This is a genomic window from Verrucomicrobiia bacterium (genome assembly GCA_036268055.1).
Classification (GTDB): Bacteria; Verrucomicrobiota; Verrucomicrobiia; order Limisphaerales; family Pedosphaeraceae; genus DATAUW01.
Map to the genome: position 1 here is coordinate 230,686 of DATAUW010000018.1, position 57,671 is coordinate 288,356.

A 57,671-nucleotide genomic window follows, 5' to 3' on the forward strand; every position below is an offset into this window, starting at 1 on the left:
AATGGTTTTCATGAAATGCTCCGCGTTCAATCTGGCGACAAAAGAATACACGTGTAATCTGATAATTTGTGTAAAATTTTTTTAAAAAATGCGCCGTCACGGTTCCGGTTGCTCTTTCCTGAATCGCCGATAAATTATCTGTAAATATGCAATCAAACTTTTTGGACATCACTACTGAAGATGACATCAAGACGCTGGTTGATTCGTTCTACGCCAAGGTGAATGCCGACGATCTGTTGTCGCCCATTTTCAACGACGTCGCCAGAGTGAATTGGGAGGAGCATCTGCCGTTGTTGTACAAGTTCTGGAGCACGATGTTGTTTCGCACCAACACTTATCAAGACCGTCCCTGGCCCAAGCACGCGGTTTTGCCGGTCAATCCCGAACACTTTTCGCGGTGGGTTGTTTTGTTTAAGGCCACGATTAACGAACATTTTGCCGGGCCTAAAGCGACTGAAGCCAAGAATATCGCCGCGAGCATTGCTGATACATTTCAAAATCGTTTTCAGATGATGAAGTAAGAAAATTTTTCAGCGCTCATTTAGCCGTTTTCAGCAGCCGCAGATTGAACTGCGGCTTTTCCATTTTTCCAGATGTGCAGCACCGCATAGCTGCGCCAGGGCCGCCACGCCTGCGACATTTCTTCGGCTCGTTTTGCCGTGACGCGGCCAAGATTATTGCGCACGGCGATGTCCTCTTTGGGAAACGCATCCGGCCAGCGCAAAGCGCGCATAGCGATATAATTTGCCGTCCATTGGCCGATGCCCGGCAGTTCTGCCAGAAGTTTGATCGTGGCCTCGGGGTCGTGATGATTGCCGCTATCGAGCGAAAGCTTGCCCGAAATTTGCGTCTGCGCGAGTGCGATGAGGCATTTGCAGCGCGCGCTGACGATGCCAAGCTTGGCAAGTTTATCCACGCTTGTCCGAGCGACTTTTATTGGCGTGGGGCTTAACCGGTTTAACTCAGGGAATGGCGTCACGATCGGCTCGCCCAATGCGGTCACGAGCCGCCCGGCAATCGTGGTCGCGGATTTCACTGTGACCTGTTGCCCGAGAATCGCGCGCAAACCCAACTCGAATCCATTAAACGCGCCCGGCACGCGCATGCCCGGGTTGGCTTTAATCCAGGGGGCGAGCACGGTGTCCTTGCCCAAGTGATTGGAAATCATTTCCGGCCGCGCGCTCAAATCGAACAAGTCGCGCACCCGATTCAAGAGTGTGGGCAAGACCGGCGCGAGAGTATGAGTGAATTCCAACAGCAACGTATTTTTCTTTTCGGCCCGGGTGATTTTGATCCAGCCTTTGCGCTCTCCCAGATGCACGGTGCGCGCGTAAAAATTGTCCGTCACCCACTCGACGCCTTTCAGTTCGCGCGCCTTGAGAAAAGCTAAAATCCCATCCCAATCGTACGGTGGACGAAACGCAAGCTGGAGCGTTGACGTGCCGGAATCGTTTATCGAACTTGAACCTTCGATCGCCTTTTTGCGAAGCCGGGTCGGTGGCATGCCGTAACGGGTGCTGAAGGCGTCGTTGAAGCGGCGCAGGCTCGCGAAGCCGCTGGTGAATGCGATTTCCGTGACCGGCAATTTGGTTTCGGTGAGAAGTTGTTTGGCCAGCAGCAACCGCCGCGTGAGCAGTAATTGTATTGGCGGCACGCCCAATTCTTTTTGGATGATGCGACGGATCTGGCGTGAGCTTAATTTGAATTCTGCGGCCATGGCTTCGAGCGCGCTTTCCTCATGCGCCACGCCTTCTTCAATCCGCTGGACGATGAGGTGTGCGATACGCTGGTTGCTGTCCACAGGCGCATTGCCGGGTGCCAACTCGGGGCGGCAGCGCAGGCACGGGCGGAAGCCGGCTTGTTCCGCTTCCTGCGCGGAATTATAAAAGCGGCAATTAACTTCCTTGGGCGGCTTCACCGGGCATATCGGGCGGCAATAAATTCCAGTCGAAGTCACGCCGACGAAAAAGAGCCCGTCGAAACGCGCGTCGCGGGCGAGCAGCGCCTTGTAATGTGATTTGATTTCCGGTTTCACCAGGGCAACATAAGTTTTTTCAGCGTGAATGCTAGCCGTTTGCGGACATTAGAATAAATTTATTATCATGTCCGAAAATGGCGAGCAATTCGTCCGATTCCGGCTAACTTGTGAATAATAAAACTGAAAGTGATTTGTATGAAACCAACCAGGAAAAACGAAAAGAACATCGTGAATTATTATTCCATCATCGAAAGCCCCGTCGGCAAACTCATGCTGGTGGCGGATGTCTCGGCCCTGACGGGTGTTTATTTTGTGGGCCATGATCATATTCCTGCCGCGAGCCGTACTTGGACGCTGGATGCCCAAAATCCGGTTCTCCAAAAAACGGCGAAACAACTTGGAGAATATTTTGCGGGAAAACGGTCAAGCTTCTCGATCCCCCTGCGGTTGTCGGGAACCGATTTCCAGGAAAAAATCTGGAAAGAAATCGCCCGCATCCCTTTTGGTGAAACGATCAGTTACAGCGATCTGGCTCGACGCGCGGGAGCGCCGGCAGCCATTCGCGCCGCCGGAACCAGCACCGGTCGCAATCCTGTGGCCATCATCGTTCCCTGCCATCGCATCGTGGAAAAAAGCGGCGGGCTCGGCGGCTTTGCTGGCGGCCTCGATCGGAAGCGGCATCTCCACAAGCTCGAAAAAATCGAGACCAAGTCGGGAACTGCGCGAAAATAAAATTTGAGTTGTGCATCGTCGCGGTTCGATTCAGGACCGCGGACGAATCGTTTTTTAGAAATATTTCTTCGCCCTCGCGCCGTCAGTCCCGCTGTGGATTGGCGGCGTTTGCATGTTCAATCTTCTTCGCCGAAGGGAATCGCAAGACCCGCGCGTGCCCCTGCGCTATCTTTGCTGCAAGTTCACCAAATAATGACACGACCTATGCATCGCCGCCGCCAGCCTCAGATCCTTCGCCGGCCAAACCGCGCTTCTTGTGTCATCGGCGCGATTGCATTTTCAGGATTGTCGCCCCGTTCGTAATAGATAGGTGAGCCATATATATATGTGCACAGTTGTTTCACGTAAGTTTCGCCAGCGCAATGGCCTGGCAGATTCACAGCGCGGTTTTACGCTGATTGAATTGCTCGTGGTCATTGCCATTATTGCAATTTTGGCGGGATTGCTCCTGCCCGCGCTGGCCAAGGCCAAATTGAAGGCGCAAACCGCAACCTGCCTGAACAATCAAAAGCAACTTGCGCTCGCGTGGACCATGTATGCGGACGACAGTAATGGGCGCATCGTCAATTTCGATACCGCGCTAAATTCCTCTGGCGACAAACCCTGGCGTTTCGCGAATCCTCCATTTCCGCCGATCATTCCGCTCGGCAGTTCGCAGGACATCCGCGACATGCTCAATCTTCAGGCGGGTTACCAGCAGGGTCCGCTTTGGCAATATGCGCCCAATGCAAATGTCCTTCATTGCCCGGCTGACGCGCGTAGTCGCGTGCCGGCGGTCGTTGGCACGCCCAGCGGTCCTCCGGGAAATTACGCTTTTGGGAGTTATTCCGGGGCAGGCGGATTCAACGGCGTGATTTACTCGCCGAACACGCCCATCATCAAGCAGGCGGAAGTCATGCACGCAAGCCAGCGTTATTTGTGGATCGAGGAGAATGATCCGCGTGGAGAAAATCAAAGTTCATGGGTGATGAGCAATCCCGGACCGCCAGTCACGGCAGCCACGGCTTTTGAAGATTCCGTTGCCTCATGGCACGGCGGGACCAGCACGTTTAGCTGGGCGGACGGCCATGCGGAAAGTCACAAGTGGCTGGATGGCGCGACGATCACCTACGCATTGAGTCAAGACCCGAATAAATATAACGGTTCGCAACCGAATTTGGCCATTTGCCCGCACGACCTCGCATTTCTCGCCGATGGCTACGCCAGCCAACAAAACCCTTAATCCTTTTCAAACTCAACCGACAACCGCCGCCAGATCATTATGAAAAAAACCAACTCAACCCTTCTCACCTGCAAAAAGTTATTTGCCCTGCTCGCGCTGGCATTGATCTTCGTATTCGCTGCGCGCGCCGATTATCAAAGCACCGTTCTCGCGGATAATCCGCTGGCTTTTTATGCGGTGAATCCCGGTGTCAATTCCGCCAACAGCGAGCCTGATCTCACCACCAATGGCAATGTCGGATACTCCATCAATGTTTATCCCGCGAATGGTCCTTCAATCTATATCACTAACGCCGGAATTTTCGATGGCCAGGATTCAGAGATAGATCTTTCCCTGATTGCCACCAATCCGGCGCTGCTGAATTTCAGCGGGCCGATCACGCTTGAAGCCTGGGCGCAACCGGCAAACTCCAGCGAAGGTCCCGCCGACATCCTGGCAAAGGGCTTCGATCAGTCACAGAGCGCTGATGAAATTACGATTCGCGCGAATGGCGGAAATTATTTTGCCGGAACCTATGGTTCCAATGGAACTCGCGGAGCGAGCGGCGGCCATCAGGACACGAACTGGGTATATATCGTCGGTGTGAACGATGGCACGAATTGGTTTTTCTACGTCAACGGATTTCCGACTCAAACCAATGCCGACAACGTCGGCTCAATCAATTTCACCGACGCCTGGCGCATCGGCAACGGCAGCGCCGATGGCAACGGCCGTTATTTTTCCGGCAACCTCACGGAAGTCGCGCTTTATAATTATGCCCTCACTCCCGCGCAAGTGTTGAATCACTTTTTCATCGGCGAAGTGAACACCGCCCCGGTGAGTTCAGTGCCGGTCATCGTTGGCCAGCCGCAGTCGCAATCCACCTTTACCGGTGGTTCGGTCACCTTCAATGTGAATGCGGTCAGTGCGTTGCCGGCGACTTATCAATGGTATCGCGAGACGACGCTGCTGTCGGGCAAAACGAACGCGAGTGTCACGATCTCGGGTGTTTCCTCCGCGGACGCCGTCAACTATCACGTCGTCGTCTCGAACTCCAACGGCAGCACGAACAGCGCATCCGCTTCGCTCACTTTGTTGGCAGCGGGAAATTCCTTGCGCTGGACGGGCAGCAGTTCGAGCACGTGGGATACCGGTTCTTCGCCCAACTGGATCAACACCGCCAACGGCCAAACGGTCACGTTCAATACGAATGATCAGGTCTTGTTCGACGATACGCCCGGCGTGCCGCAAACGGTTTCGGTCGGCAGTGCGGTGGCTCCCAGTGTTTTTACCGTGGATACCACCACAAACAGTTTTCTCTTTAACGGCTCCGGCCCGATCACCGGCTCCGGCAGCTTGATCAAAAAGGGTACGAGCCTTCTCACGCTCAATGTCTCGGCGAATTTCACCGGCACGGTGAACATCAGCGGCGGCACGGTGTATGCCGGTAATTTTGCCTTCCAATCAGTAGCCGCGATGACTGTGACCAATGGCGGCACGCTGGATTTTGCCGGTGGCCCGTTGAGCACGGGACAGCCGTTGACGGTCGGTGGCGTGGGCGTCGGCAAGGGTGGCGCATTGATCAACACAAGTTATGAATTGTACGACCAGGTATTCAACATGACGCTTGTGGGCGATACCACTTTCGGCGGAACCTCGCGTTGGGACCTCGGCGACGGCAGCAGTATTAGCGGCCCGTACAAAATCACCATCAATCGCGCCAGCGGAGTTTACGGCGAATGGGATACGGTCAATTTGTCCACCAATGTCGGCAATATCGAAATCACCTCCGGCAAACTTGGCGTCAAAGGCATGGGCAATACTTTCGGCAATCCCAACAACACGCTTACAGTTGATGGCGGCTGCGAACTGGATTTTTACGATAGCAATTTCGGCGCGAACAGCGGCTATAATAAAAACATTCACGTTCTGTCCAGCGGCCTGATACAGATGCTGAGTAGTCCGAGCATTCTCTTCAACGCGAATGTCACATTGGAAAGCGGCGCCAACTGGAACTTTTTCTCCGGCAGCGGCGGCGTCACCAACGGCGGCGTGTGGACGCTTAACGGCCCGACACATCTGCAAGTGGGCGACACCACGATCACCTTCACGAATGTCATCGGTGGCGCGGGTGGTTTTGTTTGGGATAATTATAACAACGAACTCGTCTTCACCGCGGCCAACACGTACGCAGGACCGACGGTGCTCGGCGGCGGGCGTATGCTGGGGCTCATCGGCAATGGTTCCATCAGCCACAGCACGCCGATTTTCTTTGGTGGGTCGACCGTCGCGAATGTGGAGATTGATGCTTCCGGCCGTTCTGACGGAACGCTCACTCTGACGAGTGGGCAAGTGCTGGGCGGCATCGGCACGGTCAACGGCAATCTGGTCGTCGGCAGCGGCGCGACCATTGAGCCCGCCGGCACGAACAGCACCCTTGGCATTAGTGTTGGCGCGAATCCTATCGGTACCATTGCGGCGAGTGGTTCAGTGCAGTTGAACGGCACCACGACCCTCAAGCTCAATGGCACGGGGGTGAATGATTCGATTCAGGCTGGCTCCAGCATCGCCTTCAACGGCATTTTGAATCTCATCAACATCAGCGGCGCGCCGTATGCCGTGAATCAAACTTTTCAAATCGCCACCGCTTCGAGTTACTCCGGTGATTTTTCACAAATCGTTCCCAACACACCGGGCTCCGGCCTGGTCTGGGACAAGTCGCAACTGAATAACGGAATCCTTGGTATCATTGCTGGCTCTGCGCCGATCGCCTTAGCCAATCCGCAAGTCGTGGGCACAAACCTGGTCTTCGGCGGCAGCGGCGGTCCGGCCAGTGGCAGTTACGTCGTGCTGACTTCGACCAATGCCGCAGTGCCGGTCTCGACGTGGACACCGATCGCCACCAATTCATTCACAGCCGGCGGCACGTTTAGCGTGACGAACGGCATTGTGACGGGCGCGGCGGGACATTATTACGCCATCAAAATACTGCCGTAAGCATTTTGGGAAGTGGTTGTCAGGTGCGAACCGCCGGGCTGAATCCAGTCCGGCGGTTTGCTTATAATCACGAACGATGATTGACTGGTGCGCAATGAAAGCCCCGTGGTTCATCCGATTTTTGTTTGCGGCGATTTTTCTTTCGCTGGCGCAATCGCCTCACGCAAATCCTTCCTTCCAGCAAACCGGCCACAAGCTCGTCATGTCCAATGGCAATGTGCGGCTCGAATATGATCTGAGCGCGGGCACTACAGATTTCTATTGGAACAACGCCAAAAAAATTTCGGCCTTCTATAGCGCCATTACTTTCAACACCGGCCACGTCAAAGGCATCAGTTACACTTCCTGGAATTATTCCGTTGCGGCGAGCAATCAGGTGATCGTCACCGCGACCGGCACGAATCTGCCGGTTATGAAACAATATTTCACGCTCGACCAACCGGACAGTTTTCTCATTCGCGTGGAAGCCATCGGCAGCCATCTCAAGGCAAATTGGATGGGGCCGCTAGTGGTGGATGCGGCGGGCGGCGTCACTCTCGGCGTGACTAATGATAATCGCGCCCTCGTTGTACCATTTGATAACGATGGTTTTGTCCGCTACGACGCGATGCCCATAAACAATTCCGCCACCAGCTACGAAGTCGGCGCGTTCTACGACAACACCTCGCGCAACGGCCTGGTCGTTGGTTCAGTCACGCATGACACCTGGAAGACCGGCATTTTTTTCGCGGGCACGAACAATGGCCTGGAGGTGCTGAATGTTTTCGGCGGCGCGACCAATTCCGCGGATGTTTCGCCGCACGGTTTTGTCAGTGGCGATACGATTTCATCGCCCACGATTTTCGCCGGCTTCGGCAACGATTGGCGCGTGACCATGCAACATTTTGCCGTCGAGAACACAAACTTCGCGCCGCGCTTGCCGTGGACGAATGGTGTGCCGTTCGGCTGGAACAGTTGGGGTGTGCTGCAAAAGAAAATTAATTACACGAGCGCTATCGCGGTCTCGGATTATTTTTTTACTAACTTGATGCCCGCGAATTTTGAGAATGACGGCACGGTTTACATCAACCTTGATGCCTTCTGGGACAATAATTTCAGCAGCGCGCAGTTGCAGGATTTCGTCAATCACTGTCATGCGCATGGCCAGAAGGCGGGCGTTTATTGGGGGCCATTTGCATGGTTCGGTTCGGCTGCCAGAGCGGCGAATTCATTTGTCGAGGGCACGACCAATATGTGGCATTACAGCGATATATTGTTACGCGACGACAATGGGAATTTTCAAAAGCGCGACGGCGGTCTTGCGATTGATCCGACGCATCCGGGCGCACGCACGCGCAATCATTATTATATCAATCTCTTTACCAATTACGGTTTTGATTTTGTGAAGATTGATTTTCTTTCGCACGGCGCGCTCGAGGGCAAACATTATGATCCGGCGGTAACTACCGGCATCCAGGCCTACAATCAAGGCATGCAATTTCTGCTCGACGAAATCAATGGCCGCATGTTCATCAGCGAATCCATCGCGCCCCTGTTTCCTTATCAATACAGCCACAGCCGCCGGATCGCGTGCGACGCCCAGGGTTCGCGGATCACCGATACTGAGTACACGATGAACGCCGTTTCCTATGGTTGGTGGCTCGATGGCCTTTATGAGTTCAACGATCCCGATCTCATGGTCTTCGGCCATGGCATTGACACGAACGAAGCGCAAAGTCGTCTCATCTGTGGTGCGGTCACTGGTGTGCTGCTTAATGGCGATGATCTCACTTCTGTTTCTGGCCAAACCGGTGCGCACACTTTTCTCACGAACGCCGCGATAAACGCCGTCGCGCGCTCTGCAAAAACCTTCATGCCCGTCGAGGCCAACACCGGCAGTCGTGCCGCAAATCTCTTTGTCCGCAATGATAATGGAAGCTGGTGTATCGCGATTTTTAATTATGATTCGACTGTGACGAATCAGATGGTGGATTTTTCTCGCGCGGGCTTGCCTGACGGAAAATATATTGTGACGAACTTGTGGGGTGGAACTGTTTCAACCAACAACGGATCAATGGCGGTTCAGTTGGCGGCCAAGCAGGCGAGGATTTTTCGTCTGGTGAAAGTCCGCTGACTTTAGCTTCGCGCCAAACGGATTAAATGCGGTAAATTCTTTCCGCGTTCGCGTGAAATAATTTTGCCTGATCGGCGAGAGAAGCGGATGAAACCATTTCCCGCACGGTTTCAACCCATCGCTGATAAGTCGTCGCGAGCGTGGACACCGGCCAATCGCTGCCGAACAACACCCGCTCGTATCCAAAAAATTCCAGCGTCCGCGCGAAATAAAATTTCAAATCGTCTGACTGCCAGTGTTCCAAGTCGGCTTCGGTGGTCAGGCCGGATAACTTGCAAATGACATTCGGCAAGGCGGCCAGTTCTTTTAATTCGGTTGCCCACGGTTCAGTTTGTTTTCCGCGAACGTCCGGCTTGCCGAAATGATCGAGAACAAAATTGACTTCAGGAGTCGTGCGAACGAGTTGGGTGGCCGCGCGAAGCTGGTGCTGGCGAATGCAAAGGTCGAACGTGAAGCCAAATTTTGCGAGCAGTTTCACGCCCGCGACGAATTTTGGTTGCCGGAGAAAATTGGGATCGGTTTCACCCTGCAATAGTCGCCGCACACCTTTCACCAAAGGTCGCGTCGCGAGGGCGGCAAGTTCGCTTTCGACGGCCAGGCCATTTTCAAGCGAGGCGTGGGCAACGATGCCGCGCAAACGCGATTCGGTTTTTGCCAATCCAGAAACCCAGTCCACTTCGGCGAGGCCTTGATTCGGTTCGCAACTCGCCTCGACAAAAATAATTTTGATGACATTTGCGTTGGCGCTGGCAGCGGCGAAATCAGCAGGTAGAAACGGGCGATTCAGCGAAGCGACACCGTCAAGCCACGAGTAGCGGAGCCGCGTGGGATCCCAAAGATGAACGTGAGTGTCAACTATGGGCGGCGCGTTTGTCGTCATTCCGGTTTCAGCTCGCAACTCGAGCCGGCGTCCTGCGGTGTTTGATAAACGCCGCCGCTCACGTTGCAGGGATTCACAAAATGCTCGCGCAAATGCGGGATGTGTTCAAGAAAAACCACCTCGTTTCCGAGCGCGATGTGATTGAACAAAACCAGATGCTGATGCAGTTGCCCCATGTCCCCAACGTGCGGCACGACGGGCACACCGAATTTACGCGAGAGCAAACTGACCGCGATGAACTCGCTCACGCCCGCCACACGAACGGCGTCCACCTGAATGAAACCGGCGCACCGTGCTTGCAAATAATTTTTGAAGACGACTCGATTCGGCACGTGTTCGCCGAGCGCAAGTTTCGTCGGCGCGATGGCGTCGGCCAGCGTCTTGTGGCCGAGCACGTCGTCGGGATGCGTCGGTTCCTCAATCCAGAACGGGTTGATTGCGCGGAGGCGCTGGCAGATGTCGAGCGCCTGCGGCAGCGTCCATTGCTGGTTGGCATCCACCATCACGCGCGCGTTGTCACCAGCGACTTCGCGGACGATGTGCGCGCGGCGCAAGTCACGTTCGGGATCGCGTGAACCCACTTTTAATTTCATCGCGGTAAAACCGGCGGCGATGGCGCGTTTACAATTTTCGCGAACCTGCGCGTCATCATAGTTAAACCAGCCGACCGAAGTATCGTAACCGGGATAACCCGTTTTTAGAATTCCGGTGCGAGACGAACGAGTCGGCACATGAGCGCGAAGAATTTCCAGAGCCGAAGGCGCGGTCAGTTCATCTTCGAGATAGGAAAGATCGAGCGTCGCGAGAATTTGCTCGGGGGAAAGGTCGAGCAACAGTTTCCATAACGGCACGTCGCGAGTTTTTGCCCACAAGTCCCAGCACGCGTTGGTGACGGAAGCCAGCGCGAGTTGCACGACGCCTTTGTGCGGCCCGAGCCAGCGGAACTGTTGTTCATCGGCAAGCGCGCGTTGCAGCACGCCGAATTCCGCCATGATTTCTTCGATGGATTTGCCAATGAGTCGCTGCGCGTAAAATTGCGCGGCGGCGCACACAAGTTGATTGCCTTCGCCCAGCGTGAACGCAAGGCCGATGCCCGTGCGGCCGCGGTCGTCGTGCAGTTGCGTCACGGCGTAGGAATAAATCGGATCGCGATGAATGGCGTCGCTGCCGTGCCCGTGGCCGATGGGGAAGCGGGCGTCGCGCGTGGTGACTTTTTTGATCATGAAATTATTTCAGGCGGCGATACCCGAGTTCAGCGCCGCCACTCACGTGCATCAAATGGCCCGTGATGAAACGTGCCTTGTCCGAAAGCAAAAACACACACGCGTCGGCGATGGCGTCACCGTCGGGGCAATAACCGAGCGGATGGATTTCGTTCAGGTATTGTTCGGTGGAACGCGGGTCGGGTTGTTCGGTGCACCATTGACGAAGCATCGGCGTCCACGCGCCTGCGGGACAAACAGCGTTCACGCGGATGCCATACTTCGTGTAATCGAGCGCCATGGATTTGGTGAGCGCATTCATGCCGCCTTTCGTCGCGGTATAGGCTGCGTGAATTTCCTGGCCGATGACACCGACGAGACTCGACGTATTGAGAATGCAACCCTTCGTTTCAACCAACGCGGAAAAAGCATGGCGCGTCGTGTGCAGGATGCTTTTCAAGTTTATGGAAAAAAGTTCGTCCCACTCGGCGTCGGTGGTGGTGTGAATGGGTTTTGAAGGCGTGGCGATGCCGGCGTTGTTGTGGACGGCGTCGAGCTTGCCGTAACGCGTGAGTGTTTCCTTGATCGCGGCGGCGACGTCAGCATCGCACGAGACATCGCAGACGAGACCGAGATGACCTTCGCCGAGATTGGCAGCGGCTTTGGCGACGGCGTCGGCATTATGCGCGGCGATGGCGACCTTCGCGCCCTCAGCGGCATACGCGCGCGCGCAATCCCAGCCGATTCCACCGGAACCGCCGGTGAGGAAAATAATTTTGTCCTGAAGCAGCAAGGCGCTCATGGCAGAAAATAAACCTCCTTCGTGTCCGACCAGATTTTTCCTTTCGCGGCGGCGTCGGGCAATGGCGACTGGCACGGGTCCGTCTCCTTCCACCAACGCTGGGTTTCAGGATCATCGGTCATGCGTTTCATGTCGGCGTCAAAGTTCGTGCCGGTGTATTCGAGATACGCGAACAGATAAAGTTTGCCCTCAATCTCGCGCTCGTGGATCGAAAAATTCTGGATGTGACATTCCTTGATCATCTTGTTGACGCCGGGCCACGCGTGCGCGTGCAAATCTTCATAGTGCGCGGCCAGGTCCGGCTTGAGGCCAGTCACCCAAGCGTAGCGTTGCGGCGGCGATTTGACCTGGCAGGTGGTGGAACATCCAGCGAGCAACCCGGCCAGCAAAGAAATAAAAATGATTTTCATAACAGATATTTTTGTTCAGCGAAAAAGAATAAAGAGCGCGATAAATATCGCGACGATGACGCCGGCGAGGATGCGAAAATCGCCCAAACCGCGCGCGCCAAATTTATTTTGCAAAGGCTCACGCCAATTTTCCCAGACGAGCAATTCGGCTCCGGCCTTAAAGGGTTCGGGAAAAAGAAAGGTCGTGGCGACCATAATGATCATGCACGCCACGAGCAGCACGAAGGCGATGAGCATGAAATCGCCGCGATAAATATTTTGCCAATCGAGATAAAAAGTGATGAAGCCGAGAATGATTCCCGCGATCAGAGTGATGAACGCGGACTTGCCGGAAGCGCGGCGCCAAAATACGCCGAGCAAAAAGACCGCCGTGATTGGCGGAGCGACGTAGGAGATCAGTTTGTTGATGCCCTGAAAAATCGTTTGGTAATGGCCGAACAAGGGCGAGCAAACGATGGCAAGAATAGTTCCGACAACCGTTGTGATTTTGCCGACGCGCACGAGTTGTTCGTCGCTGATGGCTGGGCGATGGCGTTTGAATAAATCGTACGCGACGAGCGTGGCGGTGGAGTTGAGAGCGGCGGAGCAGGTTTGCATGGCGGCGGCGAGCATAGCGGCGGCGACGAGACCTTTCAGTCCGACGGGTAATAAATGCGTGATGAGAAAAGTATAAGTGTCGGTGGCGTTCTGAGGTGCGGCGTCACCGAAGGCGTGTTGTTGCACCAGCGCAACGCAGATCACGCCGGGCAGCACGAAAAGAAAAACCGGCAGAATTTTCAGGAATGCGCAGAAGAGTGGGCCGAGGCGCGCGTTGGTGTCGTCCTTCGCGGCCAACACACGTTGCACAATGGTCTGGTCGCAGCACCAATACCAGATGCCCAGCACCGGATAACCCAGAAGAACGGAATACCACGGCAGGCCGCTGGGATCTTTGGCGTCGCGCGCGAGATTGAGAAAATTTCCCGTGCCCCACGTCACGCCACTGTTTGGCACAGCGGCCAGCGGATGGGGATGCGAGGCGAGCGTGTGCGCGAGCTGGCTCCAGCCGCCGATTTTCAGATAGCCGGTGATGGTGATGACGACCGCGCCGACGAGCAGCAAAACCGTTTGCACACTTTCCGTCCACACGACGGCGAGCAGGCCACCGAGCATCGTGTAAACACCAGTGAGAATTCCCAGCACGCCGATGAAAAACAGCAGCGCGTCCACGCCGAGGATGGTTGCGCCGGGAGCGAGGCCGAGAATTCCGCGCAACACCCACGCAGCCGTGTAGAGCGCGACGCCCATGTGAATGACGATGGCGGAGAAGAGCGAGACGATGGACAGAACATCGCGGCAGCCGCGGTTGAAACGGCGCTCGAGAAAATCAGGCAGCGTGGCGACGCGCGAACGCAAATAAAGCGGCGCAAAAAATAGCGACAGCAGAATCAGCGTGAAGCCTGCCATCCATTCGAAGTTGCCGAAGACGAGGCCGTATTTGTAAGCGGCCTCGGCGAGACTTACGAGATGCACGGTGGAGATGTTCGCGGCGAACATAGCGAGGCCGATCACCGGCCACGCGAGTGTATTGCCGGCGAGAAAATAATGTCCGCCTTCGCCGCCGCGTTCGCCGGTGCGGCGCATGAAACCCGCAGCAATGCCGAGCCCGACCACGGCCAGCAGATAGCCGGCCACGATCGCCCAGTCGAGATTGCTCATCGGGTTATTCATCGCATCAAGGCAATAATTCCACTTCGTTGATCGTCGGGCCTTCGCTCGCGTCGAGGATGTTCAGGCGAAACTCATGCGCGGTGACGGGGGCGAACGATTTTTCAAAACTGTCGCCGATGGTGGCGCCGCTGAAAACAGTTTTCCAATCGCCGTTTTCACGGACTTGAAAATCGAATTTCTGCACGCGATTCGGATACGCTTCCGAAATGTGAACACGACTGACAGTTTTTGGCTTCACGAAATTGACCGCGAGCCATGCCTGTTTGGTGCCGTTGTCGGTTGCCCAACGAGTGGATTCGTCGCTGTCGAAGGCGAGTTGTGGGCCATAGTCGGAATCGTTTTTCTCGAAGACATTTGAAGCGGTTGCGTGAAAGGTGGGAGGGATTTCCTGCGCAGGCAAGTCCATCGCGGAGCCGTCGAGGGTTAATTGAACGATGGTATCGCTCGCATCGCGGGAGGCGAGGGGAATGTTTAGAGTTAGTTTTCCATTTTGCTGCACGAATTCAACTTTTCCGCCGTTGAGGATTTGCGCCGATTTTATTTTGCGCGCGATGCCGGGAAGCTCGATGGCTTCTTCGTGTTGATGCAGGATGTGAAGATAAATTTTATTTCCATGACGCGTGCTGGCGATGGATTTGGTCGGTTTCCACGGACCGCCGCGAGTTCCATAAATGGCGACGCCGTTTTTCTCCAGCCAGTGGCCGACCTCTTGAAGAATGGCGACCTGGCGAGGTTCGATGCGGCCATCGGGCATCGGGCCGACGTCGAGGAGAAGATTGCCGTCGCCGCCGGAACATTCGGCGAGAATGCGGATGACTTCGGCAGCGGATTTCAATTTGTCGTCCGGTTTCCAAGACCATTGCGTGCCGAGCGTCATGCAGGTTTCCCAGGGATTGGTGTCATCGTAAGCGCCGATTTTTTGTTCGGGCGTGTAATAATCCTCGTTGGGGCCGAGACCGCCCTGATGCAGCCACTGATCATACGTGCTCATCTCAAGGCGATTGTTGATTATGATTTGCGGTTGCAGACGGCGCACGAGCGCATAGGTCTCGGCGGGATGCCACATCGTTGGACGCCCGTCGCTATCGAACCAAAGCACGGCGATCTTGCCGTAATTGGAAAGCAACTCGCGCAATTCAGCCTGAATTTTTGTGACGAAGCGATCATTGTTTGCCGAACGGCAATCCGGGTCGCGCCAATCCATCGGCGAAAAATACCAGCCGATTTTCATATCTTGATGATGCGCGGCATCGGCAAGTTCCTGGCAAACGTCGCGATGAAACGGCGTCGCGCCGATGTTGTAGCCGTCTACTTTTGAATTCCACAACAAAAAGCCGTCGCCGTGTTTGGCGGTGAGCACCATATATTTCATGCCGGTATTTTTGGCGATGCTTACCCATTCACTGGCGTTGAAATTGGTCGGATCGAATTGCTTGTAAAGATTGTCGTAAACCTCGACCGGGGTCGGGCCATTGTTGGGCGAATTGGTGTTGGAATTCGCGCGCGACCAACTGATTTCCTGACCGGTAAGACTGACCGGGCCCCAATGAATGAACATGCCGAATCGGGCGTCGCGCCACCATTCCAGGCGTTGGGCGTGCTGCGCGGCAGTTTCGCAAAGGGCGGTCGAAGTGACGGCGAGGATGGCAATCATTATCAACCCGGCCAGCAAATCTTTCAGACATTTCATAAGGCGGACGAACCGCGCGGCGCGGCGACTAACAATTTTGGTTTCGTGGTGTATGCTAATACGTTGACACAGTGAACAGCGGGAAATCTTGCAAAATTGTTCACCGAAGAATATTGAACATGCATGACAGCCAAGCCGACCTACCAGACGCGCCGGGTGCGCTACGAGATAGATCGTTGCGAGCCACAGAACCGGGCGATTGAAACCGGCAAAATTCATTTTCACGCGCTGACGAAAGGACACTATCCCGGCACGCCCGTTCCGCAGAATATTTTGTCCGGCTTGAGCAGCATCGGTTTTTGGAACGCCGGCGGGACACAGGACTGGGGGCTTGATACGCATCGCAACGAAGGCATCGAGATCATGTTTTTGGAAACGGGCACGATGGCGTTTTCGGCGGACCAGAAGCAATATGATCTGCGCGCGGGACAATTTACCATCACGCGCCCGTGGCAGTTGCACAAACTCGGCGCGCCGAACATCGGGCCGGGGCGGTTGCATTGGCTGATACTGGACGTCGGCGTGCGACGTCCGCATCAAAGCTGGAACTGGCCGCCGTGGATGGTGCTGACGAAAGATGACCTGGCGGAGTTGACGCGAAAATTGCGGCACAACGAAAATCCGGTTTGGAACGCCACGCCGGCCATTGGGCAATCTTTCCGCGAACTGGCGCGCACGGTGGAAGCGTGGGACCAACCTTATGCCATTTCGCGCATGGCGACGTATCTAAACCAGCTTTTTTTGGGCATCCTCGACGCGCTGTCCGAGCAGCAGAAACAAGAAACGCCCGACCTGACTTCGCGGCAGCGCACGGTGGAATTATTTTTGCGGGAGGTCGAAAATAATCCGGCGACGGCCAGCGAAACGTGGACCATCAACAGCATGGCGGAGCATTGCAGCATGGGCGTGACGGCGTTTTCCAAGTATTGCCGTGAACTGGTCAATTCGGGGCCGATGGAATTTTTGAATCGCTGCCGGCTTGACCGCGCGGCGAAACAGTTGCGCGAAAAGAACGGCCTTTCCATCACTGAGATCGCGCTCGCGTGCGGTTTCAACTCGAGCCAATATTTTGCGACGCGTTTTCGCCAGCGCTTTCACGTTTCGCCGAGCCGGTTCGGAGAAGAGCCGCGGGAAAAATAAAGCGGCGCGATTCTTTCGAACTCGCGCCGCGATGGATGAAGATGACTCTAGCTGGCTCGGAATTTCCGGCGCGCGCCTGCAAATAGCGCTCCCGCGCCAATCGTCAACAACGCCACAGTTGAAGGTTCAGGCGTGGGCGTGAGGTCACGGACTTGCAGGAGATTGAATTGGGCGGAGGGTATGGTTGCTCCGGGGGTCAGCGTCAGCGTCTCAGCGCCCGTGCCATCGGCCACGAAGGTTCCGATAATGTCCTGTCCCGAGCCAGTGTCGTCGGAACCATAGGCCAAAGATGGCGAGGTGTCGGTGCCGCCGGAAAGGGTTTCCGTGCGCGCGTTGACGGTGCTGTTGCGGCCGTCATTCACCCACAGTTGCACTTCATACGTATTTCCCGGGGTCATGCCGTTCCAACTGACGGTGTAACTTCCGGAGCTGTTCCCGAACGCGCCGGCGTTGAGGAGCAGGTTGTAATTATTGTCGGAAGTGGTAGGAGTTGCGAACGTGCCGTTGTTTCCGCCATTATCAAAATTGTCCGTCGCGCCGGACAGATCCGGAAAAGCCTGAAAGGTCACGCCGTTTACGGTTAAGCCACTGGACGCATCCCCATTAAAGGGCGCCCAGGATCCAAAAAATGTTCCCGTCGTGCTGACGTCGGTTGGCCCGCTGATAAATGTGGGCGCTTGCCAGGTTATGTCGGCGGCGAATGCGGCGCCGGCCAAGCTGGCGACGGACGCGCAGAGAATCAGTTTTTTCATAGATGGTTTGAGTGAGGTTCTGAGGTTGAGGGTTTATGAGGGTACAGTTGTGTTCGCGAAATTACGTGGTGTCATAGCGCAAATGTATTCAATCTCGGCGCTGTAAAGCTTCTAATTTTCTTCAGCGAAGGATATTGAACACTATATACGCCGGCCGCGGAGAAGATGAAAATTCAGTTGGATGCCGGGCTGGTGGCGCCAGAGACGCCCCGGGTGAAATCAACGCGTGGCACGAGGACGCCGGTGGATTGGGAACCACCGGAATTGCCATTGCCGCTATTGCCGGAGGTATTGCCAAATGGAACGCCACCAACGCCTTGCAAGCCTTGTTGAAAGGTGTTTGGGTCAACGCGAAAGACTCGCAGGTCGGTCAATTCGCCGACACGGAAGACGACGCCGTAATCGCGAATGGAATACGTGATGTGCTGGTCCGCGCCGCGAGCGAGGCTGTCAATGGCGTCGCGCAGTGAAAGATGCGAGAGCGGCGGGTTGATCGTGATTTTAACGGACTTCAAGGCTTCCGCGCTCGCGCCTTCGATGACGAAATTCATTCCGCGGTGATCAGGATCGCGCGCCTTGGCGGTCTCGCGAAGTTGATTCAAGGCATCCTCGAAGGGCAGGGAGTTGAACTGCAACGATTCGATATTAATATGGTCCAGTCGTGCGCGCGTCATTTGTGAGGCGGACATTGGGGCTGGATTAATTTTGGGTGGGGAGTCTGAAAGGGCTTTAGGTTGTGCGGCGGTGGACTGTGCGTTCGTGAGGGAATTGGTATCGCCGCCGAAAGTTGGGTGAAAGGGTAAAACGATTGCGACCGTTGAGAGGAGAAATAAAATCAGCAGGCGCTGGGAGTTCATGGCGCGGTAACGTGAGGCAAACTTACGGCATGATTTGTAATGGGCAAAGAAAATAAGCGGCGATGAAACGAACGAATGGGACTGATGGGACCGATATTGCGCGGAGGTGGTTTTATAGAGTAAGGATGAGGTTTGTGGGGCGTGGTTCCAGGAAGCGGGCTTGCCTCGCTGCGCTCGGGATAGTGGATTTAGATGGGGCGCGATTTCCTCCCCCGGCTGAAGCCGGGGGTTAATGAGAAGCGGTGGGGTTGGAGGGCTCTGGACAGGGCGCGGGGCATGGAAAGTTTTTCGTGAAGAGACGGGTGAAAGAGAGGGAAGAACGCCAGGCGGAATCGAAGTTGCAGAGAGTTCTATTTGTATTGAAGAGCTGAACTTCGTTGGAGACGAACACGCCGTTTGGATTTGAGGGACGCTGGGGAGGCTGTTACATTGGGCGTGATGACGGATGGTGAATTCATGAAAATGGCCTTGCGGCTGGCGCGGCGCGCGTACGGGCGGACGTCACCGAACCCGATGGTGGGCGCGGTGCTGGTTAAGCGCGGGCGCGTGATCGGGCGGGGGTGGCATCATCGCGCCGGACGGCCGCATGCGGAAATTGAAGCGTTGCGTGATGCTCAGTCGAATGGCGCGAGCGCGAACGGGGCCACGCTTTATGTCACGCTGGAGCCGTGTTGCACGCATGGGCGGACGCCGCCGTGCACGGAGGCGATCATCGCGGCGGGAATTAAAAAAATTGTGGTGGCGACGATTGATCCGAATCCGGCGCATGCGGGACGGGCATTTAATATTTTGGGGCGAGCAGGAATCGAAGTGGTGGAGGGTGTTCGCGCGGAGGAAGCTGAGAAGTTGAACGAGGCGTTCAATCATTGGATCGTGCAGCACACGCCGTTCGTCACGGTCAAGGCGGCGATGACATTGGATGGAAAAATCGCGACAGTGGGCGGGGAATCGAAATGGATCACGGGCGAAAAGGCGCGCGGGCAGGGGATGAAATTGCGGCGGGGCGCGGATGGAATTTTGGTGGGGATCAATACGGTGCTCGCGGACGATCCGAATTTGACCGTGCGAACGCCCGGCAGTGCGAAGGTGAAGCCGGACGATTCGCCGCGAAGGTTTGTTTTGGATTCACAAGCGCGAACGCCTTTGGTTGCACGCGTAGTGACGGACGAATTTGCGGATCTGACCACCATCGTCGTCGGACCGAGTGCTCCCAAGAAGCGCGTGACAGCGTTGGCGAAGCGAGTGAGCGTGATGATTGCGCCGGAAAAAAAAGGGCGAATAGATTTGGGCTGGCTGATGCAGCGGCTGGGCGAGGAGGAAGTCACGAGCGTGCTGGTTGAAGGCGGCGGAGAAGTGAACGCGGCGTTTCTGCTCGGCGGGCTGGCGCAACGCGTGGCATTTTTTTATGCGCCGAAGATTTTGGGTGGACGTAATGCGCGCAAAAGTGTGAGCGGGGCGGGCGTCAATGTATTGGAGAAAGCCGTGCAGTTGCGCGAGGTCCAATGGAAATGGCTGGGCCCGGATTTATGGTTGAACGCGCGGGTCGTGGGAAAATAAAATTATGTTTACCGGAATTGTCGAAGAAACGGGGACGGTGGAGAAGATCAAGGCGACTTCGAAGTCCATTGAGTTGACGGTGCGCGCGAAAATCTGCGGGCGGGGTTTGAAACTCGGCGACAGCCTGGCGGTGAATGGCTGCTGTCTCACGGTGGTGAAGCTGACGCCGCGCGCGGGCGCGAAATTAATCCAACTCGATTTGCTCAAGGAAACCTGGGAGCGGACGAACCTGCAATTCGCGCGCGCCGGTTCGCTGGTGAATTTGGAACGGTCGTTGGAAGTCGGGGCGCGTTTGGGCGGGCATTTCGTGACGGGTCATATTGATGGCACGGGAAAAATTACGCGCTGGGAGCGGGCAGGGCAGGATCATGTGCTGGAGATCAGCGCGCCGCCGGAGGTGATGCAGTATCTCGTTTTCAAGGGCTCGATCACGGTGGATGGCATCAGCCTGACGGTGGCGGTGGTGCGGCGAAAAAGTTTTCGCGTATGGATCATTCCGCATACCCACGCGGTAACGGCGTTGCGCGAGCGCGCGGTGGGCGACGCCGTGAACCTCGAGGCGGATATTTTGGGAAAGTATGTCCGGCAATTCGTGGCGGCGATGCCGCGCGGCGTCACTTCGTCCCGGAAGGGATGAACTTGCCAGTGCCGGAATCGGTGTCAATGGATTGCGGGGAAACTTCGGTGACGCGCCCGGCGGGCACGGCGTTCTGCTTGCCGCTGGCATCGGTAAAGATCCAGGCGCTGCGGTCCTTGTCGAGATGCGGCCGACCCTTGGCGGTGATGACCTCGCCGTTATTGAGACGAATATCGTAGCGGGTGCGGCATCCGGCGCAGACGATGGCGGCGAAGAGGAGGACGACAAAAAAGTTTTTCATAGGAACGGAGATGGTTGCCTTGGTTTGCTTGACGCGGTTGACTGAGGCGATGATAGAACGTCTGCGGGCGATTGCAAGCAGGGTTTGGTTGCTCGCGGTTTATTTTATGTTACGGCTCGCGGGTACGCGCGCCCCCCATTCAAATAAGTTAATGGGTGATGACGCGGAAATAGTATTGTGAGGTTCCGTTGATGGCGTTGGTGGCGCTGAGGAAATGGTTGGTGGCGTTGATCGCTGCGCCGAGGTTTGCCCAATTCACCGGCGCAATGGTCGCAGTGGATTGCAGTTGGTAGCTGTGACCGGGAATAGCGCTCCAAGTGAATTGGAATGTGCCATTGGTGACTATGGTCGAAACAAATTGTGGTGGCGCCAGCACGTTCAGCAACACCGCCAGACTGGTGGTTGCGCCGAGGGAATTTGCGACCTGCACTGAGTAGTAGCCGGTGTCATTGGTCGTCACGTTGGAAAGGGTCAGGACGCGGGTGAACGAGCCGGAAACATTTCCGCCATCGGCGAGGCTATTGGAATTGAGGAGCCAGTGGTAATTGAGCGTTGGAGCGCCAAAAGCGGCGGCGCTAAAACTCACGGTGGGTCCCGGGAAGAGGGTTTGTGCCACGGGTTGCGCGGTGATGACGGGCGCGCCGGTGGGGCTCAACCGGAATATCGTGCCGCCGCCGCCGGGACCACCGCTACTGGTGGTTCCATAAAGATTGCCATCGGAGCCGAAAGTAAGGGGCATTTCGGGATGAGAGCCTTCATCAATGCCATCGAAACTCACCAGCGACACCGGGACCGGAATGGGGACGGCGCTGGGCGAAATGCGGAAGATGGTGCCGTTGTTGCCGTTGGTGCCGCCCTGTTCGCAGGTGCCGTAGAAGTTGCCGTCGTTGCCGGCGGTGAGCCCAGCGGCGGGATAGTGGCCATCGAAGCTGTTCTGGGTATAGAGCAGTGTGAACACCCCATTGGTCGTCAGGTTGAAAACGATTCCATAAAATTGGAATCGTCCAAGCATTGTGCTGTGCCGGGTGGTGCCGTAGAAAGTGCCGTCGGCGCCCAGCAAAAGGTCATTTGGCGCGCTGCCGTCATTTCCTCCGGTGAAGGAATAGATGGTGGAGAAAACGCCGTTGGTCGTGAGCCGGAAGACGCTGCCCATGGAATTGGCCCCGCCGAATTGGGTCACGCCGTAGAGACGGCCATCGGGACCGAAGATCAAACTGTTGGTCGGGGCGGCGCTGTCAATTCCGTTGGTGAAGGAATAGATATTCGTAAGTTCTCCATCCGGTGTGACGCGGAATATATTTCCGAGCCCGGCATCACCGCCGTTTTGCGTCGAGCCGTAGAAATTTCCGCCGGCATCGCGGACGAGCGGCGCGATGGGGTTATAACCATCCACGCCGCCGGTGAAGGAATAGAGGTTCGTGAACGTGCCATCCGGGGTCACGCTAAAAACATTTCCGACGGCATTGGTTCCGCCGAATTCAGTGGTTCCGTAATAATTTCCATCCAAGCCTTGCACCACGCCGCCGGACGGGCCGAAGCCGCCGTCCAAACCAAAGGAAGCGATGTTCGTTACCGTGCCGTCCATGCCGACGCGATAGACGGCGCCCCGGCGAGAGGCACCGCCGAATTGAGTTGTGCCGTAAAGATTCCCGTCACTGCCCAGCGTCATGCGGCTGGGTTTGGAGCCATCGTTGCCGCCGGCATAGAAACGCAAGCCGGTAAAGAGTGTGCCGGGGGCCGAAACGGGAATGACGGTGAGCGAGCCGTTGGAACTGACCGCAGCGCCGAGCGCGTTGGATACGAGAATGGAATAATTTCCGTTATTGGCTTCGGTGACGTTGGTGATGGTGAGATTGGACGACAGCACGCCGGAGATGTTTCCGGCATTGGTGAGGTTGAGGCCGTTCCGCTGCCACTGGTAGGTGATGGGTTGATTGCCGGAAACGGCGATGGAGAAATTCGCGGTGGCGCCCGGGGTAAGGGTAAGGTTGGTGGGTTGCAACAGAAATTTAAGAGGCTGATCCAACACTGTGAGAAAAGCACCGTGGCTATTGGTTTTATTCAGGGCATTCTGAATGGTCACATAATAAGCCGCGGAACTGTCGGGGGTAATATCTTTCAACGTCAGGGTGGGCGTGGCCGAACCGGAAACCGTCGGGCCATCCGACAATCTCGCGCCATTCTCGTACCATTGATAAGTCAGCGGCGGACTGGCAAAGGTGGACACACTAAAGATCACGGTTGAACCGATGAAGGCGGATGTGCTTTGGGGCTGGGTGACGAATTGCGGCGGCGACTGGACGCTGAACACGAAGATCGCCCCGTGACCACTGGAACCGCCATTCGGTGTGGTGCCGTAAAGATTACCATCGGTTCCCTGGGTCAGCGCTGCCTGCGGGTTGGCGCCGTTGAAGCCGTCGAACTGCGCGATGGTGGTCAAAGTGAAATCCGGCGCGAGGCGGAATAATGTGCCGTCGCCATAAACACCGCCGTAAGGAGTGGAGCCGTAGAAATTTCCATCGGCTGCGAGGAGAAGCGGGGCGGCCGGTTGCGCGCCATCGCTGCCGCCGGTAAAGGAATAGAGATTCAGGATCGCGCCACCGGGGGACATTTCAAACAGGACGCCGTTGGTCTGGCTGCCGCCGTTGGCAGTGACGCCGTAGAAATTTCCGTTAACTCCCTGAACAACTCCCCCGTACGGATTCGCGCCGTTGGTTTCAGCGAAAGAAAGCAGGCTGGTGAAAATCCCATTGGTGCTGATTTTGAAAACCGTGCCGAGATTGAAAGTTCCGCCGGCGAAAGTCGTGCCATATAAACTGCCGTCACTGGCGACGGTCACGGCGGCGTGGAGCAGCGCGCCATTGGCATCATTGGTGAAAGAACGAATGGTGGTGATTGAGCCGCCGGGTGAGACGCGATAGACGCTGCCGAAGGAGGAGGGGCTGCCCTGGTAAGTCGTGCCATAAAAATTGCCATCAGAACCCGTCGCCAGTTTGCTGAAGGGAAGGTCGCCATCGGTCATGTTGAAGGACGTTATCGTTGTGAAATTGCCATTGGTATCCGTCTCGAAGAGTGTGCCATTGTCAAACAACCCGCCTTGAAAAGTGGTGCCGTAGAGGTTGCCATCTGCGCCCTGCGTGAGGGCGGCGAAAGGATTCGCGCCGTCGTTTGTGCCGGTAAAAGAATAAAGGCTGCTCAAAAATCCGCCGGGAGCGATGGCGAAAATCGTTCCAGCATTTTGTTCGCCGCCGAAGCGGGTGGTTCCATATAATCTTCCATCGGCGAGTTGAATTAATTCGTTGGGGCCGCCGCCATCATCGCCGCCCGTGAAAGAAAATAATGGAGCGAGGGTTGAATTTGAGATTGAGATGAAAGAAATGACTGCGAGCGTGACCTGACGGCTTTGCGCGAAATCATCGTTGAGATTAGTAAACCAGATGGTGGCTGAATAATTGCCCGGAGCGAGAGTGTTGGCGGCGGCATTTGGAGTGAGGTTGACGAGAACTGGTTTGCTTCGGCTAAGCCGGCCGCTGGATACGTCGGCGTCGAGCCACGGTGGAAGATTGGCGAGCGACCAATCCAGGGGCACCGAGCCGGAGTTGGTAAGAGTGTAAGTTTGGGGAGAAGGAGAAAAGGGACCACCGGTTGGGCCGGAAAAAATGATGGCGTCCGCAGGAATGATCTGCAAGGCATCGGTGGGTGGAAGCAAAGCGGTGATCATATTGCTGCCGGTCATCGAACCCCAGCCGGTGCAAAGATCGTAGCCGGTAGTGGCGGAGAAATGAGTGCCGCTGCCGCTGCTGAAATTATTTCCCGTAGTGATGTCATGAAACGCGGCGCTGGAATTGGTGCTTTTGCCAATCGTATAAAGGCTTGGGTTGAGAAAACCCACGCTTGGACTGCCGTTGAGAGCGGCTTGCTGGTTGGCGAGCGCGCAGAAAGCGGCCCATAACGGCGTGGAGGCGCTCGTGCCGCCAGTGACGGCGTTTTGGCCATTGTTTGCGACGATCCAAAAAACGGCGTCGCCGAGGCAGGCGACATCAGGAAGGTTGCGTTTGGTGCTCGAGCCTTGATTGGCGGTCATGTCGAGGCCTTCCTGCCAAATCGGAATCGGGAAAGTCGTGCTGATGCCGCCGCCGCTGCTCGGCCAGGCGGTTTCGGAAAGCCATGCGCCACCGGGAGTGGTGGTTGTCAACGATGTGCCGCCCACCACGGTTGCGAATGGTTCATCCGCGGGAACGGGAATGCTGCCGGTAAAAGCGCCATTGTCGCCGGACGATTCAAAAAAGGATTGTCCCTGAGCCGCAAATTGCTGGAAAATTTGTTCACGCAACGGGTCATTGGCCGAGCCAAAAAACCAGGACGAACTCAGTTGCTGCGCCTGATTGTCCGTGGCCATGCGGTTGAGGACGTCGTCATAATTAAATCCTTCATAAACGATCACGCGCGAAAGGCCGGGCGCCATGGCGATGGCAGTTTCAATATCCAGCGCCACTTCGACATTATTTCCTCCCGCCCCGCCGGTGGCGCCATCAAGCAGGACATTGGTCAGCGTGATATTCGGGAGTCCGGCGATGGCTTCATACAGCCGGATGTCGCCGGGGTAATAACCATCCAATTCAAAAAAACCGATTGATTGACCGGTCCCATCGAGCGTGACGCCCGGGGCGTAAGCCGCGCGAAAATCGCCGCCGATGAAATTGCCGCGCGGGCCCGAACCGGCGGGCAACGCCTGTGGAGTGCCAGAGTCGTCGGCGGCTTCAAAGAGGGCGTTCGTTTTCAAATTTGCCGGGTGGGGAATGACAAAATCATCCAGGCCGCTCACGCCCAAAACGGGAATGGCGAGATCCACGGAAGGCTCGGCATCGGGCGCAAAAAAATTGCGGGCTTCGGTGGGGTGTTTGAAGACACGCAGGTTCACGTGAAAGGCGCGTTCAATATTCGCAGTCGAACCGCGCAGGGCGACGAGCGTGCGGTTGGAATGCAGCGTGGTCACGGCGAGATGATTCGAATTCGCAAAGGCAATGAGCGTTTGATAATCCGATTCAGAAGGGCCGAAGCGGGCGGCGAATTCTTCCGGGCGCAGATAATGATGGAAGTTGGTGCTCGCGGGATCGTAAATCTGTTGCAGGAGATTGGTGAGTTCCTCGCGGTCGCGCAACGGCAGGCCGATGGTGATGTCAAGCTGGCGATCCGCGGCCATGCGATCAACTGGCGCGAGGCGGGAAATGCCCGGCGGCCGATGCCCGGAGATGGTTTGACGGCCGGCTGCGCCGGCGGAGTTGATGGAAAAGGCGGTGACGAGTGCGAGCCAAAAAACAACGAATGGTTTCACGTGAAATTCTCCCCGGTATTGCAATGATGTTGCGATGTTAAGATCGGCAAAAGTATTCGCGGATGAGGTTACTCCATGAGCAGCCAAAAGCAACCGGTTTGTTCGGCAAAACGGAATCGTAACAGTATGGCGGCAAGGCGTCTGGAAGGATGCCCGGGCACGTTTTAATAAAATGCCCTTGCGAAGCCGGGCAAAGGATGGTTCACTGATTGTCCGGTTGCGCTTATGGTGGAATTGGCAGACACGCTACTTTGAGGTGGTAGTGGGGTAACCCGTGCAGGTTCAAGTCCTGCTAAGCGCACCATTTTTTTATCCGGGCTTTACAACTTTCCTAACGTGATTGCGAACTGTTGTTAGCGTCTGTTCTTGCGCTTGCCAATCTGCACAGCTTCTAAATCCGCTCGGCGATGTGTTTTAATAAGGCTTCGCTGGGGGGCTTGAGGAAATACGCTTTGGCTCCCAATTCGGCGGCGCGTTTCTGGTCTTTTTCCTCGGGCGAGGAGGTCAGGACGAAGACGGTGAGTTGGTTGAGTTCGGGATGCGTGCGTATCCAGGCGAGGATTTCAAGGCCGTTGCGATAAGGCAGTTTCAGGTCGAGCAGGATGAATGCGGGCAGGGGAAATTCGGCGCGGTTGGCGTAGGCGCCATTTCCCGCGAGATAATTCAACGCCTGTTGACCGTCGGTCACGACGTGCAAAGTCCACGGCAACCCGGCGCGTTTGAGCGCGCGTTTCATGAAAAAAATATCGTCGTTGTTGTCTTCGACGAGCAGGACGGGAATGGGAGTTTCGCTCATGGTCACGCGCTCCGCAGGGAGATCCAAAATTCCGTGCCGGTTTTGCCGTCGGAGATGACGCCCACTTTTCCACCCATGCGCTCGACAGCTTTTCTCACGATGGCCAAACCGATGCCCGTGCCTTCATACGTGTTTTCAGGATGGATGCGCTCGAACATGGAGAACAGGCGGTGTTGAAATTCCGGAGGGATGCCGATGCCATTGTCTTTGATGCGAAGCGTCGTAAAGGCCTCGCGAGTTTCGGCGGTGATGCGGATGGAGGGTTTCACGCCCGGCGCGACAAATTTCACGGCGTTGTTCAAAAGGTTGGCGATGCACTGGCCCAGCGAAGGTTCGTGCCCGATGATGGCCGGCAGGTTGGGCTGCACAAAAATATCGGCGCGCGCGGGTTCAAATTCGGGATATTGGCGGAGGAGATCGTGGACGAGCTTTTCAAGTGAAACGGTTTGCAATGTGACGTCCATCCGGCTCACGCGGCTGTAAGTCAGGACATCGTGGATCAGTTGTTCCATGCGGGTGCTGCTGGAGAGAATGCGTTCGAGGTATTCGCGTCCCTCTTCGCCGAGTGTGGCGCTGAAATCCTCGGTCAAGGCTTGCGCGTAACCCTTGATGGTGCGCAGCGGCGAGCGGAGATCATGGGAGACGCTGTAGGAAAATTCCTCCATTTGCGCGATGGCTTCGCGCAGCGAGGCGGTGCGTTCGTTCACCAATTTTTCGAGGGCTTCGCCGCTGATTTTCCGTTGCACGGCGAAGGCGACCTGGGTGCAGATAGTCAAGGCCACGTGAAATTCCGCCTCGGTGAAGTGATGGACATGATCGTGATAAATCATGAACTTGCCGAGCAGCCTGCCTTCGTAGGTCAACGGGATAAAGGCGAGCGCGCGAATATTTTCGCGCTGGAAAATGGCGCGAAATTTTTTCGCCGCAGAATCATCGGCCACGTCGGCGATGCCGATCGGCTGCGGATCCACGGACTCCGGCGTCCACGGCGAATGGCCTTCGACGGCGCGCTGATATTCCTCGCTCAAGCCGCGCGACGCCTTGAAACGCATGACGCCGTCAGGATCGTATAACAAAATGGAAGCGCGCTTGGTGTCGAGTGAACGGCAAATGGCTTCGATGGCCAGTTCAAAAATCTCAGAGGATTCCGCGGCGCGATTCACCGCCGTGACCAAATCGTAAAGGACTTTTTGGCGGCGCTCGGCCTCTTTTCGCCCGGAAATGTCGCGGGCGATTTTCGACGCGCCGATGATTTTCCCGGTCTCGTCCTTGATGGGAGAAGTCGTGATCGAGACATCAATCAACGAGCCGTCCTTGCGCTGGCGAATGGTTTCAAAATGGTCCACGCGGTCGCCGCGGCGGATGCGGCTGAGGATTTGATGCTCTTCGTTCTGGCGATCCAGCGGGATCAAATCGAGCACCGGGCGGCCGATAATTTCATCGGCGGCGTAGCCGAAAATGCGGCCGGCGGCGGCGTTCCAACTGTGGATGATTCCGTGCAGGTCTTTGCCGACGATGGCATCATCCGAGGAATCCACGATGGCGGCGAGCCGACGCGAAGCTTCCTCGTTGCGCTTGCGCTCGGTGATGTCGGTGGAAATGCCGGCGATGGCATAGATGGTTCCATCCGCCTGCCGCAGGGGAAATTTGATGGAGATATAACTATGCGGACCGTCGGCCTGGGTAACGGTTTCTTCGACTTCAATCGGCTGGCCTTCGCGCTGAACGGTCAGGTCATTGGCGCGGAATTGTTCGGCGGTTTCTTTGGAGAATAAATCGAAGTCGGTCTTCCCAACGATTTTATCCTGAGTGACCTGGAAAATTTTTTCGAAATGGCGATTGATCTGAATATATTTTCCGTGAGTGTCCTTGATGAAAACCATGGTGGAGCAATGGTCAAGCACTGCCTTGAAGCGGGCCTCGCTTTCGGCCAGCGCTTCCCGCGTGCGCACCTGGGCCGCGAGTTCATTTTTCACCGAGCGATAGAGGTTCGCATTATCAATCGCCACCGCTGCCTGGCTGGCGATGGCGGCCATGACATCCTCGGCGTCTTTGGAAAAAATACCGGGCTCGGGATGGCCGAAGAAAAGGCCGCCAAGCACATCGCCGGAGCGGGAGATCACGGGCACGGCGAGATAACTGCGCACGGGCAAATGGCCTTTGGGCATGCCGTGGTAAGGCGCATTTTTTCCATAGCGCGGGTCCTGCAAAACATCATCTATGCGGATGATGCCGGTGCCTTTGAAGGTCGGATCAAAGATAGCCGTGTTGCGCGGCATGGGAAATTTTGAAAAGGCTTCGCGGGGCGCGCCGGAGAGAGTGTAAAGGGTGTAGGACTCGCCTTTTTCATTTTTTATGTTGTAGAAAAAGGCGCCGAACGCGGCGCCGGTGACTTCGCGGCCGGCATCGGTCACGGTTTGCACGAGGCGTTCCAGGTCAAGCTCGCTCGCCAAAGAGTTGCCGACGCGATTGAGGATTTCCAATCGCCGGGTTTTTTCCTCCAGCAAATTCTCGTGCTCGGGTTTCAATGACATCGCAAATTCCAGCAACACGGGAGGCAAGGAGAAGACGGCTTCGTACCCGGTTGCATCCCATCTATCGCAAGCATATCCGAATGGCTGGCTTTGATTCTACTACTAATAAATACCGGGCTGGCAAAATCCTCCGGCGAATTCACCGTAGGTTCCAGGCGCGACGAGCCTTTTTCTAAAAGCAATTCTCGCGCAAAGGCATTTTCATTGAATACACGCCACCGGATGGTAAGTTGACACGAATCTCTGAAAGTCAAAATAATTTATTGAAGGATTATCGAATGGCGTCATCGAGTATCGGTGATCTGGCGAAAATACAAGCGGAGCCGCGCGAAATCGCCCGCTGGCAAAAGGCACAACAACACTTGCTCGCCGGACGGCATGCGCCCGCGCTTCAGAGCTATCGCGAATTGGCCAATCGTTTTCCGGGCGTGGCGCAGCTATGGCTCGAACTTGCGATGTCCGCGATGGGCGACATCGAATTTCCGCTCGCGCACGAAGCATTGCAAAGATGTCTCGAACTTGCCGCCACTGATGCTCCCATGCTGGTTCTCGCGGGGGAACAATACCAGCGGTTGCAACGATTCGACGACGCGCGGAAAGCGTTTGAACTTGCCGTGGCCGCGGATCCGAATTTCACGCACGCGCAACTGACGCTGGCCGCGCATCTCGAACGCATGCGGCGCGTGGACGACGCCTGGGGTTGCGTGGAGGAGGCGCTTAAGCGCGCGCCGAACGCGGCGGCGGCGATTTATTTTCGCGCGTTTCTGTTGCATCGCCGCGGGCAAAATGTGGAAGCCGAAACGGCGTTGCGTGAATTAATTAAGTCGGCTCCGCAAGACCTTGGGGTGAAAAGTTCAAGCCGCCATTTGCTCGGCGTGGTGCTGGATGAATTGGGAAAACCGGCGGAGGCGATGCACTGGCTTGGCGAAGCGAAGGCGCTGGTTCGGCACACGGCGAATGCGGTGGCGCTGCAAAAAATTTACGATCAGACGGACCGGCGGCGGCGCGTGTTGATGGCGGAATTGAATCGCGCGACGATTGACCGCTGGCGGCAGGATGGCCGCGCGGATACGCATCCGTATCGCCTGGCATTTCTCGGCGGACATCCGCGCAGCGGCACGACGCTGGTCGAACAAATTTTGGGCGCGCATCCGGCGATCATGGCGTTTGACGAACCGGAGGCGTTCATGCGCGAGGTGGTGACGGCGTTGACGCCGTCGGATTCGGCGCGCGGGTTGACGCTGGATGGACTGAACGCATTGAGCGCGGCGCAACGGCAAAATTTGCGGCATCGTTATTGGAAAAGTTTGTTGCGCGATGGCAACGCCACGCCCGACGCGCAGGTGGTGGTGGACAAAAATCCTTCGCCGACGTCGTCATTGCCGGTGTGGCTGCGGATGTTCCCGGACGTGAAAGTGATCATTCCGCTTCGCGACCCGCGCGACGTGGTGTTGAGCTGTTATTTTCAAAATCTCACGCTGACGGCGGGGAACGTGAATTTTCTGAGTCTTCAAGGCGCGGCGCAGCATTTCGCCGATTTGATGGATGTGTGGTTGCGCATGAAAGCGATCGGCGGTTTTGATTGGATCGAGACGCGTTACGAAAGCGTCGTGGAGAATTTGGAAGCTGAAGGCAGGCGCGTGACGGAGTTCACCGGTTTGCCGTGGCATGCGCAGCAGGCGAAGTTTTATGAATCGGCAAAAACGAAATTCGTCTTCGCACCGACGTATCATGACGTGACCAAACCGGCGCACAAACGGGCCATTGGGCGGTGGGAGAAATATGCGGAGCAACTTGCGCCGGTCATGGAGAAGCTTCGGCCTTATTGTGAGGCGTTGGGGTATTCGTGAGAACAGATTTGACGCAGAGGCGCAGAGACGCAGAGACGCAGAGGGGGGAAAGGAATTATTTATGGATGGAACACGGAGAAGGAATTTTTCTAATCGGTGTTTGATCTGTATTCCATCCGTGGCTTCTGTATTTGTTTTTCTTTGCGCCTCTGCGTCAATTTGAAATGGGAAATGATTTCACGGTTGATTATTTTTTCGTGAAGTAGAGTTCTTCGAGGTTCCAGGCGAGGCGGTTGGGGTCGAGGGTGGTGGGGCGGAGGTTGCCGAGGTCGCTGCGGACGGCGGCGTAGGCGCGGGCGGAGACGGTGGGAATCATCGGCATTTGATCGGCGAGGATTTCCTGGATTTCGTCGTAGTATTTGCGGCGCTGGGATTGGTCGAGGGTTTCGAGCTGCAGGTTCATGAGGTCGTCCATGCGGGCTTCCCACGGCGTGGAAGGAGTTTTCTGAAGGCGATACCATTCGTGATCGAAGGAATCGGATTTCAAAATGTTCATCGAATTGACCGGGTCAGGTGAGCCGCCCGCCCAGCCGAGCAGGATGCATTCAAAATCCTGCGATACGTCAAAGCGGTCAATGAGCGTGTTGAAATCCAGCGGCTGAAACGTGACGTTGATGCCGATTTTCTTGAGGTCTTCCTGGAAGATGACGCCGGTCTTTTGACGGCGGTCGTTGGTCGCGTTGGTGTTCAAGGTGAATTCGATGGGATGGCCGTCGGCATCCACAAGCGTGCCGTCATCGCGGTACTTGAAGCCGATTTCGGCGAGCAGGGCGCGCGCCTTGGCGGGGTCGTGCGGATACTGATGGATTTTCGGATTGTACCAATTCGTGGCGGCGCTGGAAACGAGACTGTAATTCGGTTCGCCGTGGCCACCGAGCGCGGCTTTGACGATGGCATCGCGATCGAGGGCGTAGGAAACCGCCTGGCGGAATTTCGTATTGCGAAACCATTTGAGTTTCACCGGGTCAACATGCGGCTGGCCGGTCTTCGGGTTTACCTCAGGATTTTGATTGAAGTAGATCATGTCGTGCTCGGAGCCGACGCCGAGGTCCAGCACTTTAAAACGGCCCTTGGCGGATTCTTCCTGGAAATGTTCGTATTCCTCGGGGCGGACGATTTCCTGCAAATCGGCATCGCCGTGCAGAAAGCGGAGCGAGACGGTGTTTTGGTCGGGAACGATGATGTAGATGACGGTATCGAAATAAGGGAGGCGCTGGTTTTTGCTGTCCACTTCCCAGAAGTAGGGATTGCGTTCCAGCAGGACGTATTGGCCTTGCTTGTATTCCTTGTAGCGAAATGGGCCGCAGCCGACGAGTTGATCGGGGCTGGTGTTCACGCTGTAGGCGGAGCCGAAACTTTTATTCTTTACGCTGTCGGCGAGGATGTGTTTGGGCATGATGCGCACGTCGCCAAAAAATTCGAGGAACGGCGCGTACACTTGCGGGGTGACGACGCGCACGGTGAAGTCGTCCACTTTCGTCACGGTGAAATTCGTCTTGTTCATCTGGAATTGGTCGCGCGTGACGTTGACGATCTCGGGATTATAAATCACGTCGTTCCAGGTGAAGAGCACGTCGTCGGCGGTGAGCGGCTGGCCATCGCTCCAGCGCACGCCGTGGCGAAGATGAAAGGTCCACGTTTTGTTGTCAGCGTCAACCGACCACGATTCCGCGATGCCGGGGCGCACGGTTTCTGTCGGCATATCCACATTCAACAAACCGGCGGTTGTTCGGCGATAAATATCGGAGGAAGTCGTTTCGACAGTGGTGATGGGATTGAAAGTTTTGGGGTCGGAAAAATTCGCGATGACGAGGCGTCCGCCGAGAATGCCGGGCGCGCATGGCGGAACATAGGGCGGATCGGGCAGAGGATAATTTTGGGTGGCGGCGGGACTGGCGCTTGAGCCGGGGGAAGAGGCTTTTTGGCCGCAGGCGTTCAGGAAGATGGCGAGCAGGACGGCGAGGGCGAAGGATTGAAGGTTTTTCATATCAGACGGTATTTGGGACATTGGCCTGAATCGGGACGGCGGTGCGGCAGCGCCGCCCTACCACGCGGAGGTGATATATGGAGGCGCCGGTTTGACGATCGTTAATTGAAACTGTGCATGAAATTGCCGAGGCCGCGGAGGATGCCGCTGTTGCCGTTGGGATTGTAATATTGCGTTTTGGTGCTTTCGAGATTGATCTGCACGAGCAGTCCGACGCTTTGTGAGCCGCGTCCGCTGTCGCGAATGGCATTGAAGCCGTAGCCGTAATCCAACAGCACCTGCCACGCGCCGGAATGCGAAACATAGCTGAGGCCGCCGCCGACGCCGGAGTTCCAATTACCCGGCTGTTCGAGCCCGGGAAGATAATCCACGACCGCCGTGCTGGCGACGAGATGGGCGGAAAATCGTTTCGCGGGATCGAGCGGGACGGAGTAATTGGCGTTGAAAAGGGCGAAGCGGGTGGCGCTGATTTCCTGGTAAAAATAACCGGGCAGGGTGAGGGGAAATTCGGAAGCGAGGGGGAGAAACCCACCGAGGCGATAGGCGCTGAAACGGTCGGCATTGGCGCTGTCGCCGGCGGTGATGCTTATGAGGAAGCGCTGTTTGGATTCGGGGAGCGTGTAGGCGAAGAGAGAGCGGCCCCAAAAACGATGCGAATTGGATTCGACATGGCGATCGCCATTAAAACCGTAATCGCCAGAGTTGAGGCGGAGTTCGCCTTCGTACCAAATAGAAAGTTCGAGCGCGACATCGGGAATGAGCACGGGTTCCTCGCCGCCGAAGCGCAGGCCGGTGCGGATATTGAAACTGGTGAGGTCATTGGGCAGCACGAAATTTTGCGCGGTATCGTCCCGGACGTAATCGGCGTAATGCGCTTCGCCACGGAGGATGCCGCTGAGCGGGACTTTGAAATTGGGATCGAAGAGATGATAAATGCTGGCCGAACCGGTGACACCGTGGCCGTCGAAGGATTCGGCCTTCAGGTAGCGACCCTGGCGGATTTCGTAATAGCTATCGGCAAAACCGCCACCCGCGAGGCCAATGCCGACGTCGGTGTTGGGGCCGAGCAAACCTTTAATGCCGAGTTCGGAATCCATATACACCGGCGCGATGGCGAGGCGCAGGGTGAGGTTGGAATTATCGAGGAAAGAGGGTTTGTTGTAGTAATAAAAGGCGTAGGCGGAAATCGGCGATTGGCCCTCGAACGGCTGGTTGTAACCGATCTGGATGAGCGAACGGTTCGTCGGGTCAATTTGCGCGCGGAGCAGGACGGGGCTGAAGACGCCCGCGAACAAAAGAAGGATGGCAAGCTGCCTGAATTTAAACACGCATTTTTCGTAGCGCAAAAAGGGCGGGGGGGCAAGTGGTTAATGTGGCGGTGTGGCGGTGTGGCATATAAACTCGAGAAACGGTTGAAACCCAGATTTGGCGCGCGATCGATTTTCTTCCAACGGAAAGTTTGAGGATTTCTGTCGTCCCTGCGGGACTTCGGACGGCGGAGCGGCAGCGCACAGGGAATTTGTGAATGCGCCTGATTTAGAAGTGCGCGGTTGCTTTGCGGCGGGGGCGGGCTATGATGCGTTTATGAAGACTGCGAAAAAATTATTGCATACGCGTTATCGCGTGAATGATCTCGAACGCACGGTGAAATTTTATCGCGAAGTCCTCGGATTGGCCGAGGTGCGGCGGCACAAATCTTCGCGCGGCTCGGAATTGGTTTTCGTGAAGGCGCCGGAGAGCGAGGAAACGATTGAGCTTTGTTATTATCCGCAGAGCGGGCCGGTGCAGGTGCAGGCGGACTTGACGCATCTGGCGTTTGAGGTGGACAGCCTGGAGGAATTCGGCAAGCACATCGCGTCGCTGGGCTATAGTTATTCCGATGGGCCGCATTTGCGCGAAGACGGCGGGGGGATTGCGTTTGTGGATGCCCCGGAGGGGTATGAGATCGAACTCATCCAGCGGCCCAAGGCGATGGGGCTTTGAGCAGTGCGGAGTGCGGAATGCGGAGTGTGGAATTTTGGGAAGCGCGAGATGAATGCGGTTGGCGGATTTTGAATCACTATGGTTTTTCGCGCGGGCAAATTTGAATTTTTGTTTCCGCGTCCGCGGCTGGTGATGGGCGTGGTGAATGTGACGCCGGATTCGTTTTCGGATGGAGGAAAATTTTTTGATGCGAGTGCGGCAATTTCGCATGGCGAAGCTTTGGCGCGGGAGGGCGCGGATATTATTGACGTGGGGGGCGAGTCCACGCGGCCGCACGCGGTTCCGGTGAGCGAGGCGGAGGAGTTGCGGCGGGTGGTTCCGGTGATCATGGAATTGGCGCGGCGGGTGAAAGTGCCGATCTCGATTGATACGATGAAACCGGCGGTGGCGCGCGCGGCGCTGACGGCGGGAGCGAGCATTGTCAATGACGTGGGCGCGGCGCGGGCGGAGGCGGCGATGTGGAAACTGGTGGCGGAATCGGGCGCGGGGTATATCGTGATGCACGCGCAGGGGACGCCGGAAACGATGCAGGAAAATCCACATTACGACGACGTGGCGCGGGAGGTGAAGGAATTTTTTTCTGAAAGGCTGGCGCGTTTGCAGGCGGCGGGAGTGGCGGCGGAGCAAATCGTGTTGGATATTGGAATCGGGTTTGGAAAAACGGCAAAACATAATTTGCAGTTGCTCGCGAAGCTGGAGAGTTTTAAAAGTTTGAACCGGCCACTCATGATCGGGGTTTCGCGAAAATCATTTTTGAGCAAGGCGGGCGGCGGCGCGGAAGCGGAACGATTGGCGGGCGCGCTGGCCTGCACGGCGCTGGCGGCAGAAGCGGGCGCACAATTATTTCGCACGCATGACGTCGCGGCCACGATACAAGCTTTGCGCGTGACAGAGAGTATTTTGCAACAAACATGACGGACTGGAGCTTTTTGCAGCAGGGATTTTCCCTGGCATGGCGGCCGGCGCTGGAGATCATCCTCCTCGCGGTCGGCATTTATTATGTACTGATGTTTGTGCGGGGGACGCGCGGGTGGTCGGTGGCGATCGGTTTTTTGCTGCTGATGGCGGCGACACTTTTCACTTACTGGCTCAAGCTGGATGTGATGACGTGGCTGCTGGGGAAATTTTTTCCGTTTCTCGTGTTCGCGATCCTGGTGATTTTTCAACCGGAATTGCGGCGGATGTTGTCGGAGCTGGGAAATTTGCCGCTGTTTTATACGGCGCGTGAGCAGCGGGAAAATATCGAGGTCATCGTGCAGACGGCGGAGCGGTTGGCGGAAGTGCGCATCGGCGCGTTGATCGCGGTGGAGCAGGCGATTCAACTTCAGGAGGTCGTGGAATCGGGGATCGTGGTGGATTGCGAAGCGACGCCGGAAATGTTGGAGACGATTTTTTTTCCGAACAACGCGATCCATGACGGCGGCGTGATCCTGCGCGGCGATCGCATCGCTTATGCGGCGTGCATTTTTCCGCTGACGCAGCGGCAGGATTTGAACAAGACGCTGGGCACGCGGCATCGCGCGGCGATTGGATTGACGGAGGAGACGGACGCGGTGGTGGTGGTGGTATCGGAAGAGACGGGATTAATTTCGTATGCGCATCGCGGGCAGTTGACGCGCGGGGTGAGCTTGGAAGAGTTGCGGGCATTCCTGACGTCGGTGCTGGTGAAGGATGGGAAATCGCACAAGCTGATCGTGGCATCGGGCAAGTGGCTGGGAGCGCGGCGGGGTGAGCCGCGAGCGCCGGCGGCGGCATCGCCGGCCGTGCGAAAACGGGAGGCAAAATAATGGCTTACCGCGACCTGGTTTTGCATCATTTTTGGTGGAAGCTGCTTTCGGTGCTGCTGGCGGCGTTGATGTGGCTGACGATTGAAACCGCGTTTCAAAAGGACAAATTTCTCGGTGAAACGCCGGTGGTGACGACGAGCCGCCGGATATTTCCCGCGATACCGGTGGCGCTGCTGACTTCGCCGTCCAACACGAACGATTATACGGTGGACCCGCAAACGGTGATGGTGGAATTGAGCGGCACGGCGGAACAACTGGCGAAGGTGACGGAGCGGCAGTTGCATGTGTTCGTGGATGTGAGCGACGCGGGGGAGGAAAAGCGTTTTCGGCGTTACATCCAAACGCAGGCGCCGGGGAATTTGCGGGTGGAGCGGCCGACGCAGGCGATGGCGGTGGTGGAGAGGGAAGTGAAATAAATTCAGTGCGGAGTGCGGAATGGGGGATTCGTGAATTTTTGAGTCGTTGGTTTGCGTTAATTTTTTTGGAAGAGTGAGGGACTTGAGTTTTAATTGTGAATGTTTGGATTTCGTTTAGATTATTTTTATCATGAGTGAGCCCAAAAAAATATTCGGCACGGACGGGGTGCGCGGGACGGCAAATATTGAACCGGTGACGGCGGAGACGGTGCTTAAATTGGGGCGCGCGGCGGGGCATGTTTTCAAGAATCTCGAAACGCAGTCGCGCAGCCGCGGCAAGCACAAGATCGTCATCGGCAAGGACACGCGGCTTTCGGGTTACATGCTCGAAAACGCGATTTCCTCGGGCATCCTTTCAATGGGCGTGGACGTGTTGTTCATCGGGCCGCTGCCGACGCCGGGGGTGGCGTACGTGACGCGGAGTTTGCGCGCGGACGCGGGCATCGCGATCACGGCGTCGCACAATCCTTACGACGACAATGGAATTAAATTTTTTCGCGCGGACGGTTACAAGCTGGATGACCGGATTGAGGCGTTGATCGAAGGGTTGGTTTTCAGCGGGGAGATTGAAAGCATCCGACCGACGGCGGGCGCGATCGGCAAGGCGGTGCGTATTGATGACGCGCTGGGCCGTTATATAGAATATGCGAAGGCGTCGTTCCCGCGCGGGATGACGCTGGAGGGGATGCGGGTGGTGGTGGATTGCGCGCATGGGGCGGCGTATAAATCCACGCCGTGCGTGTTGCGCGAGCTGGGCGCGGAAGTGATCGTTTATGGCAATCAGCCGGACGGCACGAACATCAACAAGAATTGCGGCTCGATGCATCCGGAACAGATGTGCGAGAAAGTGCGCGAGCATCAGGCAGATATTGGCATCGCGCACGATGGGGATGCGGACCGGGTTTTGTTGTGCGACGAAACCGGGACGATGATTGATGGCGATGACATCATGGCGGTGGCGGCGCGCGACATGATGGCGCAAGGGCAGTTGGCGGAGAAAACGGTGGTGGCGACGGTGATGAGCAATAATGGATTGGACGTGTTCATTCGCGAATGCGGGGGCGAGGTGATCCGCACGGCGGTGGGGGACAAGAACGTGATAGATGAGATGTTGCGCAACGGATATAATTTCGGCGGGGAGCAGAGCGGGCATTTGATTTTCCGCGATTACAGCAGCACGGGCGACGGGTTGGTGTGCGCGTTGCAGATTTTGCGCATCATGAAATCGGGGGATGAAAAGTTATCGAAGCTGGCGCATTGCTGGACGCGGTTTCCGCAGTTGGTGACGAACGTGCGGGTGCGGGAGAAGAAGCCGTTTGATCAGTTGAATGGGATTTTGAAGTTGGTGGGCGACGCGGAAAAAGACATCGGCGCGCAGGGCGGGCGGGTGTTGCTGCGTTATTCGGGAACGGAACCGAAGGCGCGGTTGTTGATTGAGGGGCGCGATTTGGCGGTGTTGGAGAAGCATACGAAATTGATTTGCGATGCGTTGAAGCAGCAGGTGGGGGTGGTTTCGTAGGGTGGGGAAAATTGTTGGAGATTGATTTGGGTTAATATTCATCACTGACGCCTTTATGAACCCATTTTGGTTAAATCATATTGTCTCTGCCTGCCCTCTTAAAATCGAACATGTGCAGTGGCATGATCCTCAACTTACGATTGGGGGAAGCAGTTGGGGTTTCAATACTATTGTCCCTTGGCGCTTGATTGACGCAAAAAAAATGATCGTCGGTTCTGATGATGAGGGTTTTGAGAATGCTATCAAAACTTTAGTGGGAATTCAAATCATTGACTGCACCACGCATGAGAGATGTAAAAACGATCCTTGTTTTGTGCTCTCTAATGGACACCAGTTGGAGTTTTTTTCCACGACCACATTAGAACCGTGGACAATGAAATTACCCAAACCACCAATTCTTGTCGCATCACCTGGTGATCCAAAATGGGCAAATTGATTTTAGTGCCAATAAAAAATAAACGGTGGGAAGGCTTATCGGCTATGAGTGCGACCCAAGGAAACAAGTTCGCCTATCTCAACCTGAACAGCCAAATGCGTTGCCCGCCTTACCTTCGTTTTCCACTAATTCAGGGGAACATCAGTGATGAATTTACGTCAGTATGGTCTCTAAGCCCTTGGTGATCCTTTACTATCATGTTTTGATTTATGAAGTTAGACCTTTATAAAATCGTTCGATTTGTTTTAGTCGTACTTGTGTCGTTGGTAGTCGTTATTATATTTGGATTGTCGATCCATGAGCATAATTTTTATTCTCTCGACGATGCGTTAGACAGCTTGCGTAAAGGTGAAGTTAAGATGGGAAGTATGGATTGCCCGGTACAGCCACGATCCGTTACACGAATTTATTTAAATAACAGCGAGGTCGAATACCGCACTTTTTTGTGCCGAGATTCTTCGGGAACTTTGATTCTATATTTTGGCAACGATTTTCCGAATACAAAAAATGGCGACTTCAAACTGTTTGGGGCGTGTTTTTTTCCTGCCGAAGGCCGCAAATATGATTACAAAGAGCGTTGGTTTTTTTGTGACACGAATCGGATGGCGAACTATATCGCATGCTCCATGAAGGTGAATGGGACAATACAAACCAACCAAAGCGCGCGTGATGCCGAAGAATCGAACACTGGAACGCCTTCTCGGCAATAAACATGGCACAAGGAAGCGAGACTCGCCTACTTTAATCTGAACAGCCAAATGCCTTGCCCGCCGCGCGGATGTGCTGGTTAACTCGAGGATTAGGAGAAATTTAGCTGTTTTGCGATGAATAAATCTGAGTTGGAAATTAAGGATTTGATACTCGGCGCTTTTGCTGATGAATCCATCGAGGTCATAAATTTGAAGCATCAGGATTGTGTTATTGTCAGATCGCAACTGATAAGTTTACAAGATTCGGATGTTAAAAAGCTCCTTCCTATCGTTCTTATAGATTTATTGGAAACGCATACCAATAATTACGCAAACCCGGAAGATAGCGATGCGGTTATTAGGCTGCTAACTCCGGTCGGTTTGATGCTGAATGAAGAATCCAATGAAGAGATGGGATTAACTAAAGCCGAAGAAGAGTATTTGGCCGAAGGACAAGCGAAATTATATTCACTTTTTTCATCCAAACAGGCGGCTGCAATAGCCGTATGGCTTGAAACCGCTCAAGATTGGATGGATTTATTGTTTTGCCGCGATCAAATTAAGACGGCTTATGGTTACTGGTCGAAAAGGGCTGAGTCTTGAATTTCGGCGCGAGACCGCATGGATCACCTTCGCTGTCCACTAATTCGCGGGAAGATCAGTGATGAATTTACGTCAATATTTATCCCTGAGCCCTTTTATGAGATGCTCGCCTGGGCTCGCCTCGCGGTGCTCGATATAGTTTTTATTTTGGGGTTTTGACCCAGGGTTTCGCCGAGGACGGCGCAACCTTGGGCTTTGTTGCGGAACCTGCTTCGCGGTTCTCGGAGGGGAGTGCGGTAGGGTTTATGGGGCGTTAGATATGGGGAGAATTGGGGCTCGCGGGTACGCTCTCCCTCCCATTTTTTTTCTGATGGATGCTCGCCTGGGCTCGCCTGGGCTCGCCTCGCGGTGCTCGATATGGTTTTTATTTTTTTGGTTTTGACCCAGGGTAGCGCCGGGGTCGGCGCAACTCTGGGCTTTGTTGCTGAACCTGCTTCGCGGTTCTCGGAGGGAGCTTTAAAATGACTTTGTGCCGCTCCGATGGAGCTTGGTGGTTGGGCTTTGATATTATAAACATGACGCTCCTAGCGGAGCTTATGAATTGCAATCGGGTTGTTCGGAGCGTGTGAGTCCAAAAAAAGCTGTTCCGCACAAGATCAGGTTCCAAATGGTTGGCTCAGGAACTAAATTGGGTGAGAATGCTACATCATCTAATTCCAACACACTTGGAGGGACGCCCATAGGGGGCTGCTCCGTGAAACTCAGTTGCTGCTCTTGACCTGCAAAAGTTGATATATCACCTCCGTACTCAGTGTAATTAGCAAAAGTAGCCAGCGGAACTATTTGAATCGTTTGATCGCCAATAGAAATATTTAATAGGGAAACGCCAGAACCCGTCAAATCCACAGTTAAAGAATGGCTGCCCATTGGAATTATAGCGGTTTGACTTAAGGTTGCCACATCTCCTGCCCCTCCAAACAAAAACACGCTGTAGTCTCCTTGTATAGGAGCAAATCCGGAAACAGCAGAATCAACAATGGATATTACCGTTCCGCCGGTGCTAAAAAAATCATATCCAACCATAGAATTTGCGCTCCACTTTGGAAATGCATTTAAAGACGAAATGGCTGCATTTGGAGGAGTGCCTGACGGGATATTCGCCGACTCGAAATCAAGATTACCGAATGTTCCCTGAGCATCTGCGGATGTGATTGCAAGCGCCAAAAGAACAAGAATGATTATTGGAGTGTATAACCGCATCATAAAATATTAGTTGATCAAGGTCCACCGCCTTTTAGGCGTGTAAATCCAAAAAAAACTGTTCCGCACAAGATCAGGCTCCAAACGCTTGGTTCAGGAACGGAATTGGGTGAAAAAACAATGGAATCAACCTCCCAATTATTAGGTCCTTCAAGCGCTGAAAATTCGAGTTCTCCGGTTTGGCCGGCAAACGCTGAAATATCGCCGCCATATAAAGTATAATTGGGCCCTTGCGACAGCGCATAATAAGAAATATCGTGTCCCTCAAATGAGAGCAAAAACGAACCGGCGTCTGATATTGGGCTGCTCTCAAATTCAATTGACTCGGACCCGGCAGGGATAGTGCCGGTTTGCCGAATAGATGCGTCTGAAGCCGTAACGCCGCCCTGTATAAGCGCACTGAATCGACCGCTTATCGCGGTGAAAATTGTGGGGCCGGTAGTGCCTAATAAACCGACGTATGTTTCTCCCGTAGATATCTGTTCGTAGGTAGTCTGAGATTGCGGCACACTCTGTCCCTGTTCATTGCCATAATAGATCGTCCACCCCGGAAAGGCGACTGTTGTTGAATAAAACCCTGGCGGCGAGGATGGTTGAATTGCAGGAAACGCTCCTTCAAAATCTAAGTTCTGAAAAGCTTCTTGAGCATTTCCGCGCGCGATTATAGATATCGAAAGAACCGCGATGATTGCTGGAATGTATAACCTCATCCTTAAAATATTAGTTGATCAATCTCGGCCGCCTTTCTTGCGCGTAAATCCAAAAAACGCCGTTCCGCACAAGATCAGGCTCCAAACCCCTGGCTCAGGAACTAAGTTGGGTGAAAATTGAATGTCGTCTATGGTTGCTGCACCGATCCCGCTAGGAAATCCCGGCTCTGTAAAGGCCAATTGATCGAGTTCTCCCGCAAATGCGGAAATATCTCCCCCATAAACTGTATAGATAGAATTATCATATAGCGGAACCATATTTATCAGATTGCCGTTTATTGTCGTCTGAAGCCCGAAAGCATCATCTTGAATGTCAACCAATAAAGACTTGCTTTCAAATGGAACAACCCCGGTTTGCATGAGGGAAAAAGCAAAACCATTGCCACCTGAAATATAGGCGCTGAAGCTGCCTTGAAGTGGCGGCGGCAAGGAGCCAGAGCCTAATTCATTATCATTCACCGCGATGAGCGGGGAGCCCAAAGCTAGGGCATCGTAATAAACCTGCGTAAGAGATTGCGTTCCAAAAGAAGCCTCCGTTTCGGTCGCGCTCCACCCAGGAAATGCATTGACGATAGGAATTTGCGTGACACGCGAATCCCCAGCGACATTGGCTGACTCGAAGTTCAAGTTTCTAAATGTGCCTTGGGCATTTGCGGACATCGCCGCAGCCGTTAAGAGAACAAGAATGATTATTGAAAGGTATAACCTCATCCTTAAAATATTAGTTGATTAAGCTAAGCCTTTTTTTAGGCGCCTGACGCCAAAAAAAGCTGTTCCGCACAAGATCAGGCTCCAAATGTTTGGCTCAGGAACTAAATTAGGAGAGAATTGAATATCATCGAGAATGCCAGCATTGTTTGGAAGCGCTGTAAATGCCAACAATCCTGTATCTCCTGCAAATGTAGATACGTCACCCGCTACTACGTCGTAGTTTGCAGTCGAACCAAGCTTGAATAATGAAATCGGTTGACCAGCGAACGAAACCTGAAAACTCGAAAATGAATCAGCAAAAAATATAATAGATTTTACGTCGGATGGAATTTGTCCGGATTGGCCGATGGAGGCACTCTCTGGTGCACTAGCAGAGGAACCTTGAAGTCCTACTGAATAACTTCCTTGAAGAATCGGTTCAGACGATCCGGGCCCTTGCAAGCTGATGGCTGCGGCACCCAGGCTAACAGTATTATACACAACTTCATTTCCATTGAAAGTTCCGCTTTCACCTGTCCAGCCTGGTAACGCGTCAGCAATCGGAACTAAGCTATTTACCGGATTTAACGGTGTCACCGGATGCTCAAAATCAAGGTCTATAAATGTTCCTTGAGCATTTCCGCGCGCGATTACAGAAATCGAAAGAACCCCGATGATTGCTGGAAGACATAACTTCATGTTTAAAATATTAGTTGATCAATCTCGGACGCCTTTCTTGCGCGTGAGTCCAAAAAAAGCTGTTCCGCACAAGATCAGGCTCCAAACGCTTGGCTCAGGAACTAAATTGGGTGAAAATTGAATATTGTCCAATACCATCCCGCCAAGCTTATTTGCACTAAAGTCAGCGGTAAATCGCAATTCATCCGTTTGACCTGCAAAAGCAGAAATATCCCCGATGTATTCGACATAACTTCCCTGTTGAGATTCTGGAACGACCGGAATATTTTGACCGCCTAGCATTACGGACCATCCTGGCCCCGTTGGCGGTGCAGCGGTGAAGATAATTGAGCGGCTCCCGCTCGGTATAAGACCTGTTTGAGCGATAGAGGCGGTAGAAGCCCCATTAACTCCGTTCAAACCGGCTTGTAGCACCACCGTATACTGATTTCCCGGAATAACCCCTCCAACTGGACTATTTTGGTCAAGGAGTGCCACTTCGACACTTCCGGTGGAAAGATTATTGTAGAGTAACGAGTTTTGTTGTGAACTCCCAAAATATGCTGACCAGCCAGGAAGGGCTTCTACAACTGGAACAAACGAGCCGTTTGGAGTTCCTTGAGGAATTGCCGCTGAGGCAAAATTTAGATTTTGGAATGAGCCTTGAGCATTTCCGCGCGCGATTACCGATATCGAAAGAACCGCGATGATTGCTGGAATGTATAACCTCATCCTTAAAATATTAGTTGGTCAATCTCGACTCGTAAAGGGGTCAGGGATGAATAAGTGAATAGGTTCATTTCTGTGCCAAGCGGATGGCATTGGCAGCGGTGCGCCAATGTCCGATTTGTAATCGTTCAGTTATCCAACGCCAATTCATCGTTGTTTCTGCCCGCAATCGGACAGCCAGTTTTCAGTTTGAGCGTGTCGGTTTTTTGTCGCAAGTCAAATTACGACGATCCTTGTTGTCCCGCACGATGTCTCACGACGGTTCCCGCGATTTATTATCTCAATATTATCCCTGACCCCTTTTAAGAGATGCTCGCCTGGGCTCGCCTCGCGTTGCTCGATATAGTTTTTATTTTTTTTGGTTTTGACCCAGGGTAGCGCCGAGGACGGCGCAACCCTGGGCTTTGTTGCGGAACCTGCTTCGCGGTTCTCGGAGGGGAGTGCGGTAGGGTTTATGGGGCGTTAGATATGGGGAGAATTGGGGCTCGCGGGTACGCTCTCCCTCCCCATTTTTTTGTGGATGGATGCTCGCTTGGGCTCGCCTCGCGTTGCTCGATATGGTTTTTATTTTTTTTGGTTTTGACCCAGGGTAGCGCCGGGGACGGCGCAACCCTGGGCTTTGTTGCGGAACCTGCTTTGCGGTTCTTGAGGGGAAATGCGGTGGGGTTTATGGGGCGTTGGGTGTAGGGAGAATTGGGGCTCGCGGGTACGCTCTCCCTCCCATTTTTTTTGGCGATTGGTTGGTGGGTGTGGTGGTGGTGTGGTTACGGTTTTCTTTCGTCGCTGGTGGGCGGGTGGTTCTGTGACGGAGAAGCAACGCAGCCAGCGCCTGTCAGAACTTCAGTTTCACAAGGAAGCTGACGCGGACACGTGAACATAGCCACTGGTCACCCCGGTCACGGTATCGCCGCTAAACTCAATGGTCCAGTGTCCCCAGCCGTGGCTGCCATGCGGAATACCCCAAACGGCAGTGTGGCAATGGTCAATATCGCCCTCGGGTCGCTCAGACCTTGGCTGACCGAGCAAGGCATAGACTTGCTGCCGGCTCATGCCGGGTTTCACTTGTTCGTAGGCGGCCTGAGTCGCTTTGGTGCTTGGATTGGGCGTGCTGCATCCTGATGTTGATGCAATAATCAAAAACGCAAGAATGATGTATTTCATAAACCTCACAAACTTATCTGGGATTTTCCATTGGTTTCTGGCCCACGACGAGTGCGAACCTCTGGTGGTGATTTTGCTTTTGCTCCCGGGATTTGCAAGTCTTTTTGACGATGGGCGCATCTCTCTATTTTGATGAGCAAGCGCTGGAATTCACCGTTGTGACGTTACGGAGCGATGTCTGGAGTTTGGTCCAAACAAATAGGAGCACCCTGAAGGGGCGCGGGAAAATTATGGCGTCAAACGCATTAAATCATATTGGTGAGGTCCGCCGTCCCTGCCGGGACGGATTATTTTGTTTGGACGCCGTTTCGGGGATGGTATCCCCGGTTAATGTCCGGCAACCCTCCAGATTGCAAGAAACTGAGATGCGCCCTTTGACGATCTATTCTCGGTTTTTCTTTGGCGGAGGAAACTTTCTGTTGATATGTGTGACTTGCCGCACACTTTTCCGCTCCACGCGAAGAGGCCGTGGTTTTCGCCGGGGAGAGGAGTAATGCGTGTGATCGTGGCGGGGTTGCGCGCGATTGTGGCTGGCGTGGCGGGGAAAAAGGCGGGGAGGGACATTTTTTTGAGGGGGGGAATCCAGAGCGGGGATTGGATTGGCTGTTGATGTCCGGGCGGCTTTGCATTAGGCTTGGCGGACTATGACGTTGACGGAAAAAATAATGGCGCGTGCCAGCGGCAAGGCGAAGGTCGAGGCGGGTGATAATGTGTGGGTCAGCGCGGATGTGTTGATGACGCATGATGTCTGCGGGCCCGGGACGATCGGCGTCTTCAAACGCGAGTTCGGCAAGACGGCGAAGGTTTGGGACAAGCAGAAAATTGTCATCATCCCGGACCATTATATTTTCACGGCGGATTCCAAGTCGAATCGCAACGTGGATATCCTGCGCGATTTCGTGAAGGAACAGGGGTTGCCGTATTTTTACGACGTGATTGATGACGCGAATGGGCATTGGGTTTTTGATCCGGCGAAGGGAATGTTGAATCGTCAATACGGCTCGAATTACGCGGGCGTTTGTCACACGGCGCTGCCGCAAAAAGGCCATACGCGTCCGGGGGAAATTTTGTTCGGCACGGATTCGCACACTTGCATGGCGGGGGCGTTCAATGAATTCGCCACGGGTATCGGCAATACGGACGCGGGTTTCGTGATGGGCACGGGGAAGTTGTTGCTCAAGGTGCCGGAGACGATGCATTTTCGGCTCGAAGGAAAATTGCAGCCGGGCGTCATGGCGAAGGATGTGATTTTGCATTGCATCGGCGAGATCGGTTTTGACGGCGCGACGTATCGCGCGATGCAATTTGACGGCGCGGGCGTGAATAGTCTTTCGATGGACGACCGCATGACCATCGCGAACATGGCGATCGAAGCGGGCGGTAAGAATGCGATGTTCGAGTTCGATGCGCAGACGCAGGCGGCGGTGGATTATCGCTGCAAACTGAACGGGACGAAGGCGAATTACGAGCCCGTGTTTCGCGACAAGGACGAGAAGTTTGTTTACGAATTGGTCGTTGATTTGTCGAAGCTGGAACCCACCGTGGCGTGTCATCCTGATCCGGGCCAGCGCAAGAAGGCGAAGGAAATGGGCGACACGAAACTCGACCGCGCCTACATAGGTTCCTGCACCGGCGGCAAGACGAGCGACTTTTTGGAGTTCGCGCGGGTGTTGCGCGGCAAGCACGTGAAGATTGATACGTTCGGCGTGCCGGCGACGCCGGAGATCGTTCACGATTTGCAGACGGCAAAGTGGGGCGACCAAACCGTGTGGCAGATTCTTTTGGCAGCGGGCGTGCAGATGACGGAGAACGCGGGTTGCGCGGCGTGCCTCGGCGGACCGGTGGATACTTTCGGCCGCATGAACTCGCCGATGAAGTGCATCAGCGCCACGAACCGGAATTTTCCCGGCCGCATGGGGCATAAGGAATCGCAAGTGTTTCTCGCATCGCCGGCGACGGTGGCCGCGAGCGCGATCACTGGGAAAATCACTGACCCGCGCGAATACTGGAGTTGAACCGGTGCGGAGTGTGGAATGATGAGAGGCGCACGGTTGATTTCTGTGCGCTGTGTTGTTTAAGCGGAGGCTTTCAACTTTTTTAATTCTTGGATCGCGAAAAGATTGATGGATGGTGTGAAAAGGGAATTCTTGCGCTCGTGCTGGGAATCCTGGTGTTTGGACCGCTGGCTTTTGGAGCGCACGCGGCGGCGCAATTTTTTGTCCTGCAAGGTTTGACCATCGGCGTGCTCGGGCTGTGGCTGGCGCGCGTGTGGATTGCGGAACGGCCGCAATTTCTTTGGCCACCGATTTGTGGGGCGGTCGTCGCCTTCATGGGTTACGCCATTGCGCGCTACTGCACGGCGGACATCGAATATGTTGCGCGGCAGGAATTGTTGCGCGTCCTCGTTTACGGTTTTCTTTTCTGCGCCGTCGTCAATAATTGCCACCGGCAGGAATCCACCCAGGTCATCGCGCTCACGCTTTTGTTTTTGGGAATGTGCATCGCTGCCTACGCGTGCTTTCAATTTTTCACGAAGTCGCAACGCATCTGGAATTTCGTCGAAACGAGTTATGCGGGGCGAGGCAGGGGGACGTTCATTTATCCGAACCATCTCGCGGGATTTTTGGAAATGCTGTTTCCGATCGGCATCTGTTACGTGGTCATGGGGCGGCTGGGGCACGTGACGAAAATATTTTTAGGCTACGCAGTGGTGGTGATGCTAGCGGCAATCGGGGTCACGCTTTCGCGCGGCGGCTGGCTGGCGACATCGCTGGAGTTGATGTTGCTGTGCGGACTATTGCTGGCGCAACGGGATTTTCGCCTGCATGGCTTCGTGATGCTCGCACTGCTGGTGGTGGGAGCCGCCATTGTGATCCCAAGCGTGGTCGTGCATACGCGCATCGCACGAACCGTGCAAAGCGGCAAGCCGGATGACCTGCGCCTGGCGCTTTGGCAATCTGCGGCGGAAATGTGGCGCGATAATTTATTATGGGGCGTGGGCCCGGGACATTTCGACTACCGCTTTTCCGCGTATCGCCCGGTGGTGGTGCAACTTCGTCCCGACCGTGTGCATAATGACTACCTCAATGCGCTGGTGGATTACGGCATCATTGGCACAGCCATCGTTGCGGTGGCGTGGATATTATTGGCGTGGGGAATTCTCAAGACCTGGCGCACGGTGCGCGGCGGACGCGACGATTTTTCGCGAAAGAAAAGCAATAAATTCGCCCTGCTGATTGGAGCGTCGGTCGGTCTCGTGGGAATCCTGTTTCACTCCCTGCTCGATTTCAACATGCAACTGCCCGCGAACGCCATCCTCGCCGTCACATTGATGGCGTTGTTGAGCAGCCAATGGCGGTTCGAGACTGAACGGTTTTGGTTTCGCTCGGGTGTGATTTTGAAAATCGTGGCGAGCATTATTTTGCTGGCGGGCATCGGTTACCTCGGCATGACCGGCTGGCGTGGGGCGCGCGAAACGGCGAGTTTATATCGCGCCCGGCGTCTTGGCCAGCCGCCGCAACAATTCACCTACGCGATGATCAAGGCCTACGAAGAGGCTTATCGCATAGACCCGATGAATTTCGAGACGGCCCACACACTCGGCGAATGCTATCGGTTGAAGAGTTGGAACGGCGACGATGATTACGTGGTTCTGGCCAAGAAAGCGATGGGTTGGTATCAGCGGGGAATGAAACTCGATCCTTACGACCAATACAACTGGCTCAACTATGGGATGTGCCTGGATTGGATCGGCGGGGCGGATGCCGGGGCGAAAGAAGATTCGAACGTCTATTATAAGCGCGCCATGGACCTGGATCCGAATGGATTTTTCACGATTGCGAATATCGGCTGGCATTATTCGCAGACGGGCGATCTGGCGGCGGCGCGGACCTGGTTTTGGCGTTCGCGGCAGTTGAACCCCTCCCAAACCGAAAACAAAATGACTTACGAATACCTGCCAATCCTCGAACGCCGCATGGAGGAAAACGCGGAAATGTATAAAAGGCCGTGATTTAGGCCTGAAAATTAAGTTGCGGCGCCGGTGAGAAAACCGTAAGATTTTTGATATTATTCGGTTGACATCCCTTGGATGGGAAGCTAAACCTTTAACATACGTAGTATGCGAGAATTACAACCTGAAAACGCCAGGATCAACTATGACAAAAACTAACTCTTTTACCCACAAACTGCTCGCCGGCGCTGTTGCGCTGGCAATGGTCGCCTTGGCGGCCTGCGCCAACGCCGAAAACGTCCCTCAATACGCCACCGTCGTCCGTTTGGATGGCCAGGCGCGTTACTCTACGGACAACAACAAGACGTGGTCGCCGTTGAAGCTGGGCGATGTGCTCAAGCCCGGTTCCGTGATTCAAACCGCGGAAAAATCCAGTGTGGACATCGTCATGGGTGATGCTCAAGAGGGTGCCACCATTGGCACGTCTCGTCCTTCGCCAATCAGCACTGGCGGAGCTGGCAGTGGCGACAGCGGCCCCAAGGCCAACATCGTGCGCATTGATGCAAGCTCGGTTCTGGCGGTTGATAAGATGACGCTCGACAAGACTGGCATGGATGAAGTTTCCGAAACCCAGTTGGATCTTCGCGCTGGCAAAATCTTCGGCAACGTCAAAAAACTCTCTGCTGCTTCCCGTTATGAAGTGAAACTTCCGAACGGCGTCGCTGGTATTCGCGGCACGAGCTACATCCTGAACTCTGACGGTTCCGTCTGGGTCTTGACCGGTCAGGTGATCATCACCTACGTCTCTCCGACGGGCGCTGTGATGACTCAGACTGTCTCTGCCGGACAATCCTTCACGCCTCCGAGCGTTGCTGGCGGAACTGGCACCGTGCAAACCATTCCTCCTACGGAATTGGCTAACTTGATCGCGGGCGAACCTGGTGTTCCTGCTCCGACCGGGGGCCCTACAATTAGTTATACGCCGAACGGCACGTTGATTCACATTTCGCCCGACTAGGATTGGGCCAAAGATAGTTGATCTTTAAAAGACCAGAGCGGCCTTGTGTTGCTCTGGTCTTTTTGTTTACTTTTATAAAGTGAAGATTGGCGTTCTCAAACATGCCCCCGTCTGGATCGCCGCGGTGGTAATTGCTTTCACTTGCGTAGCACAATCCATCCGCCATGATTTTATCGAACGGCTTGAGCGGATGACCTTTGATTGGCGCGTTCGTCTGGCCGCCAGGCATTCTCCCGTTGTTTCCTCCCAACTCGGCTTCGTTTACATTGATGATGATACGATTGATTTGATTAATAACGGTTTTTTGGGCCAAAAATATGGTTTATATTGGCCGCGCCATATTTATGGCCGTGTGATCCGTGAGTTGCAGCGGGAGGGAGCCTCGGTCGTTGCATTCGACATCCTGTTTGGCGGGCTGCGGCCTGACCATGCGCCGGTCTTTATGGCCGATGGCACGGAACTGGGTTCTGATGCCTATCTGGCGTTGCAGATGAAACTCGCGAGCAACGTGGTGATCGCCTCGACTGAGAAAGTCATTCCCCCGCCGCTGTTTCGCACCAATGCCCTCGCTTTAGGTGATATTTCTGCCGAACAGGACGCCGACGGGATACTGCGCCGGGTCCGGGCCTTTCACGTCTATCACAAATGGAATCGCGTGCTTCAAGCGCTGGAAGATGATCCCGAATTTGGCGTGAATCTCAGCCAGGCAATCGTGGAGAGCAATAAAATAATCCTGCCCCGCGCGGGTGGGGATGAACTTCCCCCGGTGCCCCTGTATGGTGATGGGAACATTGATCTTACCGATTTTGTCGGAAACAAAACTAATTTATTCAGAGGTCCCCGCTATCAAAAGGCATTCACCTCCGAGCGCCGCTGGACCATGGGAATCGTTCTCGCCGCTCACGAATTGGGTTTGGATCTCGACCAGGCAAAAGTGGACCTTCCGGGTGGCAAAATCACATTTTCCGGAACGAACGGTGTGAAGCGGATTTTGCCGGTGGACAAGGATGGCTATTTTTACATTGACTGGTGCCTTCCCGTGTTGAACGACAACCGCCTCACGAAGGAATCATTTGAGGCCCTGCTTGGCCGCGACCAGGAGCGAATGTCGGGTGATACCAACCGCTACGCCAAATACAAACGGACCAAGGACTGGCGGGGCAAACTCGTGATGATCGGTTCCAGCGCCACCGGCAACGACCTCACCGACCACGGCCCCACGCCGCTGGAAAAAGACACGCTGCTCGTCAGCGAACATTGGAACGTGGCAAACTCCATCCTGACCGGGCGATTCATTCACAAAAGTTCCCTGCCGATAGACATGTTCCTGATTATTGTCATGGGAATTCTTGCGGCGCAGTTGACGTGGAGTCATCGCGGTCAAATTCTCGTGGCAACGGCGTGGATATTTCTTTGCATCGTATTTTATCTTTTGCTCGCGGTTTTTGCTTATGTGCAATTTCGCTATTGGGTGCCGTTGGTGCTTCCACTGATGGGGTCGCTATTGGTGACCCACTTCTCCTTGCTCGGTTATTTGGTTTTGTTCGAGCAAGCCGAGCGGCGCCGCGTTCGTTCGGTTTTCACGAAAGTGGTTTCGCCGGATGTCGTCACCGAATTGCTCAAGACTGAAAAGCTTTCACTCGAAGGCGCCAAGCGCACCGTCACCGTTTTCTTCAGTGATATTCGCGGTTTCACGGAAATGACCGACGTCAATCGCGACAAGGCTGCCGACTATATTCGGGACAATAAACTTACGGGAGACGCCGCCGAGGAGATCGAGGACGCTCAGGCCCGCGAAACTCTGGCGACCGTCAATCTGTATCTCAAAGTCATCGCCGACGTGGTGCTCAAACACGGCGGCACGGTGGATAAATTCATTGGCGACTGCGTCATGGCATTCTGGGGCGCGCCGGTGCAGGACCAGCATCACGCGCTGCATTGCGTCCGCGCGGCGGTGGATACGCAACGTGCCGTCTATCGTTTGAACCAGGAACGCGAAGCCGAAAATCGCCAGCGCGAAGGCCACAATTTCATGCTTGCCGCCGAAGGCAAACCGCTCGTGCCGCTGCTGCCGATTTTAGTCGTCGGAACCGGCATCAACACCGGCTCGGTGACGGTTGGATTGATGGGTTCGGATGAGCGCGTCAATTATACCGTGTTCGGCCGGGAAGTGAATTTGGCCAGCCGTTTGGAAACGGTTTCGGGACGCGCGCGCGTCATCATCAGTGAAGCGACGCTTGCGGAAATTATTCAGGACGATGCCACCCTCGCGCTTTCCTGCCTGCCGTTGCCGCCGGAGAAAGTGAAAGGCATCCGCAATCCCGTGCGCATCTATGAAGTGCCGTGGCGCGAAGCGGACATGGCGCCGGCGCCGACGGAACCAAAAACCGAAGCGTATAACACCGGTTATTTCAACGCGGGCGATACTTCCACTTCCACCTCCGATACCTCCACGACCATTTTTAGGTAGGCATCGGCGGCTGATTTGCTAGGGTTTCGCCATGCGCACGGTCATTTATCCCGGCAGCTTCGATCCACTCACCAATGGCCATCTTGACGTGATCCAGCGCGCAGCGAAATTATTTGATCGCGTCATCGTGGCCGTGGCGAAAAACGACAGCAAACATCCGCTGTTCACGATGGCCGAGCGGCGCGACCTCGTGGCGAGTTGCGTGAAACACTTGCCGAACGTCGAAGCGGATACCTTCGAGGGGTTGCTCGTAAATTTCGCCGATAAGCATTCGGCAGAGGCGATTATCCGCGGTTTGCGCGCCGTTTCGGATTTTGAATTTGAATTTCAGCTCGCCTTGATGAATCGTAAGTTGAACGAAAGGGTTGAAACCATTTTCATGATGCCGAAAGACACCTACACCTTCCTCAGTTCGCGGCTCGTCAAAGAAATCGCGCGCCTCGGCGGGGATGTGGGGACGTTCGTGCCGCCGCTGGTCAAGGCGGCGCTGACGGCGCGTCTGTCCGGCTCGGAAAAATAACCGTGAGGTCGTTATGCCGTTATTAATTAATTTGCGTCATGTCGAAGACGATGGCTTGGAGCTGAAAGGCAAATTGCCCGCCAGCGAACTGGAGTTGGATGGGATAGACGAGTTGATCAAGGCGGAGAAGCCGCTCCACTATGATTTGGAAGTCCAAAAGCTGGAAAAAAGCGTGCTTGCGCAGGGAGATTTATCCCTGACGCTGCGTTGCGAATGCGTGCGCTGCTTGAAACCCTTTGATTATCAACTGGAACTGGAAGATTGGGCGTGCCTTTTGTCGCTGGAAGGCGATGATCAAGTGCCCATCACAAACGATTGCATAGACTTGACGCCTGCCATACGCGAAGATATTCTCCTTGGGTTTCCGCAGCACCCGTTGTGCAAACCGGACTGTGGCGGATTAGCTAAAAAAGTAATTGGCAAAAAGAAAAAGACTGGCGACGCCGGGCAGGAGGAGATTCCCTCAGCCTGGAATGAGCTTAATAAACTAAAATTTTAAAGAACTATGGGTGTCCCTAAACGCAAACCATCGAGAAGCCGCATGCGCCAGCGCCGGGCTTATAACAGTGTCATGACCCTGCCGCAACTGAGCACTTGCCCGCAATGCGCCGCGCCGTACATCCCTCACCGGGTCTGTCCGGCCTGCGGTTTCTACAAGGGACGTCAGATTCTCACCATCACTGCCGGAGCCTGATCTTTTTGCGAGATGGCGGAAGCTAGCGGTAAACTTCCGCGCTCTCTCCATTTATGCGAATCGTAGTGGATGTCATGGGTGGCGACCACGGTTGCGGGGTTGTCATCGAAGGCGTCAAACACGCGCTTGAAGCGGATGCGAGCATTACCCGCCTTTTCCTCGTCGGCAACGAAACGGAAATTCGCGCGGCCAGCCAAACCGCTGGCCTGAGCGACAACCGCGTGGAGATCGTCCATGCCAGCGAAGTCCTCACGATGGCGGACAAGCCCCTCGAAGGCATCCGCCGCAAAAAAGATTCCTCGATGGTTCGCGCCATCGAACTCGTGCGCGAAGACAAGGCGGATGCCGTCATCTCTCCCGGCAACACCGGCGCGCTCGTCGCCGGTTCCATGAAATTGCGCCGCCTCGAAGGCGTGGAACGCCCGGCCATCGCCGCGCGCATGCCCTCGCGCACGCGCGACTTTGTGCTCATTGATGCCGGCGCGAATCCACTTTGCGAACCCTCCCATCTCGCGCAATTCGCCGTGATGGGCAGCGCCTACGCCCGCGAAATTCTCGGCCAGAAAAATCCGCGCGTCGGCGTGCTCAGCAACGGCTCGGAAGAATCCAAGGGCAACGAACTCACTCGCGGCGCGGCGCGGTTGTGCTCGCAACTCGATTTGAATTTCATCGGTTACGTCGAGGGATTTCATTTGTTTGAAGACGCGGTGGATGTCGTCGTGACGGACGGCTTCACCGGCAATGTCGTTTTAAAAACCGCCGAGAGTCTGGGCTACGCGATGATGCATCTGCTTCGTGGCGCGTTGACCAAAACTCCCGTGCGCAAATTCGGCGCGATGCTTTCGCGCGGCGCGTTTTATGAATTAAAACAGCGTCTCGATCCTGAAGTTTACGGCGGCGCCGTGTTGCTCGGTCTCAACGGCATCGTTATCAAGACCCATGGCTCCTCCCGCGCCCGCGCGGTGATGAATGCCATTCGCGTGGCGGCGGAACAAATCCGCCACGACATCAATCAAAAACTTATTTTAGAAATCGCGCGAGCCAACCAGAAGCTCGCCGCCGCGTCCGAGACACCTTGATCGCGGCAATAAACTCTTCCCAATGACCCAATCCAAAAAGTTCAAAAACCCCCGCGCCAACCATGATTTCAAAGGGCGCACTTGTTCCATCACCGGCGTCGGCTCCTATGTCCCGTCACGCGTCGTGACCAATGCCGACCTGGAAAAACTCGTGGACACTTCCGACGAATGGATTTTCTCCCGCACGGGCATCAAGGAACGGCGCGTCGCCGCCACGGATGAATTTACCTCCGACCTGGCCGCGCACGCCGCGGAACGCGCGATGAAAAAAGCCGGCGTGAAGCCCGAGCAAATTGATTTGATCATCGTCGCGACCATCACGCCCGACATGCCGTTTCCTTCGACCGCATGTCTCGTGCAGCAAAAGATCGGCGCGTATCGCGCGGCGGCGTTTGATATTGAGGCGGCGTGCTCGGGATTTATTTATGGCCTGGAGATCGGCCAGCAGTTCATCATGTCGCGCACGTACGACACGGTGCTGGTGATCGGCGCGGAAAAACTTTCGTCCATCATCAACTGGAGCGATCGCAATACCTGTGTGCTGTTCGGCGACGGCGCGGGCGCGGCGATTTTGCAGAATCGTCCCAACTCCCACGGCTTGCTCACCGCGTGCATGGGCGCGGATGGACAAAAAGCCGATCTGCTTTCGATGCCCGCGGGCGGCAGCCGTTGTCCCGCGAGCGCGCAATCGGTCGCGGCTGGACTGCATTATTTACGCATGGACGGCAAGGAAGCTTTTAAGAATGCCGTGCAGGCGATGGACACCGCCGCGCGCGAGTGCCTGCGCCGTTGCGAAATTGATATCACACAAATCAAATGCATCATTCCGCATCAGGCGAACCAGCGCATCATTGACGCCGTCGGCAAGCGTATCAATGCCGCGCCCGAACAAATTTTCATGAACCTGGAAAAATACGGTAATACTTCCGCGGCGTCCGTGGCGATCGCGCTCGACGAGGCGGTGGAGACGGGCCGGGTCCAGCGTGGCGACTTGATTTTACTGGTGGTTTTCGGCGCGGGGCTTACGTGGGGCGCGGCAGTCATCGAATGGTAAAAATTTGACGAAACGGGGCTTTGTGATAAGGTAATTTACTACTATGAGCGCTAGAAAACTCGATACTGCCAATGCTTTTTCATCAGCCGTTACCGTTCAAACCCGCCAGACCTGCCTCTCGCTGTCGCCGGATCAGGTACGCGTGCGCCGCAATGGAGTTGAGTTTCGTTCTGACTCACCGATCAGCGCGTGGACGGAGATGACCGTCACGCTGCAATCCACCAAGGATGCCGGGCGGGTTCATTGCACCGGAGTCGTCGTGGCCTGCAATGGCAATCGCCACAATGGCTACACTGTCTCGATGGTTTTCACCAGTTTGTCGAAGCAGGCGCAAGCGCGTCTCGATCTTCTTGCCTATTCTTGATTCTTGACTAGCGTCCCGACGGTTGGTTCTGGTAAATCTTCGGCATGGAATTGTTTCATCGTATCTTGAAGCTCGCGGTTGACGGCGGAGCTTCCGACATTCATGTCAAAGTTGGCACACCCGTTATTTTTCGCATTAGCCGGCAACTCATCGCGATTGAGGCGCCGCTTCCGACCGAGGATTGGATGAATATGGTCGTGAAAAAAATCACGCCCGTACATCTTCACAAGCGCCTCGAAGAAGAGCGCGAAGTGGATTTCTCCTATTACGAGCCATCCGTGGGCCGTTTTCGCACGAACCTTTTCCAGCAGCGCGGACAATTTTGTCTTGCGATGCGCTTTGTGAAAACCACCGTGCCGAGTTTTGAAGATCTCGGTTTGCCGGGCATACTTCGGAAGATCGCGGAATCGCCGCGTGGAATTGTGCTCGTCGCGGGTTCCACGGGTTCGGGGAAATCAACGTCACTCGCGGCGATGATCGAACACATCAACGCCAATTCCAAAAAGCACATTGTGACG

At 55.1% G+C, this 57,671-nt stretch carries 50 protein-coding genes and 1 tRNA gene (2 of these 51 only partly in view); 29 read left to right on the top strand and 22 right to left on the bottom strand.

What is annotated here, in order from left to right; translation table 11 throughout:
• Positions 1-12: the 5' portion of a protoglobin domain-containing protein gene (locus VH413_13505; protein ID HEX3799707.1), read on the bottom strand. It extends 600 nt beyond the left edge of the window; 12 of the gene's 612 nt are visible here — the first part of the coding sequence; the start codon lies at positions 10-12; the stop codon falls past the left edge of the window.
• A 134-nt stretch (positions 13-146) separates the two neighbouring features.
• On the opposite strand from VH413_13505, the gene VH413_13510 reads away from it, so the two are divergent.
• On the top strand, positions 147-521 hold the full coding sequence (locus tag VH413_13510; protein ID HEX3799708.1) for a group III truncated hemoglobin: 375 nt from the start codon (positions 147-149) through the stop codon (positions 519-521).
• A gap of 20 nt (positions 522-541) precedes the next feature.
• Here the strand turns inward: VH413_13510 and VH413_13515 are convergent, their stop codons facing one another.
• On the bottom strand, positions 542-2,038 hold the full coding sequence (locus tag VH413_13515; protein ID HEX3799709.1) for an AlkA N-terminal domain-containing protein: 1,497 nt from the start codon (positions 2,036-2,038) through the stop codon (positions 542-544).
• Positions 2,039-2,173: 135 nt separating this feature from the next.
• Between VH413_13515 and VH413_13520 the strand changes: the two genes are divergently transcribed.
• From VH413_13520 to VH413_13535, 4 genes are all read left to right on the top strand, one after another.
• Positions 2,174-2,710, top strand: coding sequence for a methylated-DNA--[protein]-cysteine S-methyltransferase (locus tag VH413_13520; GenBank protein ID HEX3799710.1), 537 nt, complete (start codon positions 2,174-2,176; stop codon positions 2,708-2,710).
• 325 nt (positions 2,711-3,035) lie between these two features.
• Positions 3,036-3,932 carry a prepilin-type N-terminal cleavage/methylation domain-containing protein gene (locus VH413_13525; protein HEX3799711.1) on the top strand — a complete coding sequence of 299 codons (897 nt, stop codon included), beginning with the start codon at positions 3,036-3,038 and terminating at the stop codon, positions 3,930-3,932.
• A 39-nt stretch (positions 3,933-3,971) separates the two neighbouring features.
• Positions 3,972-6,908, top strand: coding sequence for a LamG-like jellyroll fold domain-containing protein (locus VH413_13530; GenBank protein ID HEX3799712.1), 2,937 nt, complete (start codon positions 3,972-3,974; stop codon positions 6,906-6,908).
• A gap of 94 nt (positions 6,909-7,002) precedes the next feature.
• Positions 7,003-9,021 carry a hypothetical protein gene (locus VH413_13535; protein HEX3799713.1) on the top strand — a complete coding sequence of 673 codons (2,019 nt, stop codon included), beginning with the start codon at positions 7,003-7,005 and terminating at the stop codon, positions 9,019-9,021.
• Positions 9,022-9,043: 22 nt separating this feature from the next.
• Here VH413_13535 and VH413_13540 read toward each other — a convergent pair whose 3' ends face one another.
• The 6 genes from VH413_13540 to VH413_13565 are packed head-to-tail and all read right to left on the bottom strand — an operon-like array spanning position 9,044 to position 15,715.
• Positions 9,044-9,901, bottom strand: a complete 858-nt coding sequence (locus tag VH413_13540) for an amidohydrolase family protein (protein ID HEX3799714.1) — start codon at positions 9,899-9,901, stop codon at positions 9,044-9,046.
• Complete coding sequence (locus tag VH413_13545) at positions 9,898-11,124, bottom strand: enolase C-terminal domain-like protein (GenBank protein HEX3799715.1); 1,227 nt, start codon at positions 11,122-11,124, stop codon at positions 9,898-9,900. Before VH413_13545 ends, VH413_13540 begins: the two co-directional genes overlap by 4 nt.
• 4 nt (positions 11,125-11,128) lie before the next feature.
• Positions 11,129-11,905, bottom strand: coding sequence for an SDR family oxidoreductase (locus VH413_13550; GenBank protein HEX3799716.1), 777 nt, complete (start codon positions 11,903-11,905; stop codon positions 11,129-11,131).
• On the bottom strand, positions 11,902-12,315 hold the full coding sequence (locus tag VH413_13555) for an L-rhamnose mutarotase (GenBank protein ID HEX3799717.1): 414 nt from the start codon (positions 12,313-12,315) through the stop codon (positions 11,902-11,904). Before VH413_13555 ends, VH413_13550 begins: the two co-directional genes overlap by 4 nt.
• A 15-nt stretch (positions 12,316-12,330) precedes the next feature.
• Complete coding sequence (locus VH413_13560) at positions 12,331-14,025, bottom strand: sodium/solute symporter (GenBank protein ID HEX3799718.1); 1,695 nt, start codon at positions 14,023-14,025, stop codon at positions 12,331-12,333.
• 4 nt (positions 14,026-14,029) lie between these two features.
• Positions 14,030-15,715 carry an alpha-L-fucosidase gene (locus VH413_13565; protein ID HEX3799719.1) on the bottom strand — a complete coding sequence of 562 codons (1,686 nt, stop codon included), beginning with the start codon at positions 15,713-15,715 and terminating at the stop codon, positions 14,030-14,032.
• Positions 15,716-15,838: 123 nt separating this feature from the next.
• Between VH413_13565 and VH413_13570 the strand changes: the two genes are divergently transcribed.
• Positions 15,839-16,855: an AraC family transcriptional regulator gene (locus tag VH413_13570; GenBank protein ID HEX3799720.1), complete on the top strand. Its 1,017-nt coding sequence runs from the start codon at positions 15,839-15,841 to the stop codon at positions 16,853-16,855.
• Positions 16,856-16,902: 47 nt separating this feature from the next.
• Here VH413_13570 and VH413_13575 read toward each other — a convergent pair whose 3' ends face one another.
• Together VH413_13575 and VH413_13580 are read right to left on the bottom strand one after the other, a co-directional pair.
• Positions 16,903-17,607, bottom strand: coding sequence for a PEP-CTERM sorting domain-containing protein (locus VH413_13575; GenBank protein ID HEX3799721.1), 705 nt, complete (start codon positions 17,605-17,607; stop codon positions 16,903-16,905).
• Positions 17,608-17,780: 173 nt separating this feature from the next.
• Positions 17,781-18,296 carry a hypothetical protein gene (locus VH413_13580; protein HEX3799722.1) on the bottom strand — a complete coding sequence of 172 codons (516 nt, stop codon included), beginning with the start codon at positions 18,294-18,296 and terminating at the stop codon, positions 17,781-17,783.
• 624 nt (positions 18,297-18,920) lie between these two features.
• On the opposite strand from VH413_13580, the gene ribD reads away from it, so the two are divergent.
• Both ribD and VH413_13590 read left to right on the top strand, forming a co-directional pair.
• Positions 18,921-20,021: a bifunctional diaminohydroxyphosphoribosylaminopyrimidine deaminase/5-amino-6-(5-phosphoribosylamino)uracil reductase RibD gene (gene ribD / locus VH413_13585; protein HEX3799723.1), complete on the top strand. Its 1,101-nt coding sequence runs from the start codon at positions 18,921-18,923 to the stop codon at positions 20,019-20,021.
• Positions 20,022-20,025: 4 nt separating this feature from the next.
• On the top strand, positions 20,026-20,658 hold the full coding sequence (locus VH413_13590) for a riboflavin synthase (GenBank protein HEX3799724.1): 633 nt from the start codon (positions 20,026-20,028) through the stop codon (positions 20,656-20,658).
• On the opposite strand, the gene VH413_13595 is transcribed toward VH413_13590, so the two are convergent.
• Both VH413_13595 and VH413_13600 read right to left on the bottom strand, forming a co-directional pair.
• Positions 20,636-20,899 (bottom strand): YgdI/YgdR family lipoprotein, encoded by a 264-nt coding sequence (locus VH413_13595; GenBank protein HEX3799725.1) that lies wholly within the window; start codon positions 20,897-20,899, stop codon positions 20,636-20,638. The two genes, VH413_13590 and VH413_13595, sit on opposite strands and share 23 nt — an antisense overlap.
• A gap of 148 nt (positions 20,900-21,047) precedes the next feature.
• Positions 21,048-26,234: a choice-of-anchor tandem repeat GloVer-containing protein gene (locus tag VH413_13600; protein HEX3799726.1), complete on the bottom strand. Its 5,187-nt coding sequence runs from the start codon at positions 26,232-26,234 to the stop codon at positions 21,048-21,050.
• Positions 26,235-26,453: 219 nt separating this feature from the next.
• On the opposite strand from VH413_13600, the gene VH413_13605 reads away from it, so the two are divergent.
• Positions 26,454-26,538, top strand: a tRNA-Leu gene (locus VH413_13605).
• Positions 26,539-26,625: 87 nt separating this feature from the next.
• Here VH413_13605 and VH413_13610 read toward each other — a convergent pair.
• Together VH413_13610 and VH413_13615 are read right to left on the bottom strand one after the other, a co-directional pair.
• On the bottom strand, positions 26,626-27,057 hold the full coding sequence (locus VH413_13610) for a response regulator (protein HEX3799727.1): 432 nt from the start codon (positions 27,055-27,057) through the stop codon (positions 26,626-26,628).
• Complete coding sequence (locus VH413_13615; GenBank protein HEX3799728.1) at positions 27,033-29,564, bottom strand: PAS domain S-box protein; 2,532 nt, start codon at positions 29,562-29,564, stop codon at positions 27,033-27,035. The genes VH413_13610 and VH413_13615 overlap by 25 nt, the downstream gene beginning before the upstream one ends.
• 278 nt (positions 29,565-29,842) lie before the next feature.
• On the opposite strand from VH413_13615, the gene VH413_13620 reads away from it, so the two are divergent.
• Entirely contained in the window at positions 29,843-31,414 is a 1,572-nt protein-coding gene (locus tag VH413_13620; protein ID HEX3799729.1) for a sulfotransferase, read from the top strand.
• A 187-nt stretch (positions 31,415-31,601) separates the two neighbouring features.
• Here the strand turns inward: VH413_13620 and VH413_13625 are convergent, their stop codons facing one another.
• Both VH413_13625 and VH413_13630 read right to left on the bottom strand, forming a co-directional pair.
• Positions 31,602-33,401, bottom strand: coding sequence for an ABC transporter substrate-binding protein (locus tag VH413_13625; protein ID HEX3799730.1), 1,800 nt, complete (start codon positions 33,399-33,401; stop codon positions 31,602-31,604).
• Between the two features lie 101 nt (positions 33,402-33,502).
• Positions 33,503-34,729: a hypothetical protein gene (locus VH413_13630; protein HEX3799731.1), complete on the bottom strand. Its 1,227-nt coding sequence runs from the start codon at positions 34,727-34,729 to the stop codon at positions 33,503-33,505.
• Positions 34,730-34,985: 256 nt separating this feature from the next.
• Between VH413_13630 and VH413_13635 the strand changes: the two genes are divergently transcribed.
• From VH413_13635 to VH413_13670, 8 genes are all read left to right on the top strand, one after another.
• Entirely contained in the window at positions 34,986-35,384 is a 399-nt protein-coding gene (locus VH413_13635; protein HEX3799732.1) for a VOC family protein, read from the top strand.
• Positions 35,385-35,492: 108 nt separating this feature from the next.
• Complete coding sequence (folP, locus tag VH413_13640; protein HEX3799733.1) at positions 35,493-36,299, top strand: dihydropteroate synthase; 807 nt, start codon at positions 35,493-35,495, stop codon at positions 36,297-36,299.
• Positions 36,296-37,171, top strand: coding sequence for a diadenylate cyclase CdaA (gene cdaA, locus VH413_13645; GenBank protein HEX3799734.1), 876 nt, complete (start codon positions 36,296-36,298; stop codon positions 37,169-37,171). The genes folP and cdaA overlap by 4 nt, the downstream gene beginning before the upstream one ends.
• Complete coding sequence (locus VH413_13650; protein HEX3799735.1) at positions 37,171-37,587, top strand: CdaR family protein; 417 nt, start codon at positions 37,171-37,173, stop codon at positions 37,585-37,587. The genes cdaA and VH413_13650 overlap by 1 nt, the downstream gene beginning before the upstream one ends.
• Before the next feature lie 130 nt (positions 37,588-37,717).
• Positions 37,718-39,106, top strand: coding sequence for a phosphoglucosamine mutase (gene glmM, locus VH413_13655; protein ID HEX3799736.1), 1,389 nt, complete (start codon positions 37,718-37,720; stop codon positions 39,104-39,106).
• A 55-nt stretch (positions 39,107-39,161) separates the two neighbouring features.
• Positions 39,162-39,542 (top strand): hypothetical protein, encoded by a 381-nt coding sequence (locus VH413_13660; protein ID HEX3799737.1) that lies wholly within the window; start codon positions 39,162-39,164, stop codon positions 39,540-39,542.
• A 209-nt stretch (positions 39,543-39,751) separates the two neighbouring features.
• Positions 39,752-40,252, top strand: coding sequence for a hypothetical protein (locus tag VH413_13665; protein HEX3799738.1), 501 nt, complete (start codon positions 39,752-39,754; stop codon positions 40,250-40,252).
• A 114-nt stretch (positions 40,253-40,366) separates the two neighbouring features.
• Positions 40,367-40,834 carry a hypothetical protein gene (locus VH413_13670; protein ID HEX3799739.1) on the top strand — a complete coding sequence of 156 codons (468 nt, stop codon included), beginning with the start codon at positions 40,367-40,369 and terminating at the stop codon, positions 40,832-40,834.
• Between the two features lie 534 nt (positions 40,835-41,368).
• On the opposite strand, the gene VH413_13675 is transcribed toward VH413_13670, so the two are convergent.
• The 6 genes from VH413_13675 to bamE form a co-directional block, all read right to left on the bottom strand.
• A complete protein-coding gene (locus VH413_13675) occupies positions 41,369-42,037 on the bottom strand; it encodes a hypothetical protein (protein HEX3799740.1) in 669 nt (222 codons plus the stop codon).
• A gap of 14 nt (positions 42,038-42,051) precedes the next feature.
• Positions 42,052-42,744 carry a hypothetical protein gene (locus VH413_13680; protein ID HEX3799741.1) on the bottom strand — a complete coding sequence of 231 codons (693 nt, stop codon included), beginning with the start codon at positions 42,742-42,744 and terminating at the stop codon, positions 42,052-42,054.
• A gap of 18 nt (positions 42,745-42,762) precedes the next feature.
• The gene (locus VH413_13685; protein ID HEX3799742.1) at positions 42,763-43,455 is read right to left on the bottom strand and encodes a hypothetical protein; all 693 of its coding nucleotides are present in this window, start codon (positions 43,453-43,455) and stop codon (positions 42,763-42,765) included.
• Between the two features lie 18 nt (positions 43,456-43,473).
• Positions 43,474-44,133, bottom strand: coding sequence for a hypothetical protein (locus VH413_13690; protein HEX3799743.1), 660 nt, complete (start codon positions 44,131-44,133; stop codon positions 43,474-43,476).
• An 18-nt stretch (positions 44,134-44,151) separates the two neighbouring features.
• Positions 44,152-44,844 (bottom strand): hypothetical protein, encoded by a 693-nt coding sequence (locus tag VH413_13695; GenBank protein ID HEX3799744.1) that lies wholly within the window; start codon positions 44,842-44,844, stop codon positions 44,152-44,154.
• Between the two features lie 843 nt (positions 44,845-45,687).
• Positions 45,688-46,002 carry an outer membrane protein assembly factor BamE gene (gene bamE / locus VH413_13700; GenBank protein ID HEX3799745.1) on the bottom strand — a complete coding sequence of 105 codons (315 nt, stop codon included), beginning with the start codon at positions 46,000-46,002 and terminating at the stop codon, positions 45,688-45,690.
• Between the two features lie 644 nt (positions 46,003-46,646).
• On the opposite strand from bamE, the gene VH413_13705 reads away from it, so the two are divergent.
• The 11 genes from VH413_13705 to VH413_13755 form a co-directional block, all read left to right on the top strand.
• Positions 46,647-48,017 carry an aconitase family protein gene (locus tag VH413_13705; protein ID HEX3799746.1) on the top strand — a complete coding sequence of 457 codons (1,371 nt, stop codon included), beginning with the start codon at positions 46,647-46,649 and terminating at the stop codon, positions 48,015-48,017.
• A gap of 89 nt (positions 48,018-48,106) precedes the next feature.
• Entirely contained in the window at positions 48,107-50,014 is a 1,908-nt protein-coding gene (locus VH413_13710) for an O-antigen ligase family protein (GenBank protein ID HEX3799747.1), read from the top strand.
• 145 nt (positions 50,015-50,159) lie between these two features.
• Positions 50,160-50,972 carry a FecR domain-containing protein gene (locus VH413_13715; protein ID HEX3799748.1) on the top strand — a complete coding sequence of 271 codons (813 nt, stop codon included), beginning with the start codon at positions 50,160-50,162 and terminating at the stop codon, positions 50,970-50,972.
• Between the two features lie 79 nt (positions 50,973-51,051).
• Positions 51,052-53,442: an adenylate/guanylate cyclase domain-containing protein gene (locus tag VH413_13720; GenBank protein ID HEX3799749.1), complete on the top strand. Its 2,391-nt coding sequence runs from the start codon at positions 51,052-51,054 to the stop codon at positions 53,440-53,442.
• Positions 53,443-53,473: 31 nt separating this feature from the next.
• Positions 53,474-53,962, top strand: coding sequence for a pantetheine-phosphate adenylyltransferase (gene coaD, locus VH413_13725; GenBank protein HEX3799750.1), 489 nt, complete (start codon positions 53,474-53,476; stop codon positions 53,960-53,962).
• A 13-nt stretch (positions 53,963-53,975) separates the two neighbouring features.
• Complete coding sequence (locus VH413_13730) at positions 53,976-54,461, top strand: YceD family protein (GenBank protein ID HEX3799751.1); 486 nt, start codon at positions 53,976-53,978, stop codon at positions 54,459-54,461.
• A gap of 6 nt (positions 54,462-54,467) precedes the next feature.
• Positions 54,468-54,656: a 50S ribosomal protein L32 gene (rpmF, locus tag VH413_13735; GenBank protein HEX3799752.1), complete on the top strand. Its 189-nt coding sequence runs from the start codon at positions 54,468-54,470 to the stop codon at positions 54,654-54,656.
• A gap of 53 nt (positions 54,657-54,709) precedes the next feature.
• Positions 54,710-55,735 carry a phosphate acyltransferase PlsX gene (gene plsX / locus VH413_13740; protein ID HEX3799753.1) on the top strand — a complete coding sequence of 342 codons (1,026 nt, stop codon included), beginning with the start codon at positions 54,710-54,712 and terminating at the stop codon, positions 55,733-55,735.
• Between the two features lie 22 nt (positions 55,736-55,757).
• A complete protein-coding gene (locus tag VH413_13745; GenBank protein ID HEX3799754.1) occupies positions 55,758-56,789 on the top strand; it encodes a beta-ketoacyl-ACP synthase III in 1,032 nt (343 codons plus the stop codon).
• 43 nt (positions 56,790-56,832) lie between these two features.
• Positions 56,833-57,153 carry a hypothetical protein gene (locus VH413_13750; GenBank protein ID HEX3799755.1) on the top strand — a complete coding sequence of 107 codons (321 nt, stop codon included), beginning with the start codon at positions 56,833-56,835 and terminating at the stop codon, positions 57,151-57,153.
• Between the two features lie 44 nt (positions 57,154-57,197).
• Positions 57,198-57,671: the start of a PilT/PilU family type 4a pilus ATPase gene (locus tag VH413_13755; GenBank protein HEX3799756.1), read on the top strand. Its footprint extends 615 nt past the window's final position; 474 of the gene's 1,089 nt are visible here — the first part of the coding sequence; the start codon lies at positions 57,198-57,200; its stop codon lies off the right edge, out of view.

Bases quoted from the DNA above. Each gene is read 5' to 3' on its own strand.
- VH413_13510 (HEX3799708.1), top strand. From the start codon at position 147: ATGCAATCAAACTTTTTGGACATCACTACTGAAGATGACATCAAGACG.
- VH413_13520 (HEX3799710.1), top strand. From the start codon at position 2,174: ATGAAACCAACCAGGAAAAACGAAAAGAACATCGTGAATTATTATTCC.
- VH413_13525 (HEX3799711.1), top strand. From the start codon at position 3,036: ATGTGCACAGTTGTTTCACGTAAGTTTCGCCAGCGCAATGGCCTGGCA.
- VH413_13530 (HEX3799712.1), top strand. From the start codon at position 3,972: ATGAAAAAAACCAACTCAACCCTTCTCACCTGCAAAAAGTTATTTGCC.
- VH413_13535 (HEX3799713.1), top strand. From the start codon at position 7,003: ATGAAAGCCCCGTGGTTCATCCGATTTTTGTTTGCGGCGATTTTTCTT.
- VH413_13540 (HEX3799714.1), bottom strand. From the start codon at position 9,901: ATGACGACAAACGCGCCGCCCATAGTTGACACTCACGTTCATCTTTGG.
- VH413_13545 (HEX3799715.1), bottom strand. From the start codon at position 11,124: ATGATCAAAAAAGTCACCACGCGCGACGCCCGCTTCCCCATCGGCCAC.
- VH413_13550 (HEX3799716.1), bottom strand. From the start codon at position 11,905: ATGAGCGCCTTGCTGCTTCAGGACAAAATTATTTTCCTCACCGGCGGT.
- VH413_13555 (HEX3799717.1), bottom strand. From the start codon at position 12,315: ATGAAAATCATTTTTATTTCTTTGCTGGCCGGGTTGCTCGCTGGATGT.
- VH413_13560 (HEX3799718.1), bottom strand. From the start codon at position 14,025: ATGAATAACCCGATGAGCAATCTCGACTGGGCGATCGTGGCCGGCTAT.
- VH413_13565 (HEX3799719.1), bottom strand. From the start codon at position 15,715: ATGAAATGTCTGAAAGATTTGCTGGCCGGGTTGATAATGATTGCCATC.
- VH413_13570 (HEX3799720.1), top strand. From the start codon at position 15,839: ATGACAGCCAAGCCGACCTACCAGACGCGCCGGGTGCGCTACGAGATA.
- VH413_13575 (HEX3799721.1), bottom strand. From the start codon at position 17,607: ATGAAAAAACTGATTCTCTGCGCGTCCGTCGCCAGCTTGGCCGGCGCC.
- VH413_13580 (HEX3799722.1), bottom strand. From the start codon at position 18,296: ATGTCCGCCTCACAAATGACGCGCGCACGACTGGACCATATTAATATC.
- ribD (HEX3799723.1), top strand. From the start codon at position 18,921: ATGAAAATGGCCTTGCGGCTGGCGCGGCGCGCGTACGGGCGGACGTCA.
- VH413_13590 (HEX3799724.1), top strand. From the start codon at position 20,026: ATGTTTACCGGAATTGTCGAAGAAACGGGGACGGTGGAGAAGATCAAG.
- VH413_13595 (HEX3799725.1), bottom strand. From the start codon at position 20,899: ATGAAAAACTTTTTTGTCGTCCTCCTCTTCGCCGCCATCGTCTGCGCC.
- VH413_13615 (HEX3799728.1), bottom strand. From the start codon at position 29,564: ATGTCATTGAAACCCGAGCACGAGAATTTGCTGGAGGAAAAAACCCGG.
- VH413_13620 (HEX3799729.1), top strand. From the start codon at position 29,843: ATGGCGTCATCGAGTATCGGTGATCTGGCGAAAATACAAGCGGAGCCG.
- VH413_13625 (HEX3799730.1), bottom strand. From the start codon at position 33,401: ATGAAAAACCTTCAATCCTTCGCCCTCGCCGTCCTGCTCGCCATCTTC.
- VH413_13635 (HEX3799732.1), top strand. From the start codon at position 34,986: ATGAAGACTGCGAAAAAATTATTGCATACGCGTTATCGCGTGAATGAT.
- cdaA (HEX3799734.1), top strand. From the start codon at position 36,296: ATGACGGACTGGAGCTTTTTGCAGCAGGGATTTTCCCTGGCATGGCGG.
- VH413_13650 (HEX3799735.1), top strand. From the start codon at position 37,171: ATGGCTTACCGCGACCTGGTTTTGCATCATTTTTGGTGGAAGCTGCTT.
- glmM (HEX3799736.1), top strand. From the start codon at position 37,718: ATGAGTGAGCCCAAAAAAATATTCGGCACGGACGGGGTGCGCGGGACG.
- VH413_13660 (HEX3799737.1), top strand. From the start codon at position 39,162: ATGAACCCATTTTGGTTAAATCATATTGTCTCTGCCTGCCCTCTTAAA.
- VH413_13665 (HEX3799738.1), top strand. From the start codon at position 39,752: ATGAAGTTAGACCTTTATAAAATCGTTCGATTTGTTTTAGTCGTACTT.
- VH413_13670 (HEX3799739.1), top strand. From the start codon at position 40,367: ATGAATAAATCTGAGTTGGAAATTAAGGATTTGATACTCGGCGCTTTT.
- VH413_13675 (HEX3799740.1), bottom strand. From the start codon at position 42,037: ATGATGCGGTTATACACTCCAATAATCATTCTTGTTCTTTTGGCGCTT.
- VH413_13680 (HEX3799741.1), bottom strand. From the start codon at position 42,744: ATGAGGTTATACATTCCAGCAATCATCGCGGTTCTTTCGATATCTATA.
- VH413_13685 (HEX3799742.1), bottom strand. From the start codon at position 43,455: ATGAGGTTATACCTTTCAATAATCATTCTTGTTCTCTTAACGGCTGCG.
- VH413_13690 (HEX3799743.1), bottom strand. From the start codon at position 44,133: ATGAAGTTATGTCTTCCAGCAATCATCGGGGTTCTTTCGATTTCTGTA.
- VH413_13695 (HEX3799744.1), bottom strand. From the start codon at position 44,844: ATGAGGTTATACATTCCAGCAATCATCGCGGTTCTTTCGATATCGGTA.
- bamE (HEX3799745.1), bottom strand. From the start codon at position 46,002: ATGAAATACATCATTCTTGCGTTTTTGATTATTGCATCAACATCAGGA.
- VH413_13705 (HEX3799746.1), top strand. From the start codon at position 46,647: ATGACGTTGACGGAAAAAATAATGGCGCGTGCCAGCGGCAAGGCGAAG.
- VH413_13715 (HEX3799748.1), top strand. From the start codon at position 50,160: ATGACAAAAACTAACTCTTTTACCCACAAACTGCTCGCCGGCGCTGTT.
- coaD (HEX3799750.1), top strand. From the start codon at position 53,474: ATGCGCACGGTCATTTATCCCGGCAGCTTCGATCCACTCACCAATGGC.
- VH413_13730 (HEX3799751.1), top strand. From the start codon at position 53,976: ATGCCGTTATTAATTAATTTGCGTCATGTCGAAGACGATGGCTTGGAG.
- rpmF (HEX3799752.1), top strand. From the start codon at position 54,468: ATGGGTGTCCCTAAACGCAAACCATCGAGAAGCCGCATGCGCCAGCGC.
- plsX (HEX3799753.1), top strand. From the start codon at position 54,710: ATGCGAATCGTAGTGGATGTCATGGGTGGCGACCACGGTTGCGGGGTT.
- VH413_13745 (HEX3799754.1), top strand. From the start codon at position 55,758: ATGACCCAATCCAAAAAGTTCAAAAACCCCCGCGCCAACCATGATTTC.
- VH413_13750 (HEX3799755.1), top strand. From the start codon at position 56,833: ATGAGCGCTAGAAAACTCGATACTGCCAATGCTTTTTCATCAGCCGTT.